The organism is Salinibaculum sp. SYNS191 (assembly GCF_037338445.1).
Classification (GTDB): Archaea; Halobacteriota; Halobacteria; order Halobacteriales; family Haloarculaceae; genus Salinibaculum; species Salinibaculum marinum.
Genome location: NZ_CP147838.1, coordinates 328,530 through 381,949, shown reverse-complemented (window position 1 = coordinate 381,949; position 53,420 = coordinate 328,530). Strand labels below are relative to the sequence as shown.

Annotated in this window: 63 protein-coding genes, 3 tRNA genes and 1 pseudogene; 49 read left to right on the top strand and 18 right to left on the bottom strand. The window is 65.4% G+C overall.

Translation table 11 applies throughout. From position 1 onward, the window contains the following. The first annotated feature begins 53 nt into the window (after positions 1-53). The 3 genes from WDJ57_RS02085 (at position 54) to WDJ57_RS02075 (ending at position 2,808) form a co-directional block, all read left to right on the top strand. The gene (locus tag WDJ57_RS02085) at positions 54-824 is read left to right on the top strand and encodes a fumarylacetoacetate hydrolase family protein (protein WP_338903442.1); all 771 of its coding nucleotides are present in this window, start codon (positions 54-56) and stop codon (positions 822-824) included. Between the two features lie 83 nt (positions 825-907). Further along, positions 908-2,068, top strand: coding sequence for a mechanosensitive ion channel family protein (locus WDJ57_RS02080; protein ID WP_338903440.1), 1,161 nt, complete (start codon positions 908-910; stop codon positions 2,066-2,068). Between the two features lie 95 nt (positions 2,069-2,163). After that, a complete protein-coding gene (locus WDJ57_RS02075; RefSeq protein ID WP_338903438.1) occupies positions 2,164-2,808 on the top strand; it encodes an SdpI family protein in 645 nt (214 codons plus the stop codon). Between the two features lies 1 nt (position 2,809). On the opposite strand, the gene WDJ57_RS02070 is transcribed toward WDJ57_RS02075, so the two are convergent. Further along, the gene (locus tag WDJ57_RS02070) at positions 2,810-3,697 is read right to left on the bottom strand and encodes an alpha/beta fold hydrolase (RefSeq protein WP_338903436.1); all 888 of its coding nucleotides are present in this window, start codon (positions 3,695-3,697) and stop codon (positions 2,810-2,812) included. A gap of 96 nt (positions 3,698-3,793) precedes the next feature. Between WDJ57_RS02070 and WDJ57_RS02065 the strand changes: the two genes are divergently transcribed. Continuing rightward, positions 3,794-5,437 (top strand): GMC family oxidoreductase, encoded by a 1,644-nt coding sequence (locus WDJ57_RS02065; protein ID WP_338903435.1) that lies wholly within the window; start codon positions 3,794-3,796, stop codon positions 5,435-5,437. Positions 5,438-5,443: 6 nt separating this feature from the next. Here the strand turns inward: WDJ57_RS02065 and WDJ57_RS02060 are convergent, their stop codons facing one another. The 4 genes from WDJ57_RS02060 to WDJ57_RS02045 all read right to left on the bottom strand — a co-directional run bounded on the left by WDJ57_RS02060 (position 5,444) and on the right by WDJ57_RS02045 (position 7,806). Continuing rightward, on the bottom strand, positions 5,444-5,920 hold the full coding sequence (locus WDJ57_RS02060; RefSeq protein WP_338903434.1) for a CopD family protein: 477 nt from the start codon (positions 5,918-5,920) through the stop codon (positions 5,444-5,446). Between the two features lie 25 nt (positions 5,921-5,945). Further along, complete coding sequence (locus tag WDJ57_RS02055; protein WP_338903431.1) at positions 5,946-6,599, bottom strand: chemotaxis protein CheC; 654 nt, start codon at positions 6,597-6,599, stop codon at positions 5,946-5,948. Between the two features lie 79 nt (positions 6,600-6,678). After that, complete coding sequence (locus WDJ57_RS02050; protein ID WP_338903429.1) at positions 6,679-7,305, bottom strand: chemotaxis protein CheC; 627 nt, start codon at positions 7,303-7,305, stop codon at positions 6,679-6,681. 225 nt (positions 7,306-7,530) lie between these two features. Further along, positions 7,531-7,806 carry a Sec-independent protein translocase subunit TatA/TatB gene (locus tag WDJ57_RS02045; RefSeq protein ID WP_338903427.1) on the bottom strand — a complete coding sequence of 92 codons (276 nt, stop codon included), beginning with the start codon at positions 7,804-7,806 and terminating at the stop codon, positions 7,531-7,533. A 134-nt stretch (positions 7,807-7,940) separates the two neighbouring features. Here WDJ57_RS02045 and WDJ57_RS02040 point away from each other — a divergent pair, with 134 nt between their 5' ends. Both WDJ57_RS02040 and WDJ57_RS02035 read left to right on the top strand, forming a co-directional pair. Then, the gene (locus tag WDJ57_RS02040) at positions 7,941-8,417 is read left to right on the top strand and encodes a redoxin domain-containing protein (RefSeq protein WP_338903425.1); all 477 of its coding nucleotides are present in this window, start codon (positions 7,941-7,943) and stop codon (positions 8,415-8,417) included. A 42-nt stretch (positions 8,418-8,459) separates the two neighbouring features. After that, on the top strand, positions 8,460-9,284 hold the full coding sequence (locus WDJ57_RS02035) for an HD domain-containing protein (protein ID WP_338903423.1): 825 nt from the start codon (positions 8,460-8,462) through the stop codon (positions 9,282-9,284). Here WDJ57_RS02035 and WDJ57_RS02030 read toward each other — a convergent pair. After that, positions 9,281-9,592 carry a hypothetical protein gene (locus WDJ57_RS02030; protein WP_338903421.1) on the bottom strand — a complete coding sequence of 104 codons (312 nt, stop codon included), beginning with the start codon at positions 9,590-9,592 and terminating at the stop codon, positions 9,281-9,283. The two genes, WDJ57_RS02035 and WDJ57_RS02030, sit on opposite strands and share 4 nt — an antisense overlap. Next, entirely contained in the window at positions 9,589-10,710 is a 1,122-nt protein-coding gene (pdhA, locus tag WDJ57_RS02025; protein WP_338903419.1) for a pyruvate dehydrogenase (acetyl-transferring) E1 component subunit alpha, read from the bottom strand. Before pdhA ends, WDJ57_RS02030 begins: the two co-directional genes overlap by 4 nt. An 82-nt stretch (positions 10,711-10,792) precedes the next feature. Between pdhA and WDJ57_RS02020 the strand changes: the two genes are divergently transcribed. Further along, on the top strand, positions 10,793-11,185 hold the full coding sequence (locus tag WDJ57_RS02020) for a hypothetical protein (RefSeq protein ID WP_338903417.1): 393 nt from the start codon (positions 10,793-10,795) through the stop codon (positions 11,183-11,185). A gap of 236 nt (positions 11,186-11,421) precedes the next feature. Here the strand turns inward: WDJ57_RS02020 and WDJ57_RS02015 are convergent. The 3 genes from WDJ57_RS02015 to WDJ57_RS02005 form a co-directional block, all read right to left on the bottom strand. Then, positions 11,422-11,492, bottom strand: a tRNA-Gly gene (locus tag WDJ57_RS02015). Between the two features lie 145 nt (positions 11,493-11,637). Beyond that, on the bottom strand, positions 11,638-12,375 hold the full coding sequence (locus WDJ57_RS02010) for a class I SAM-dependent methyltransferase (RefSeq protein ID WP_338903414.1): 738 nt from the start codon (positions 12,373-12,375) through the stop codon (positions 11,638-11,640). A gap of 3 nt (positions 12,376-12,378) precedes the next feature. Further along, entirely contained in the window at positions 12,379-13,419 is a 1,041-nt protein-coding gene (locus WDJ57_RS02005) for a tyrosine--tRNA ligase (protein ID WP_338903412.1), read from the bottom strand. 168 nt (positions 13,420-13,587) lie between these two features. Between WDJ57_RS02005 and WDJ57_RS02000 the strand changes: the two genes are divergently transcribed. After that, positions 13,588-15,111, top strand: coding sequence for a PKD domain-containing protein (locus WDJ57_RS02000; RefSeq protein WP_338903410.1), 1,524 nt, complete (start codon positions 13,588-13,590; stop codon positions 15,109-15,111). Positions 15,112-15,163: 52 nt separating this feature from the next. Here WDJ57_RS02000 and WDJ57_RS01995 read toward each other — a convergent pair whose 3' ends face one another. Beyond that, positions 15,164-16,276: a hypothetical protein gene (locus WDJ57_RS01995; protein WP_338903408.1), complete on the bottom strand. Its 1,113-nt coding sequence runs from the start codon at positions 16,274-16,276 to the stop codon at positions 15,164-15,166. Between the two features lie 136 nt (positions 16,277-16,412). On the opposite strand from WDJ57_RS01995, the gene WDJ57_RS01990 reads away from it, so the two are divergent. The 11 genes from WDJ57_RS01990 (at position 16,413) to WDJ57_RS01940 (ending at position 25,880) form a co-directional block, all read left to right on the top strand. After that, the gene (locus tag WDJ57_RS01990; protein ID WP_338903406.1) at positions 16,413-17,537 is read left to right on the top strand and encodes a monovalent cation/H+ antiporter subunit E; all 1,125 of its coding nucleotides are present in this window, start codon (positions 16,413-16,415) and stop codon (positions 17,535-17,537) included. Beyond that, on the top strand, positions 17,534-17,824 hold the full coding sequence (locus WDJ57_RS01985) for a cation:proton antiporter (protein ID WP_338903405.1): 291 nt from the start codon (positions 17,534-17,536) through the stop codon (positions 17,822-17,824). Before WDJ57_RS01990 ends, WDJ57_RS01985 begins: the two co-directional genes overlap by 4 nt. 32 nt (positions 17,825-17,856) lie before the next feature. Further along, complete coding sequence (gene mnhG / locus WDJ57_RS01980; RefSeq protein ID WP_338906236.1) at positions 17,857-18,141, top strand: monovalent cation/H(+) antiporter subunit G; 285 nt, start codon at positions 17,857-17,859, stop codon at positions 18,139-18,141. Next, positions 18,138-18,680 carry a DUF4040 domain-containing protein gene (locus tag WDJ57_RS01975; protein WP_338903403.1) on the top strand — a complete coding sequence of 181 codons (543 nt, stop codon included), beginning with the start codon at positions 18,138-18,140 and terminating at the stop codon, positions 18,678-18,680. The genes mnhG and WDJ57_RS01975 overlap by 4 nt, the downstream gene beginning before the upstream one ends. Next, positions 18,677-19,123: an MnhB domain-containing protein gene (locus WDJ57_RS01970; RefSeq protein ID WP_338903401.1), complete on the top strand. Its 447-nt coding sequence runs from the start codon at positions 18,677-18,679 to the stop codon at positions 19,121-19,123. The genes WDJ57_RS01975 and WDJ57_RS01970 overlap by 4 nt, the downstream gene beginning before the upstream one ends. Continuing rightward, positions 19,123-19,494 (top strand): cation:proton antiporter subunit C, encoded by a 372-nt coding sequence (locus WDJ57_RS01965; protein ID WP_338906233.1) that lies wholly within the window; start codon positions 19,123-19,125, stop codon positions 19,492-19,494. Before WDJ57_RS01970 ends, WDJ57_RS01965 begins: the two co-directional genes overlap by 1 nt. Further along, positions 19,487-20,980 carry a monovalent cation/H+ antiporter subunit D family protein gene (locus tag WDJ57_RS01960; protein WP_338903399.1) on the top strand — a complete coding sequence of 498 codons (1,494 nt, stop codon included), beginning with the start codon at positions 19,487-19,489 and terminating at the stop codon, positions 20,978-20,980. Before WDJ57_RS01965 ends, WDJ57_RS01960 begins: the two co-directional genes overlap by 8 nt. After that, positions 20,981-22,714, top strand: a complete 1,734-nt coding sequence (locus WDJ57_RS01955) for a cation:proton antiporter (RefSeq protein ID WP_338903397.1) — start codon at positions 20,981-20,983, stop codon at positions 22,712-22,714. Positions 22,715-22,769: 55 nt separating this feature from the next. Further along, a complete protein-coding gene (locus WDJ57_RS01950; RefSeq protein ID WP_338903396.1) occupies positions 22,770-24,560 on the top strand; it encodes a Na(+)/H(+) antiporter subunit D in 1,791 nt (596 codons plus the stop codon). A gap of 45 nt (positions 24,561-24,605) precedes the next feature. Continuing rightward, a complete protein-coding gene (locus tag WDJ57_RS01945) occupies positions 24,606-25,064 on the top strand; it encodes a hypothetical protein (RefSeq protein ID WP_338903395.1) in 459 nt (152 codons plus the stop codon). An 87-nt stretch (positions 25,065-25,151) separates the two neighbouring features. Next, a complete protein-coding gene (locus WDJ57_RS01940; protein WP_338903393.1) occupies positions 25,152-25,880 on the top strand; it encodes a hypothetical protein in 729 nt (242 codons plus the stop codon). Here the strand turns inward: WDJ57_RS01940 and WDJ57_RS01935 are convergent, their stop codons facing one another. Then, positions 25,881-26,939, bottom strand: a complete 1,059-nt coding sequence (locus tag WDJ57_RS01935) for an Mrp/NBP35 family ATP-binding protein (protein WP_338903391.1) — start codon at positions 26,937-26,939, stop codon at positions 25,881-25,883. 161 nt (positions 26,940-27,100) lie between these two features. Then, positions 27,101-27,337, bottom strand: coding sequence for a hypothetical protein (locus tag WDJ57_RS01930; protein ID WP_338903389.1), 237 nt, complete (start codon positions 27,335-27,337; stop codon positions 27,101-27,103). A 289-nt stretch (positions 27,338-27,626) separates the two neighbouring features. Between WDJ57_RS01930 and WDJ57_RS01925 the strand changes: the two genes are divergently transcribed. The 24 genes from WDJ57_RS01925 to WDJ57_RS01810 all read left to right on the top strand — a co-directional run bounded on the left by WDJ57_RS01925 (position 27,627) and on the right by WDJ57_RS01810 (position 44,603). After that, positions 27,627-28,805: an NAD(P)/FAD-dependent oxidoreductase gene (locus tag WDJ57_RS01925; RefSeq protein ID WP_338903387.1), complete on the top strand. Its 1,179-nt coding sequence runs from the start codon at positions 27,627-27,629 to the stop codon at positions 28,803-28,805. A 2-nt stretch (positions 28,806-28,807) separates the two neighbouring features. Further along, positions 28,808-29,647 (top strand): DUF1641 domain-containing protein, encoded by an 840-nt coding sequence (locus tag WDJ57_RS01920; protein ID WP_338903385.1) that lies wholly within the window; start codon positions 28,808-28,810, stop codon positions 29,645-29,647. A gap of 180 nt (positions 29,648-29,827) precedes the next feature. Next, positions 29,828-29,912: transfer RNA gene (locus WDJ57_RS01915), tRNA-Ser, on the top strand. Between the two features lie 19 nt (positions 29,913-29,931). Next, positions 29,932-30,456, top strand: coding sequence for a 30S ribosomal protein S13 (locus tag WDJ57_RS01910; RefSeq protein WP_338903382.1), 525 nt, complete (start codon positions 29,932-29,934; stop codon positions 30,454-30,456). Next, positions 30,456-30,980, top strand: a complete 525-nt coding sequence (locus WDJ57_RS01905; protein WP_338903379.1) for a 30S ribosomal protein S4 — start codon at positions 30,456-30,458, stop codon at positions 30,978-30,980. The genes WDJ57_RS01910 and WDJ57_RS01905 overlap by 1 nt, the downstream gene beginning before the upstream one ends. A gap of 1 nt (position 30,981) precedes the next feature. Beyond that, positions 30,982-31,371 carry a 30S ribosomal protein S11 gene (locus tag WDJ57_RS01900; protein ID WP_338903376.1) on the top strand — a complete coding sequence of 130 codons (390 nt, stop codon included), beginning with the start codon at positions 30,982-30,984 and terminating at the stop codon, positions 31,369-31,371. A gap of 2 nt (positions 31,372-31,373) precedes the next feature. Then, the gene (locus WDJ57_RS01895; RefSeq protein ID WP_338903374.1) at positions 31,374-32,120 is read left to right on the top strand and encodes a DNA-directed RNA polymerase subunit D; all 747 of its coding nucleotides are present in this window, start codon (positions 31,374-31,376) and stop codon (positions 32,118-32,120) included. 105 nt (positions 32,121-32,225) lie between these two features. Beyond that, positions 32,226-32,310 (top strand) — tRNA-Leu (locus tag WDJ57_RS01890). 18 nt (positions 32,311-32,328) lie between these two features. After that, on the top strand, positions 32,329-32,679 hold the full coding sequence (locus WDJ57_RS01885; protein ID WP_338903372.1) for a 50S ribosomal protein L18e: 351 nt from the start codon (positions 32,329-32,331) through the stop codon (positions 32,677-32,679). After that, positions 32,676-33,110, top strand: coding sequence for a 50S ribosomal protein L13 (locus tag WDJ57_RS01880; RefSeq protein WP_338903370.1), 435 nt, complete (start codon positions 32,676-32,678; stop codon positions 33,108-33,110). Before WDJ57_RS01885 ends, WDJ57_RS01880 begins: the two co-directional genes overlap by 4 nt. Continuing rightward, on the top strand, positions 33,104-33,502 hold the full coding sequence (locus tag WDJ57_RS01875) for a 30S ribosomal protein S9 (protein ID WP_338903369.1): 399 nt from the start codon (positions 33,104-33,106) through the stop codon (positions 33,500-33,502). The genes WDJ57_RS01880 and WDJ57_RS01875 overlap by 7 nt, the downstream gene beginning before the upstream one ends. 7 nt (positions 33,503-33,509) lie before the next feature. Continuing rightward, positions 33,510-33,710, top strand: coding sequence for a DNA-directed RNA polymerase subunit N (locus tag WDJ57_RS01870; RefSeq protein WP_159901306.1), 201 nt, complete (start codon positions 33,510-33,512; stop codon positions 33,708-33,710). Then, the gene (locus WDJ57_RS01865; protein ID WP_338906231.1) at positions 33,710-33,889 is read left to right on the top strand and encodes a DNA-directed RNA polymerase subunit K; all 180 of its coding nucleotides are present in this window, start codon (positions 33,710-33,712) and stop codon (positions 33,887-33,889) included. The genes WDJ57_RS01870 and WDJ57_RS01865 overlap by 1 nt, the downstream gene beginning before the upstream one ends. Then, a complete protein-coding gene (gene eno, locus WDJ57_RS01860; RefSeq protein WP_338903366.1) occupies positions 33,886-35,088 on the top strand; it encodes a phosphopyruvate hydratase in 1,203 nt (400 codons plus the stop codon). Before WDJ57_RS01865 ends, eno begins: the two co-directional genes overlap by 4 nt. Further along, positions 35,085-35,858, top strand: a complete 774-nt coding sequence (rpsB, locus tag WDJ57_RS01855; RefSeq protein ID WP_338903364.1) for a 30S ribosomal protein S2 — start codon at positions 35,085-35,087, stop codon at positions 35,856-35,858. Before eno ends, rpsB begins: the two co-directional genes overlap by 4 nt. Positions 35,859-35,969: 111 nt before the next feature. Further along, positions 35,970-36,353, top strand: coding sequence for a DUF5518 domain-containing protein (locus WDJ57_RS01850; RefSeq protein WP_338903361.1), 384 nt, complete (start codon positions 35,970-35,972; stop codon positions 36,351-36,353). A gap of 27 nt (positions 36,354-36,380) precedes the next feature. Next, positions 36,381-37,367, top strand: a complete 987-nt coding sequence (gene mvk, locus WDJ57_RS01845; RefSeq protein ID WP_338903359.1) for a mevalonate kinase — start codon at positions 36,381-36,383, stop codon at positions 37,365-37,367. Next, positions 37,364-38,113, top strand: a complete 750-nt coding sequence (locus tag WDJ57_RS01840; RefSeq protein WP_338903356.1) for an isopentenyl phosphate kinase — start codon at positions 37,364-37,366, stop codon at positions 38,111-38,113. Before mvk ends, WDJ57_RS01840 begins: the two co-directional genes overlap by 4 nt. A gap of 50 nt (positions 38,114-38,163) precedes the next feature. Further along, positions 38,164-39,423, top strand: coding sequence for a hypothetical protein (locus tag WDJ57_RS01835; RefSeq protein WP_338903353.1), 1,260 nt, complete (start codon positions 38,164-38,166; stop codon positions 39,421-39,423). Between the two features lie 271 nt (positions 39,424-39,694). Continuing rightward, positions 39,695-41,041 carry a ribonuclease J gene (locus WDJ57_RS01830; RefSeq protein WP_338903350.1) on the top strand — a complete coding sequence of 449 codons (1,347 nt, stop codon included), beginning with the start codon at positions 39,695-39,697 and terminating at the stop codon, positions 41,039-41,041. Positions 41,042-41,043: 2 nt separating this feature from the next. Then, positions 41,044-42,078, top strand: coding sequence for a geranylfarnesyl diphosphate synthase (idsA3, locus tag WDJ57_RS01825; protein WP_338903348.1), 1,035 nt, complete (start codon positions 41,044-41,046; stop codon positions 42,076-42,078). Between the two features lie 138 nt (positions 42,079-42,216). Then, positions 42,217-43,155, top strand: coding sequence for an ArsA family ATPase (locus tag WDJ57_RS01820; RefSeq protein WP_338903346.1), 939 nt, complete (start codon positions 42,217-42,219; stop codon positions 43,153-43,155). Between the two features lie 45 nt (positions 43,156-43,200). Further along, a complete protein-coding gene (locus WDJ57_RS01815; RefSeq protein ID WP_338903344.1) occupies positions 43,201-43,992 on the top strand; it encodes an enoyl-CoA hydratase/isomerase family protein in 792 nt (263 codons plus the stop codon). Positions 43,993-44,093: 101 nt separating this feature from the next. Next, the gene (locus WDJ57_RS01810; protein ID WP_338903341.1) at positions 44,094-44,603 is read left to right on the top strand and encodes an Lrp/AsnC family transcriptional regulator; all 510 of its coding nucleotides are present in this window, start codon (positions 44,094-44,096) and stop codon (positions 44,601-44,603) included. Positions 44,604-44,654: 51 nt separating this feature from the next. On the opposite strand, the gene WDJ57_RS01805 is transcribed toward WDJ57_RS01810, so the two are convergent. After that, positions 44,655-44,933 carry a UPF0058 family protein gene (locus tag WDJ57_RS01805; RefSeq protein WP_338903339.1) on the bottom strand — a complete coding sequence of 93 codons (279 nt, stop codon included), beginning with the start codon at positions 44,931-44,933 and terminating at the stop codon, positions 44,655-44,657. Positions 44,934-45,034: 101 nt separating this feature from the next. After that, positions 45,035-45,250 carry a ribbon-helix-helix domain-containing protein gene (locus WDJ57_RS01800; RefSeq protein WP_338903336.1) on the bottom strand — a complete coding sequence of 72 codons (216 nt, stop codon included), beginning with the start codon at positions 45,248-45,250 and terminating at the stop codon, positions 45,035-45,037. A 244-nt stretch (positions 45,251-45,494) separates the two neighbouring features. Between WDJ57_RS01800 and WDJ57_RS01795 the strand changes: the two genes are divergently transcribed. Both WDJ57_RS01795 and menD read left to right on the top strand, forming a co-directional pair. Further along, a complete protein-coding gene (locus WDJ57_RS01795) occupies positions 45,495-46,841 on the top strand; it encodes an isochorismate synthase (protein ID WP_338903333.1) in 1,347 nt (448 codons plus the stop codon). Beyond that, positions 46,838-48,592, top strand: a complete 1,755-nt coding sequence (menD, locus tag WDJ57_RS01790; RefSeq protein WP_338903332.1) for a 2-succinyl-5-enolpyruvyl-6-hydroxy-3-cyclohexene-1-carboxylic-acid synthase — start codon at positions 46,838-46,840, stop codon at positions 48,590-48,592. Before WDJ57_RS01795 ends, menD begins: the two co-directional genes overlap by 4 nt. A 6-nt stretch (positions 48,593-48,598) precedes the next feature. Here menD and WDJ57_RS01785 read toward each other — a convergent pair whose 3' ends face one another. Next, on the bottom strand, positions 48,599-48,961 hold the full coding sequence (locus WDJ57_RS01785) for a DUF5795 family protein (RefSeq protein ID WP_338903331.1): 363 nt from the start codon (positions 48,959-48,961) through the stop codon (positions 48,599-48,601). A 151-nt stretch (positions 48,962-49,112) separates the two neighbouring features. Here WDJ57_RS01785 and WDJ57_RS01780 point away from each other — a divergent pair, with 151 nt between their 5' ends. The 3 genes and pseudogenes from WDJ57_RS01780 (at position 49,113) to WDJ57_RS01770 (ending at position 50,464) form a co-directional block, all read left to right on the top strand. Then, on the top strand, positions 49,113-49,355 hold the full coding sequence (locus WDJ57_RS01780; protein WP_338903329.1) for a hypothetical protein: 243 nt from the start codon (positions 49,113-49,115) through the stop codon (positions 49,353-49,355). A 257-nt stretch (positions 49,356-49,612) separates the two neighbouring features. Next, positions 49,613-49,762: pseudogene (locus tag WDJ57_RS01775) on the top strand (DNA polymerase IV); the annotation flags it as partial. Positions 49,763-50,113: 351 nt separating this feature from the next. Next, positions 50,114-50,464 (top strand): hypothetical protein, encoded by a 351-nt coding sequence (locus tag WDJ57_RS01770; RefSeq protein ID WP_338903327.1) that lies wholly within the window; start codon positions 50,114-50,116, stop codon positions 50,462-50,464. Between the two features lie 545 nt (positions 50,465-51,009). On the opposite strand, the gene WDJ57_RS01765 is transcribed toward WDJ57_RS01770, so the two are convergent. Further along, a complete protein-coding gene (locus WDJ57_RS01765; protein ID WP_338903325.1) occupies positions 51,010-51,528 on the bottom strand; it encodes a hypothetical protein in 519 nt (172 codons plus the stop codon). Between the two features lie 411 nt (positions 51,529-51,939). Here WDJ57_RS01765 and WDJ57_RS01760 point away from each other — a divergent pair, with 411 nt between their 5' ends. Further along, positions 51,940-52,743, top strand: a complete 804-nt coding sequence (locus tag WDJ57_RS01760; RefSeq protein ID WP_338903324.1) for a hypothetical protein — start codon at positions 51,940-51,942, stop codon at positions 52,741-52,743. A 66-nt stretch (positions 52,744-52,809) separates the two neighbouring features. On the opposite strand, the gene WDJ57_RS01755 is transcribed toward WDJ57_RS01760, so the two are convergent. Beyond that, the gene (locus tag WDJ57_RS01755; RefSeq protein ID WP_338903323.1) at positions 52,810-53,157 is read right to left on the bottom strand and encodes a hypothetical protein; all 348 of its coding nucleotides are present in this window, start codon (positions 53,155-53,157) and stop codon (positions 52,810-52,812) included. Positions 53,158-53,420 lie beyond the last annotated feature (263 nt).

Below are 53,420 nucleotides of genomic sequence, written 5' to 3'. Positions count from 1 at the left end.
CCACTGGACGGGATTTCCCAAACTCTTAGCTACCGGCACTGGAACTGACCTGCATGAAGCAGGTTCGATTTCGTGATCCGGCAGGCAGCGTCCGAACTGGCGAGTGGGTCGACGCCGACGGCGACCCGGCCGATACCGAGACGGCCGGCGACGGCGGCGTCCTCCGGTTCGCCGACCAGACCTACGACCCCGACGAGGTGGACATCCTCCCGCCGTGTGAACCCTCGAAGATAGTCTGTATCGGCCGCAACTACGCCAAACACGCCGAGGAGCGCGACGAAGAGGTTCCCGACCGGCCGCTGCTGTTCCTGAAGCCGCCCAATGCCGTCGCCAGCCACGGGAGCGACGTGACCCTCCCGGAGGACCGGTACATCGAGTACGAGGCCGAACTGGCCGTTGTCGTCGGCGAGCAGTGTCGCAACGTCGAGGAGTCGGAGGCGATGGACGTCGTCGCGGGCTACACCTGCATGGTCGACGTGTCCAACCGGGACGACCAGGACCGCGAGCAGAACTGGGTCCGCGGGAAGGCCTTCGACAACGCCGCGCCGCTCGGCCCGGTGCTCGCGACGCCCGACCACGTCCCCGAGGACGCGGCCGTGCATCTCCGGCTGAACGGCGAGACGCGACAGTCGTCCTCGCGTGAGCACCTCATCTTCCCCGTCGAGGAACTGATTGCGGAGATTACCAGCTACATGACGCTCGAACCGGGCGACGTCATCGCCACCGGGACGCCAGAGGGCGTCGGCGAACTCGCGGACGGCGACGAGGTGACCGTCGAAATCGAGGGCGTCGGCCGCCTCACCCACACCGCCAGCCAGCCCTGAGTCGCGATATTTTCCCGTTACTCCCCTTTGTACCCGGAGTACCGACAGAAACTGTTAATTCAGATACCATCGTGGTAGCTGTAATGAACATCGACATTCTCGCGCCGCTCGTCGACATCTTCGAGGGGATTCCGGCGTGGCAGGCCACGGTGTACCTCGTCGGCATCTCCATCGGCGGGGCGCTCGTCATGGAGTTCGTCGTCCTGCGGGGCCTCTTGCGGTACACGAGCCGAACCGAGACGCAGTTCGACAACATACTCGTCGGCGAACTCCGGCTCCCGGTCGTGCTGACCGCCGCGCTGGCCGGCATCTATCTGCTCACGCAGATTCCGTCGGTCGCCAGCAGCGTCGTCGTCTCGGCGGACCAGCTGGACACCTTCTTCGGGAAGCCGTCGCTTTCGGTCATCGTCCTCGCGTGGGCCTTTGCGGCCAACCGCATCGTCAACCGCTTCGTCGAGCAGGTCAAGGACAAGGGCTCGCGGTTCGACTTCGCGCCCGTCCTCTCGAACGTCTGGACGCTCGTGGTGCTCATCGGGACCATCGGTCTGCTGCTGTCGGTCTGGGAGTACAGCATCGCGCCGCTGCTGGGCGCTGCGGGCATCGCCGGCATCGCCATCGGGTTCGCCGCCCGCGACACCGTCGCCAACTTCTTCGGCGGCATCGCGCTGTACTTCGACGACACCTACAAACTCGGCGACTACATCGAACTCGACACCGGAGAGGCGGGGACAGTGGTGAAGGTCGGCATCCGCTCGACGACGCTGCTGACCCGGGACGAGGTGCTCGTCGTGTTGCCCAACGCCGCCCTCAACGCCGGGAAGGTCATCAACCAGTCCGCACCGCAGCGCCGCCGCCGGGTGAAGGTGCCCATCGGCGTCGCCTACGGGACGGACATCGACGCGTTCGAGGAACTGGTCGAGGACGTCGCGGCCGACGAGAAACTGGTGCTCGACTCGCCCAAACCGCGGATGCGCTTTCGCCGCTTCGGGGGGTCCGCCCTGGAGTACGAACTGCTGTGCTGGGTCGGGTCCCCGACGCGCGCGGCGAAGGCCAGCCACAAGCTCAACCGCGAAATCTACAAGCGTCTCGGAGAGGCGGACATCGAGATTCCGTTCCCGCAGCGGGACGTACACGTCCGCAGCACGGTTCCTGAAGCGGCCGACACCGACCTGAAGCCCCCGGCCGACGTTCCGCCAGAGAACGGCGCTGACCCCGCCGCGCAAACCCGGCCGGACTCTACCTGAGATTCTCCTACTTCAACGTTGGGGGTCGGTAACAGCAGTTGCAGCACGCGTGGCCCTTTTATCGAGACGGCGATGCAACGTTCAGGTGCCCACAGATGTCCCCAACCCGTCGCACGCTCGTCGGACTCGGTATCGTCCTGCTCACCGGCGTCGCGTCGGTGGTCGTCTACCCGGACCTGCCGGAGCAGATGGCAATCCACTTCGACGGCAGCGGCCAGCCGGACGACTACCTCACGAAGCCCCTCGCGGCCGCCCTGATGCCCGTGCTGGGACTGCTCGTCGTCGGACTCTTCGCAGCCATCCCGCGGCTGGACCCGCTGGGCGAGAACTTCGCCGAGTTCGAACGGTACTACGACCTCGTCGCAGTCGTGACCGTCGGCATCCTCGCGTACGTCCACGCGCTCGTCCTCGGCTACAACCTCGGCTACCGGTTCGACGTCGCGCAGGTTCTCGCACCGGTGCTGTCAGTCGTCGCCGTGACCTTCGGCTACGTCGTCGAGAACGCCCGGCAGAACTGGTTCGTGGGCATCCGGACGCCCTGGACGCTCAGCAGCGAGACGGTCTGGACCCGGACGAACGAGCGGTCCGGCGTCCTGTTCAAACTCGCCGGCCTCGTCGCCCTGCTCGCGGTCCCCTTCCCCGAGTACTTCACGGCACTCGCCATCGCCCCGCTGGCGCTCGCGGCCCTCATCCCGACGGCGTACTCTTACGTGCTCTACCGCCGTCTCGAGACAGCCTGAGTCACGCCGTCAGGAATCCCTCCACCTCGTCCAGCAGACGCTCGGGGTCGTCGACGGCCGGCGCGTGGCCGCAGTCCGCCAGTTCGACGTAGCGCGCGTCGGCTATCTCCTCGGTCACCCGCTCGGACATCGCACGGGTGACGACCAGGTCGTCCTCGCCGCGGAGCACCAGCGTCGGCGCGTCGATGTCGTCCACCTCGCCGCTGCCCGGTTCGACGCCGTTGTCCTCGTGAGAGATGTTGAAGTGAACCAGCGCGTAGTCGATGTCGAGCAGATTCCGCTGTTTCAGCGTCGCGTCGATATAGCGGTCGAACCGCTCCTCCTCGGGCGTCCCGTTGACGAAGATGGCCTGCGTCCAGATGTCCTTCATCGTCTCGGCGTCCTGTGCTTCCAGCGCCTGGAGCACCGGGGCGACGGACACGGGGTCCTGGGCCAGTTCCTCGCGGGTCGTCAGCACGGTGTCGGTGGGCTGGAGGTTCTCGTCCTTCTGGTAGACGGGCAGTCCCTGCGTGCTGGGTGGCGACATGAGGACGAGGCGGTTCACCCGCTCGGGCACGTCGGCGGCCACCTGCATCGCGACGCCGGCACCGGCGGACCACCCCCAGAGGTGGAAGTCGTCCAGTCCCATCGCGTCCGCGAACAGGGGCACGTCCTCGGCGAAGTCCGCCAGGGAGTCGGCGGCCGACTCGTAGGAGGAGTCGCCGAATCCGCGGAGGTCCATGGCGTAGAGGGCGAATCTGTCGTCCATCCGCTCGAAGACGACGTCCCAGTGGACGGAGGCGCTCATGTTGCCGTGCAACAGGACCACCGGAATCTCGCCCGCGCGCTCGCGGTACGCTATCGTCTCGCCGTTTGGCAACTCGACGGTCTCAGGGCTGGCGTCGAACATGTGTCGACCCTCTCACCTGTCACTCAAAAGGGTTGCCACGGCGAAAAGCCAACGTCTAAGTTTAGGCTCGCCTAATCCGCGAGCGAGCTGGGGACGATGGCGAGAGACAGGGCGCCGGAACCGCGGGTGGACGTCTGTATCGTCGGTGCGGGACCGGCGGGTGCGCTCGTCGCGGCGACGCTCGCCGAGCGCGGTCACGAGGTCGTCGTTCTCGAAGCGGGACCGAGATTCGCGTTCGAGGAGCGCACGAACCGGATGGAGCGGGCCATCCGGCCACCGTACGACGAAGGGGACGTCTGGGAGATGGGTGGTGAGCGCGACAGGTACACTTCCAGCGGCGAGCGGTACTACCCGCTGAACGTCGCCCGCGTGAAGGGCGTCGGCGGGTCGACGCTGCACTGGCAGGCGATGGTGATGCGCCTGCACGAGTCTGACTTCTCGGGCGCGGCGGGAACCGGCGGCGACCCGGCCTGGCCGGTGGACTACGACGACATCCGGGGGTACTACGCCGACGCGGAGCGGGAACTGGGCGTCGCCGGCGCGGACGACAACCCGTTCGCGCCGCCCCGGGACGAACCGTTCCCGATGCCCGCGTTCCCGCCGAGTTACAGCGACTCGCTGTTCGCCGACGCCTGCGAACGCCTCGGTATCGCGATGCACTCGGTCCCCAACGCGCGCAACTCGGAGGCCTACGACGGCCGGAGCCCCTGCGTCGGGTACGGGACGTGCCAGCCAGTCTGCCCCTCCGGCGCGAAGTACAGCGCGGACGTCCACGTCGACAGAGCAGTCGAGGCCGGCGCGCGCGTCATCGACCGGGTCCCGGTCCAGCGACTCCTGACGGAGGACGGCGGCGAGCGCGTCACCGCAGCGGAGTACGCGACGCCGGACGGGGAGACGTACCGCCAGGAAGCGCGGCAGTTCGTCCTCGCAGCGGGCGGCGTCGAGATTCCCCGCCTGCTGTTGCTCTCCGAAAACGATGACCATCCCGACGGGCTGGCGAACAGCAGCGGCCTCGTCGGACACTATTTCATGGAGCACCTGTTCGCGGGCGCTGGCGGGACCCTCGACCGCCGCACCAGGCAGAACCACATCGGCTTCCTGACCAGCGAGACCCACCAGTTCTACGACGACCCCGGGCAGGCGGTGACGCGTGCGGACGGCACCGAGGTCGTTCCGGCGTCAGACGACAACTTTGCGCCGATGAAACTGGAGTTCTTCAACTACGCGGGGCCGTCGCCGGTCGAGCTGGCCCTGAACGGCGAGGAGTGGGGCGACGACCTGCTGGCGTCGCTGCGGGAGGCCTACGGCCACTCCATCGCGATGGGCGGGCTGGTCGGTCAGCGCCCACAGAAGACGAACCGCGTCACCCTCGACACGTCGACGACGGACGACCACGGGAACCCGGTCCCCGACATCCACTGGTCGCTGGACGCCCGGACCGAGCGGACGCTCCGGCGGGCCAACGAGATACAGCACGCTGTCCTCTCCGAACTGGGCGTCGACGTCGGCTGGACCGTCGGCCCCGAGGACACAGGGCCTGCTTACCACCACATGGGGACGACCAGGATGGGGACGGACCCGGATGCGAGCGTCGTGAACCCGCGCCTGCGGACCCACGACGTTCGAAACCTCACAGTCGCGTCCAGCAGCGTGTTCGTCACCTCGGGGGCGATGAACCCGACGCTGACCATCGCGGCGCTCGCGCTGAAGGCAGCCGACTACCTCGACGCGGACCTCTGACCGCCCTCAGAGCAGGAAGATACCCATGCGACTGGAGATGATGAGCCCCGCATCCACGAGGAGCAGGACGGCGAAGACCGCCCCGACCTGGAAGAACCGCGTCGCCTCGTGGGCGGGCTCTCGCACCTTGTCGCGTCCGGTTCCGTCGGTGAGTTTACTGGTGCCGACCTCGACCAGCCCGGCGAGTCCGAACCACAGGACTATCATCGCGATGACGAGGTGACCCTGCGTGGTACCGGTCAGCGACTCGACGGTGTAGCCAGCCGCGGCGGCGGCCATGTGTCCGCCCGTCAGGAACAACACTGCGGCGCTCGCGCGGGAGATCGTCGTCAGTTTCCCGGCGACGGTCCCGAGCGGACTCGCGTTCAGGTTCCCGTCGCGCGCGAGCGGGAGGACGACGTACCATGCGAACAGCACACTTCCGGTCCACAGCGCGGCAAACAGGAGGTGGACGACGTACACACCGGCGTTGAGCAACGACATACACGTGGGTGACAGCCCCACCCTCTCAAAATGCTCGGTCTTCGTCGTGGAGTCCGCCGATGGATTCCTTCGCGCGTATCTCCTCGACGTCGAGTTTGTCGATGACGTTGACGAAGGAGCCGGGGTCCGGAATCAGGAAGATGTGAAGCTGGAACTCGGTGTCTTCGTCGGCCAGGTCGACGACCGAGTCCAGCACGATAGACAGCGAGTCCTGATGAATGTGCGAGAGCGTCCGGTCCGCTATCTGTTCCGTGTCCGCCCGCTCCAGGTGGGGCGTCTCCATGTCGATGGTCGTCTCCAGCGTGTTCGCGATGCCGTCGATAAAGCCCGAGGTGAGGATGTTGCACACCTCCTGGAGCGCGCTCTCGTGCATCTGGTCGAGGCCGTCGTCGGCGGATTCACCGGTCATGTGCTCGGCTATCTCCGCGGCCGTGTGGTCGTCGAAGGTCATCACGAAGACGCCGTACGGTGGCTCGGTGAGGCGGATGTTCGCGTGGTACATCTCGCCCTCGCCCATCTCCGTCGCGATGTCCCCCGGCTGGACGAAGGAGAGGCTCTTTATCTTCACGTCCGCGTCGATACCCGCCATCGTCGACAGCGACGAGGCGACGTTGCTCGCCCCGTGCTGGATGAGCTTGCCGATTATCGTCAGCTTGCGAATATCGACGAGGATTGGCATACCGGCGGTTCCCCGGGCACCGTGTTAGAGGTTACGCACTGCCCGGTCGAACCGCCGCCGTCTGTCGGCCCGGGTCAGTTCACCGGGTCGACCCGCTCCCGCCGTCTGCTTCGACGTCGAGGCGGTCCAGGAGGTTCACGAAGGACCCCGGCGCGGGCACGAGGTAGACGTGCAGTTCCAGTTCCCGGCCCTGCTCCGGGACGCGAATGGTCGAGTCGAGGACGATGGCGATGCTCTCGTCGTCGACGTGTGAGAGCTGGGAGTCGAGAATCGCCGCGCCGTCAGTCTGCGTCAGGTCCGGCGTCCCCATGTCGATGGTCGTGTCGAGCGTGTTCGCGAACCCGTCGATGAAGCCGGACGTGCAGATGTTGCACATCTCCTGGAGCGCGCTCTCCTGGAGGCTCGTCATGTCGCCCTCCACTGGCGACCCGGCCACGAGTTCGGCCACGAGCGCCGCCGTCTCGTTCGAGAACGTCAGCATGAACGAGCCGTAGGGTGGCTCGGTGAGGTCGATGGTCGCCGCGTAGACCTCGTCCGTGCCGATTTCCCGCCCCAGGTCCGCCGGGTCGACGAACGCGATGCTCTGGATGTCGATGGTCGTCTCGACGCCGGCCAGCGTGCTGAACGACGCGGCGACGTTCGTTGCGCCCTGGTGGATGAGGTCGTTGATGACGCTCAGTTGCCGGACGTCGACGAGGAGTGGCATTGGTATCAGTCGGTTCGCGGGACGTGGCGCGTCTCCGCGTTGGTTCACCCTCGCCTGCCGTCACTCATAAGCGTTTACGAGTCGGGGCCGGTCTCCTAGGCTCTCGCGCACGTTCGGTGCGCCCGTGACTGCCGACGCCGGGCGTTGTCACTCGGGACGCAGCGGGGAGAGAAAGGTGGCGACGTCGACGGCACCCGCCGGGAGCGCGCCCGTCGAACTCGCCGGTCAGTTGCTCGTGGACTCCGTGGAAGTGTCGGTGTCGTCCGAGAGGTCGAGCCCCTCGTCGTCGGAACTCGCTTCGACCTCGCCCTCCTGGAGGTCCTGGAGCTCCTGTTCGACTTCCTGACGGCCCTTCTTGAACTCTCCCATCGCCTCACCCGTCGACCGTGCGAGCTTCGGAATCTTGTTCGCGCCGAACAGCAACACGGCGATCAACAGGATGACGACCATCTCCATCCCCCCCGGGACTGGCCCGAAGAGCGGTACTGGTACTGTTACCATTGCTATCTGTCCTTTGCCTACTCCCGATTATAGGCTTTTTGCTCGAATAAAGCCACCGACGGTATAATTGACACATATTCACACAGGCGGTGAGAGACGGAACTGGCTTACCATCGTCGTTCGAACTCGCGGGCATGGTCACAGAAGGCGACGAGGCCCCGGATTTCACAGCACCGCTCGCGAACGGCGACATCGAGGAGTTCACGCTCTCGGAACGGGTCGGCGACGGCCCGCTCGTGCTCGCGTTCTTCCCGGGCGCGTTCACCAGCGTCTGCAGTCACGAGATGAACACCTTCGACGACCGCCTGGCGGCCTTCGAGGACGTCGGGGCGACCGTCTACGGCGTCAGCGTCGACACGCCCTTCGCACTCAACGAGTTCCGCGACCAGCTCGGGCTCGACTTCGACCTCATCAGCGACTCCACGCGTGACCTCATCGACGCCTACGACATCTCGATGAACTTCGACCACCTCGGCGTCGAGCACATCGCCAAGCGCGCCGTCTTCGTCGTCGACTCCGACGGCGTCGTCTCCTACGCCTGGGTCACCGACGACGCGGGCGTCGAACCGGACTACGACGAACTCGAAGCGGCGGCGGAAGCGGCCGACTGACCGGGGCAGCCCTTTTTTGCCGGCGACACATCTACGCGGTACATGAGCGACGAGAACTCCGCAGCGTCGGATTCCTCCGGCGGCCGGGTGTACGACGCCGCCGCCGACCACGCGTTCCCCGACGAGCGTCTCAACGCCGTCCTGGACGCCGTCGACGCAGACGAGGAGATACACGCCTACCTGGAAGCACAGAACGTCAATCCGGTGGTCCGCAAGCGGTACAACGACCACGGGCGCAAGCACATCAGCATCGTCCGCAATCGCGCGCTGTGTCTGTACGACCTGCTGAAACGCGGCGACGTCGAGTTCGACGGCGCGCGCCAGCAGGGACTCGACGAGGCCGACGAGTCGGTCATCATCGCGCTCGCGGCAGTCCTGCACGACATCGGCCACATCGTCCACCGCGACGAACACCCCTACTACTCTATCCCGCTGGCCGCGGACGTCCTCGACCGCTTTCTCCCCGAGTTCTACGACACTGGCGACCGCATCCGGATGAAGGGGGAGGTCCTGCACGCGATCCTCTGTCACCACACCGAGGAAGAACCGCTCACGCTGGAGGCCGGCGTCGTCCGCGTGGCGGACGCGCTCGACATGGAACGGGGGCGCTCGCGCATCCCCTACGAGCGCGGCGGCCGCGGCATCAACACCGTCTCCAGTCAGGCCATCGAGCGGGTCACGCTCCACGAGGGCGACGACAAGCCCGTCCTCGTCGAGATTCAGATGAACAACGCCGCCGGCGTCTACCAGGTCGACAACCTCCTGAAGGCGAAACTCCACGACTCGGGGCTTGAAGACGACATCCGCATCGTCGCGCTCAACACGCACGAGGAGGACGGCCAGATAGTCGAGCGCATCGAACTCTAGGGGAACAGGCGACGCAGCCAGTAGGCCACCGCCTGCGGGACGGTGACGAACGGGGCCACCAGGTCACGAATCGCGAATCCCTGGTCCGGGTTCTCGGCGGGGTCGAACGACGCCGACAGCGTCGCCGCCGGAACCGAAACGACCTGCCCGGTGTGTCGCCGGCGACCCTCGGCGTCGGTCACGCGCACCAGCGTCACCGGGTCACCGGTCCCGACGACCCGATAGACGCCGGACGGGACCGACGACCGGTCGGTCGCGCGAACGTGGTCGTATGGGTCGACGTCGTTGGCTGTCGGTTCCCCGGTCATTCGTCCTGGCGGAAGGTCTCGTCGGGGTGACGCTCCCGCAAGCGCTCGAAGTACGCCTGTTGCTCGCGCAGTCGCGGCGTCTGTTCGGCGTAGGTGTACTCGAACATCTCCGTCGGGTCGGCCTCGTAGGACTCCGCCCTGTCGACCATCTCTGCGACTTCCTCGGCGATGCGCTCCTCCAGCGCGTCTATCTCCTCGTCGTCCAGCAACCCCCGGTCGCGCAGGAACCGCTCCAGCCGCGGTATCGGGTCCCGCTCGCGCCACCGCTCGACCTCAGCGTCCTCGCGGTAGACCGACGGGTCGTCGACCGTCGTGTGCGGTCCGAGCCGGTACATCTCGGCCTCCACCAGCGTCGGCCGCGCGGTCCGTCCGGCGTCGTGGTCCGGCGTCGCCGCCGGGTCCTTCGCCCGCTCGACGGCCTCGCTCATCACCTCGTAGACGGCGAGGGGGTCCATCCCGTCGACGAGGACGCCGCGCATCCCGTAGGCCCGGGCTTTCTGGGCGATTGTCGCGCTCGCGGTCTGTCGGTTGCGCGGGACCGAAATCGCGTACTGGTTGTTGTTGCAGACGAAGATGGCGGGCACGTCGAACACGCCCGCGAAGTTCAGCGCCTCGTGGAAGTCCCCCTCGGAGGTGGCACCGTCCCCGAAGTGACAGGCGACCGCGACGTCGTCACCCTTCAGCTTCGCCGCCCACGCCATCCCGGCGGCGTGTGGCAGATGGCTCCCGATAGAGATGTTGACGGGGAAGACGTGGCGCTCGGGCAGCCACTCGTTGCCGGCCTCGTGGCCCATCCAGTAGAGCAGGTACTCGTAGGAGAGGCCGCGGGCCACGACGGACCCGTGCTCGCGGTACTGGTAGGATATCCAGTCGTCCGGTGCGAGTGCGTGCGTCGACGCGACCTGCGCCGCCTCCTGTCCGGCGAGGGGCGGATACGTCCCCATCCGTCCCTGTCGGTGCAGCGTCGTGGCGCGCTCGTCCAGATGGCGCGCGACGCGCATCTGCTCGTAGATTCGGACCAGGCGCTCGTCGCCGATGTCGGGCACCTCTGCCCCGTCCCGTACCTTGCCCTCCGGAGTGAGAATCTGGACGCGGTCCGGCGTCCTGTCGGCGGTCACAGTCTGCCGGGACGGACGCGTCGCTGATAGCTCTTTGCCTCACCGACACAACGGTTTTTACCGTTGCTCCCGTTGTATGAGTATGGGTATCACACCCATCGAGGGGGACGGTGAGCACGCCTCGGAGACCGACGCGTCGGACGGACCGAGAGGTATCCGGGTACGCCTGCGTGGGGTTGCCAGCCGCCTGCTCGATGGCGTCCGCTCGCTCGTCACGTTCGGCGAGAAGGGGACCGCACCCGAGTCGAGGGACGGGTCCGAGCCCGTCGGCGAGATAGTAGTCGGTGACCGGCGGGAGAACCTGCCCGCAACCGACTCGCGACGGCGGGCACAGCGGTCCCCAGGTGGACCATCGGCGCCTGCGGAGCACCCGACAGTCAGTACGCGTCGAGAGGGGGACCGATTCAGGATATACGACCCGGACGACCCGGAGGCGTACGTCTCGTCCGACGAGTGGATGCCCGTCGAGCGGTGACTCCATCGGTACGCGTAGGCGTCTCTCCGTAGACGTCTCGCCCGGTTCTCTCGGCCGTTAGAACTTGGAGCACTCAGGCAGCATCGCTACTCGTTTTCGTTCCTCGCAGAAGTGCGCCGGCCGGGATTTGGAACCGGAGCAAGACATTCCTGCTCGCTTCGCTGCGCAGGCTGTGACTTGCAGGGTTCAGAATCCCGCCGGGGCGATTATGTCTCTCACGATGTTCGAGACAATAATGCGCCGGCCGGGATTTGAACCCGGGCCATGAGCTTGGAAGGCTCAGGTCCTGCCACTAGACCACCGGCGCTCACTCGCTTCGCTCGTTCACGCCGAGGCTCGCGAATCTCCGATCCGCTCACCACCGGCGCGCTCACTTCGTTCGCGCCCCGTAGTTCGCAACCCCTTCGGAATTGCTCACCACCGGCGCTCAAATCCACGTTCCCCGCCAGCGATTAAGGGCGTTTCCCTTCGGAGTCGTCGGTGGCGACGGTCACCTCGGCGTAACAGTTCCCGCTGGAGACGTAACTCTCCTCGACCACTAGGTCGCTCGCGGCCAGGTCCTCGTCGAACTCCGCCGGGGCGTAGATGTGGTAAAATCGGGGCACCGTCTCGCCGCCCGGGAGCGTCCAGTCGAGCGTCGTGTCGAACCCCTCCCGTGCGTCCGCCGTCGCGTCGAACCGGTCGTGGGCGGTACTCCACGCGCTCACGAGGGCTCGCCCGCCCTCGTCGAGAACCCGCGCAAGCTCGTCCAGACTCCGGCGGCGGTGCTCTCTGTCCGGCAGGTGGTGCAGCGTCGCGACGTAGACGGCGATGTCGATAGTGCCCGCCATCAGCGGAAGGGCCGCGGCGTCTCCCTGGACCAGGACGCCGCTCGGAGCGTCCGCTTCGACTCGCTCGCGGGCTTCGACCAGGAGATTCCGGCTGACGTCCAGTCCCACCGGGCGGTCGACTCGCCGCGACAGGACGACCAGGTGGCGACCGTTACCACACCCGACGTCGAGCCCGCGGTGTCCGTGGTCGCAGCCGTCGACGAACGCCTCGACCTCCGGCCAGGGGTACGCTCGCGTGTCCGAGAAGTGAGGGGCGATGTCGTCGTACACGTCGCGGACGCGGCCGGGCCGGCGGTGGTCGTCGATGTCGTCGTCACCGTGTTGACCCCCCTCGCCACTACTCTCGTCGCCGCCGGCCATGGCCTACTCGTCCCCGTACTTCTCGGGGTAGGCCTCCGCCAGGAGGTCGTCGTGTTCGGCCAGCCGCTCGCGGACCGGCGCGATGACGCCGTCGATGTAGTCGGCGGCGGCGGTCTTGAGGTCCGCCGGGTGGAGCTCCTGGCTCACAAAATCGGCTTCGAGGTCCTCGTAGGTGTCGTACGTGAGGTCACCGCCGTACTCGTCGGGTCGCTCGACGACGAAGGGCTCGCCGCGCTCGTCGAGAATCGGCCAGACGAGGTACTCGACGTACTCCAGCACGCCGTTGCCCTCGACTTCGCCCATCGGACAGTACGCGTCGTTGATTTTCTCCGCGACGGATTCTGGGTCGTCGGTGAGGTTGACCTTGGACGTCTCGTCGGACGCGCTCATCTTGCCGCCGGACAGGCCGGACAGAAGCGGCGCGAACAGGCAGACCGGTTCGTGCCAGCCGTGGTCAGGCAGTATCTCGCGGCTGAGCATGTAGATGCCGCGCTGGTCGATGCCTCCGTAGGCGATGTCCGCCTCCAGCGCCTTCACGTCGAGGCTCTGCATCAGCGGGTAGATGAGACCGCCGAGGTTCGGGCTCTCGCTCTCCCGAACCACCTCGCTTGCTGCCCGCTGCGACCGGGCGATGGTCGTCTCGGCAGCCATGCGGTACATCTCCAGCGTGTACTCCTCGTCGAGCTGGAAGTCCGTCCCGCGGACGAACTCGACGTCGTCCGGATCCGCGCCGGCAGCCGCTATCATTCCCTCGATGGCCACCTCGTAGTAGGCCGCGCGTGCGTCCAGCAGCTCGAACGGGCTCTTCTCGTCGTCGAGGTGTGCGTGGAGGTCCGCGATGAGGACCGTCACGTCCAGCCCGGCGCGCACGAAGTCGGCGAGCTTTCGCATCGTCGTGAAGTGCCCGATGTGCATCTCCCCGGTCGGTGCGTAGCCGATGTAGGCCGACGGCGACTCGTCGTCCAGCAGTTCAGCGAGCTCCTCCTCAGTGATGACCTCCTCCGTGTACCGCGTGACGAGGTCGACCCGGTCGGCCGTGTTCATACCACCGGTTCCCGCGCGCGTGTGGTTAAATCGTACGCTTGGCCACGCACGGTGCCAATCGCCCGCCCACGCCAGTCTCGACGCGTGGCACACTCACCGAAAACGCCAGATTATTTATGCAAGAGGGAGGCCACCCCGACCTGAGAGCACATGGGACGGGGATTACTGGTGGTCGTCGTGGTTGCCGGGCTCTGTCTCGGTGCCGGTGTCGTGAGTGCGAACCAGCCGCCGCTGGCTGACGCCGGCCTCGACCAGGAGGTACAGCAGGGTGCGACAGTGTATCTAGACGCCGGAGGGTCGACGGACCCCGACGGCACCATCGACGCGTATCGCTGGCAAATCGTCGCCCCCGACGGCACGACTCGCTCGCCGGCGTGTCCCTCCTGTGAACGGACGCACTTCCTGGCGAACCAGAGCGGCGAGTACAACGTGACCGTGACTGTGACAGACGACGGTGGGGCCGCTCGCTCCGACACGCTCGTGGTGGATGTCGCGCAAGCTGACCCGCCGTCGGTGACGCTGACCGGGCCGAGCAGCGTGACGGCGGACGGGAGCCACACCTACCGGGCAGCAGTCTCGTCGGGTGGTGTGGCCCTCTCGACGCTCACGTGGGAACGGAACGGTACTACCCTGGGGAGGACTGACCTCGACACCAGAGAGGCCACTCGTGCGCGAACGCTATCGTTCGACACCCACGGGTCGCCCACACTTTCTGTTGCCGTCTCGGACGTCGCCGGTCGCACCGCCGAGGATAGCGTGTCGGTCGACGTGGCGTCCCTTGCGCCGAGTAACGATGGTTCGACCGGGAATGGCGTCTCCGCCACGGGTGGCAGCCTGCCATCTGACGGACACGGGTACTTCGAGGAGATCGTCCGGAACCACGTCACCGGCACGAACAGGTACACCTACACGTTTCGCTTCCGTGGCGACGACGACGTCGCCTCGAACAAAGTCTCTCCCCGGGACTCGTATACCGATACGATGGGCACCGACCCGAGCGGGTACGGTGTGAAACGAGCGACCTTACGACGTATGTATCGTTCAAGCAATAATGTTAATCTAATCGAAGATTCTGGTGGATTGACCAAGTACAGAATATCCGGTGAGATTGCTGAAAATTTTGAGGACAATGGTGATGTTCATAGTCCTGGTGTCCGTGTTGGAACAACAGATATGATTACTGAGCAGGACATGACAGGATCTCCGCGTAATAGCCATTCCGGTTCAGATTTGGTTGACAGTTCACGATCGGTTGATCTCAAAACCAATAGTGATCCTGTAGACAATTCTCCAGATGTGGATGAAATTTCTAGAATAGGATCGCCACCAAAAACCACGAGTAGTACTAACGTAGACAATTCAGGATCGTCTGCTTCGGGTACTCGGAGTGATTCGGGTTCGGATAGCTCTGAGTCAGAAGACTCAGATTCAGAGCATTCTGCCTCCTCTCAATATTCTCCTTCCGGTTCCAGCGACTCCCCTTCACTCATAAGTGGAAATAATGATGATACAACTAAGTCTTCCGACAGTAACTCTGACTCCAGTAGTTCATGGTATAATGTAGATATTGATCCACAACCTGCAATTGAGACAGAACAGTCTGAGGAAACCACCCCAGATACTGGTGATGGAAGTGTGAATTTATCAGGCGGTACAGGATCACAAGATAGTACCTCATTACTTGTCGGCTGAGCACATCATGTAATTATCAAAATTCGATATGTTACAATATGCTGTTGAATATCTAGTCTTCAACCTCTCGCTCAGGCCCACCATTGAAATTTTCCGAGAGAGGCGCTATAGCTCTGATAAATCCGACATTAGTCAGGTCCCCAACTTCGTAAGAATAACCAACCTCATATGGGATAACATCAGTAGCATATAAGGTCCCGTTTGGATCAATATACCGGATTTGGAGCGAACCTGGCCGGTTTCCATATGGGCTGTATGTAGAAACATGAGCCCATATGTCGTAGAGAACTCCTGATGCAGCTGCCCTCAAATCTTCATCAAACCAACCGTACTCAAAACTCTCGTTCCCCCCGTCACGAGGGAACTGAAGTGTGATGTAGATCGATGTGTTCTCCTCCACAGAGATGTCGTATTCTTCGAGATCGTAGCTCTCGTTGTGAAGACCGGCATCAGTAATATTCATTTTTTCACCCAGCTTGGAGTTTCTGGCAGCTTCGATGATGCCATGAATGTAGCTGATGCGAGCCCTGTCACCGGTTTCCCAGACCAATAGCGTGTCTCGACTCGCACTCCCGTTCTGCAAGCGCTCGGACACGGCCGCATTGCGTTCGAGCCGTTCCCGGAATTCGTCGGGCGTTATCGAACGGTTGGCATACGCCCGCGCGGTCTCTACGGTGAAGGTATTCATCCAGATCAGTTCGGTATCCTCATCGAAGATACCGATTCGCGCGTGCTCCGGGGGGTGCTCCATGTTCGCCATTTCGAGGGCGGCAGCCTGGGGAACGGGCATGGCCTCGCCGCGGAACAGCTGCCGGCGCGTCTCGTTCGTATCCTGTTCGATGGCGTACCCTACGGTCGTCTCGTTGTAGACGCCGCTATCGAGCAACGAGACTGTCTTTTCGTCGACACGCTGATTCAGTCGCTCGTACCGCCGTCGCACTTCGGGGTCTATCTGCGGTTCCGGTTGTGCCGTCGCCGTCTCCGTTGCGGTCACGGTTGGTGTCGGTGTCGCAGTCGGAGTTGCCGTCACAGACGGTGTCGCAGTCGGTGTCGGCTGGAGCGTCGCTGTCTCAGTTGGTGTCGCGGTGCCCCTGTCGTCTCCCACGAGCGCCCCCGAGCAGCCAGCCAGCGCGACGAGGGCAACGAGGAACAGTGTCCCGCGCATCTGACGCGGAGTTGTCACGCTCTGGTACTAAAAAGTCAAGATTCGGGCGTGGTCGAACGTGCGCTCGGCGTCGTCGCCGAGCGGGGACCGTTCGAGATAGTTACCGTTAACACTACACCCCTGATGCAATGTAACAATGAGTCCTCAGGGCGCCTATCGGGTTCTCGTTCCCGTGGGTGAGTCCGTCACGTTGCGGAACACGGTCGGGTACGTCGTCCGGGAGGCAGTAGAACGGGCGGCGGAGACCGACGAGCGAGCGTCGGTACACTTCGTCTTCCCCGCCAGCTGGCAACGGCAGGACCCGACGGCCGACGTCACGGCAGAGGCAGAGGACCTGCTTGAGCGAGTCGAGGCCTGGATTCACGAGGACACCGAGACGGAGGAGGGTGACGAGCTACCGGTGTACGTGACGACGGCTATCATCGGCACGGGCGAGTACCTATTCAGTCCGCGCGACTACGCGGAGACGCTGCTGTCCTACGCGCGGACGAACTCGATAGAACACATCGTGCTGGACCCGGAGTTCAAACCGGGGGCACGGGCACCGTTGCTGACGCCGCTGTCGGCGGAACTGTCGCTCGCCGACGACGTCACGTACGAGGAAGCGCCCGTGGACAGGGCGGTGAGGGGCCGGACACTTCTCGGCCGCGACGTCGACCTGCGGACGTTCGCGAGCGTCTTCGGGCTCTCCTACCTGTTCTACCTCGCCATCGGTGGCTTCGCCGGGACGTTCGATTTCGTCACGGGTGCGGTCAGCGCGGCCATCGTGTCGGTCGTACTCTCGGGTATCACCTTCGACCGGCCGGTGCGGCCGATGCGAACCGGACGAACCCTCGCACGCTGGCTCGTTTACACCCCGTTCCTGCTCTGGGAGATAGCGAAGGCCAACATCGAGGTAGCGATAATCGTTCTCAGACCCTCGCTCCCGATAGAGCCCTCGATGGAGAAGATACAACCGGCCGTGCCGGGGTCGCTACCGGTCACCTCGCTGGCGAACAGCATCACGCTGACGCCGGGAACGATAACCGTCGACGTGCGGGGTAACGACTTCTACATCCACACGCTGACAGAGTCAGCGCGGGAGGCCCTGTACGACGGCGATCTGGAACAGGCCGTCCGGTTCGTGTTCTTCGGGCGCGATAGCGCGTCCATCGCCAGCCCGCGAGAGCGAGGGCAGAACGCGGGCGACCTGGCGGCGGAGGCCGAGGCGGAGGCCACGGCGGCTGCCGACGACGACGCTGAGGGAGGTGAAGAGTCGTGACACTCGCGAGTAGCGGTCCACTGGCGGACGTCTTCCTCGCAGTCGTCGTGGCCTTCGTCGTCCTCGGCGTCGTCACGCTGTATCGCGTCGCACGCGGCCCGACGACCCACGACCGGGTCGTCGCTGTCAACGCCGCGGGGACGACGACGGTTATCGTCATCGCGCTGGTGGCAGTCGTCATCGACGAACCTGGCTTCCTGGACATCGCCATCGTCTACGCGCTGTTGAACTTCCTGATGAGCATCGCCATCTCGAAGTTCACGGTCGAACGGGGTGGTGTCCTGTGAGCAGCCTGTTGACCTGGCTGAGCCTCGCGTTGATGGTGGTGGGCCTCTTCTTCACGGCCGTCGCCGCCATCGGGCTGATTCGCATGCCGGACGTCTACACCCGGGCGCACGCGACGTCGAAGGCCGACACGCTCGGCACGGTGCTGACGCTCGCGGGCGTGGCCGTGGCCTTTCAGGCAGGCGTGCCGCGGGTGAAACTCCTGCTGCTGGCGCTTTTCATGCTCATCACGAGCCCGACGGCCACCCACGCGATTACCCGGGCGGCCTACGACCAGGGGATAGAGCCGTGGACCGCGGACGAGGAGGGTGACGGATGATAACGGCTATCGAGGCCGTCCTCCTGGCCTTCGTCCTGTTCAGCGCCGCTGCGACAGTCCTGCTGCGGGACGTCCTGGCGACGATTGTCGCCTTCGCCGCCTACAGCCTTGGACTGGCGCTGGTGTGGGTCGTCCTGCGGGCCCCGGACGTGGCCCTGACAGAGGCAGCCATCGGGGCCGGCGTCACGACGATCCTCTTCCTGCTGACGATAACGCGGACCGTCAGGCCGACGGAGGACATCACCGCGCTGAAGAAGGTCCACTGGCCGGGCGTCCTCGCCGTCGGGTTACTGGGAGCGTTGTTGCTCTGGACGGTTCCCGACATCCCGGCGATCGGCGACGCCGGGGCGGTCGCCTGGGAGTACAGCGAAGTCTCGCAGTACTACCTGGAGAACGCCTACGAGGAGACCCACGTCAAGAACGTCGTGACGGCGGTGCTGGCGGCATACCGCGGGTTCGACACCTTCGGCGAGGCGGTCGTGGTCTTCGCCGCCGGTGTGGCCGTGCTCGCGATTCTGAAGGAGGAGCGATTCACATGAGCAGCCGACGACCCTACGTCGAGAGCAGCGTCATCATGACGACGGTCCGCATCCTGGCCCCGTTCGTGTTCACGTTCGGGCTTTTCGTGATGTTCCACGGGACATCGTCGTCGGGCGGCGGTTTCCAGGGCGGCGCTATCGTCTCTGCGATGATAATAATGCTGGCGTTCGCGTACGGAATCGAACCCACGCGAAAGTGGTTCGTCAACACCGCCGTCGTCGGGCTCGTCGCCGGCGGCGTGTTGCTCTTTGCCCTCATCGGCGTCGGACCGATGCTGCTCGGCGGAACCTTCCTGGAGTACGAACTCTACAACGTGCCAGACGCGACGAAATATGGTATCGAGGGCGTCGAACTCGGCATCGGCGCCATCGTCTCGGGAGTCATCTCCGGGCTCTTTTTCGCCATCGCCCACGGCTTCGAGTTCAGGAGGGACCAGGAATGATAGTCGACCTGCTGCTGACGCGGTACAACTACATCGCCGCGTTCCTGCTCATCGCCGGCGGCCTCTACATGGTCATCGGCGACCGCAACTTCGTGAAGAAGGTCATCGGGATGAACCTGTTCCAGACGGGTATCTTCCTGTTTTTCATCACCGCCGCCTTCGTCGAGGTGGACGGCATGACCGGCGCACCGCCGGTCATCACGGACGGGGTGGACCTCTACGTCAGCCCGCTCCCGCACGTCCTCATCCTGACGGCTATCGTCGTCGGGGTGAGTCTGACGGCGGTCGCGCTGACGCTCATCATCCGCATCTACCGGGAGTACGGCACGCTTAGAGAGGACGTTCTCAGGGAGATGGATACCGATGACTGACGCTATCGTCCTCGCCATCGTCGTGCCGATCGTCGCGGCAGTGCTCACGCTCCTGCTGGGACTGCGCTTCGATAACGTCGGCTGGCCGATGGCCGTGCTCGCGACCGCCACGCAGGTCGGACTGACCGCGGTCATCGGGGCGGCGGTTCTGGAGAATGGCCGCGTCACCTACGAACTGGCCGGTTTCGCACCGCCGGCGGGCATCGAACTCGTCGCGGACACGCTGTCGGCACCGGTGGCGCTGCTGGTCGCCGTCGTCTCGCTCGCCGTGCTCGCGTACGCGCGAACGTCGGGCCCGCACGGGAACATGTTCTACATCGTCTACCTGCTGCTGGTCGGCGGTCTCGCGGGGGTCACCCTCACGGGCGACCTGTTCAACATGTACGTCTTCCTCGAAATCACCGGGCTGGCGGCGTACGCCCTGGTCGCGACCGGCGACACCGCCAAGAGCGCGATTGCCGGCCTGAAGTACCTCGTCGTCGGGACCATCGGCGCGTCGCTGTTCCTGCTCGGCGTCGGCTACGCGTTCCTCGCGACGGGGACGCTCAACATGGCGGACCTCGCTCAGCGTCTCGGTGACGTCGCCGCCTACGACTCGCGGCTGGTGCTGGCTTCCTTCGCGCTCATCGTCGCCGGCCTGGCGGTGAAGGTGGCGCTGTTCCCGGTCCACTCCTGGCAACCCGACGCCTACCAGTCGTCCCCGGACAGCGTGAGCATCTTCATCTCGGCGCTGGTCTCGACGGTGGCCGCCTACGCGCTGGGACGCATCCTCTTTAGCGTGTTCACCCCGGCGTTCTTCGACGCTGTTCCGATGGCGCGAACCGTCCTCGTCCACGCCGCAGCGGTGAGCATCCTCGCCGGGAGCACGCTGGCAGTCCTCCAGCAGGACGTCAAGCGGATGCTGGCGTACTCGTCGGTCGCCCAGTTCGGGATGGTCGTCGCGGCGTTCGCGATGATGAACGAACTGGCGGCCGTCGGCGGCGTCATCCACCTGGTCGGCCACGCCATCATGAAGGGCGGCCTGTTCGCGGCAGCGGGCGTCATCGCCGCGTTCACCGGCGCCCGCCGCATCGACGACTACGCGGGACTGGCGGGCCGGGCACCCGTCGTCGCAGCGTCGTTTGCCGTCCTGGCGTTCGCGATGGTCGGCGTCCCGCCGGCCGTCGGCTTCGTCGGCAAGTGGTACATCGCCTTCGGGGCAATCGAGAGCGGGACGTGGGTCGTCGCGGCGGTCATCCTCGCGTCGACGCTGCTGACGCTGGCGTACTTCGCCCGCATCGTCGAGCGGATGTACTTCAGACCGGCCGAGCGCACGGCTGCCGGCGACTCCGCCGTCGGGGCGGCGACCGACGGCGGCGAACCGCCCGTCTCGCCCGGAATGGTCGCCGTCGTCGTCGGTGCGGCCGTCGCTGCAGTGGTGCTCGGCTTCTTCGGGTCGGGCATCGAGGCGTTCCTCGACCCGTTCCTGACGGAGGTGTTCGCATAAATGACTGACGTCGCTTCACTCCGACCCCTCGCGGCTGTACTGGTCTCTGTCGTCGCAATCCCGCTCATCCTCGGCTCCCACGGCCGCCCGAACCTCCGGGAGGCGTGGACGATGCTGGCGGCACTGACGAAAGTCGCCATCGTCGGCAGCATGGTGCCCGGCGTGCTCTCGGGGACGGTGTACGTCACCGACCTCGGGACCATCGTCGCCGACGTGGGCTTCGTCCTTCGCGTGGACGCGCTGGGACTGCTCTTTGGCCTGCTCGCGAGCGCGCTGTGGGTCGTTACCAGCCTCTACAGCATCGGCTACATGCGCGGCCTGAGCGAGCACAACCAGACGCGCTACTTCGCCTCCTTCGCGGCGAGTCTCGCGACCGCAATCGGCGTCGCCTTCGCCTCTAACCTGGTCACCCTGTTCATCTTCTACGAACTGCTGACCGTCGCGACCTACCCGCTAGTCGCCCACGACGAGACCGACGAGGCCAGGGCGGCCGGCCGGAAGTACCTCGCGTACACCTTCATCGGCGGCGTCGCTGTCCTGACGGGGACGCTGCTCGTCTACTTCCTCACCGGGACGACGGCGTTCTCGGCGGGCGGCATCGCCGACCTGGCGACGGCCGACCCGGCGCTCGCTCGCCTGGCCTTCGGCCTGCTCGCTGGCGGCTTCGGCGTCAAAGCCGCGCTGATGCCGGTCCACTCCTGGCTGCCCGACGCGATGGTCGCGCCGACGCCCGTCTCTGGCCTGCTCCACGCCGTGGCCGTCGTCAAGAGCGGGGTCTTCGGTATCGCACGCGTCACCCTGGACGTGTTCGGCCCGGAGACGGTCCAGGACCTCGGTGTCGGCCTGCCGCTCGCGGCCGTCGCCGCCTTCACGCTCCTGACCGCGAGCGTCATCGCGCTCCGGCAGGACAACCTCAAGCGCCGGCTGGCGTACTCCACCATCAGTCAGCTCTCCTACATCGTCCTCGGACTGGGGGTGCTGTCGGGCGACGCCATCGTCGGCGGCCTGCTGCACATCCCCGCGCACGCGTTCATGAAACTCACTCTCTTTTTCTGTGCCGGTGCCATCCACGTCGAGACGCACACCGACGACATCTCGGACATGGCCGGCATCGGCAAGCGCATGCCGCTGACAATGACCGCTTTCGCTATCGCGGCGGCCGGCATGGCCGGCATCCCGCTCGTCGCGGGGTTCGTCAGCAAGTGGTACCTCCTCATCGGGAGTGTCGACGCCGGACAGGCCGTCTTCGCCATCGCCTTGCTCGTCTCGGGGATGCTCAACATCGCCTACTTCTGGCCCATCGTCTACCAGGCGTTCTTCGAGAGCGAGGACGAGGACGACCACGACTCCAAGCCGCTGCTCGAAGGCTCCTTCGGCGGCCGGTTCGCAGTGGCCGACCGGGCGACAGCCAGCGAACCGGCGGCAGTCCGGGCCGACGGCGGGGACGAGGCGGAGGCAGGTGACGACCACGCCGAATCGGCGGACAGCGGTCACGACGAGACCGATGCTGACGACCACCACGACGCGGCCGCCGACCACGACCACCACCACGGCGGCCCGCCGGAAGGCGGGTGGGAACGAGTCGGCTGGCGCGGCGGCGAGTCGACCTGGTTCATGCTGGGTCCCATCCTGACGGCTGCAGCGGGCGCTGTCGCACTCGGCGTCGTCCCTGCAGCGGCGGTGTTCCTGCAAATCGTGCAACTGGTCGCGGAGAACGTGGGGGTGGTCGCGTGAGCGAGCGCATCGAGCGAACGCGACGACGCCAGCGGGTCCCGCTGGAGGTGGTCGCATGAGTACCCCCGTTGACGGCGGACTGCTGACGATGGTCCCGCCGGCTATCGTCGTTCTGGCCGTCGCGCTCCTGCTGCCGCTGGTCTCGCGACGCGTCGGGCACGCACTCGGACTGCTCGTGACCGGCGGCACCCTCGTCTGGGTGCTGTCCGTCGCGGAGGGGGCGTACCTCCAGACCCAGTTCCTCGGGTTCGAGGCCGTCCTTTTCAACGTCGACCAGTTGTCCCGGCTGATGGGCATCATCTTCGCGTTCATCGGGGGCATCGCCGTGCTCTACTCGTACGCGACCGACGCGAGCAACCGCCAGACGGCCTACGCGCTGGGCTACGTCGGGACCAGCCTCGGGGCCGCCTTCGCCGGCGACTGGCTCACGTTCGTCTTCTTCGTCGAACTGATGGCCGTCGCGTCGACGCTGCTGGTCTGGGACTACGGCGGCCGCGCGGTCCGGGCGGGCTTCCGGTACGCGCTCTGGCACGGCCTCGGCGGCAGCCTCGTGCTGGCGGGCATCATCTGGCACTACGTCGAGGTCGGCTCGTTCCTGTTCACCGCCACCGACGGCATCGCGCCCGGCATTCCCGCGGCGTTCTACGCGCTCGGGTTCGGCGTCAACGTCGGCTACATCGGCTTCCACGTCTGGCTACCGGACACCTACCCGCGTCCGCACATCGCTGCCAGCGTCTTCCTCTGTGTCTACACCACGAAGACCGGCGTCTACGCGCTCGGTCGTGCCTTCCCCGAGGGCTCCCTCTGGCTGGCGTACATGGGCGGGCTGATGACCGTCTTCGGTGCCGCCTTCGCGCTCGTGCAAAACGACATGCGCCGCCTCCTCTCCTACCACATCCAGTCCCAGGTCGGGTACATGGTCGCCGGCGTCGGCATCGGGACTGCACTGGCGTCCGCTGGCGCGTTCGCCCACGTCTTCAACCACATCCTCTACAAGGCACTGCTGTTCATGTGTGCCGGCGCCATCATCTACCGGACCGACACGTCGGACCTCAAGAAACTCGGCGGCCTCTGGCGGGAGATGCCGATTACGGCGGTCATCTTCGCCGTGGCAGCGCTCTCTATCTCCGGGTTCCCCGGTTTCAACGGCTTCGTCAGCAAGGGCATGGTCATCGCGGCCTCGCACAAGGAACACATGGACGCGCTGTGGTACATCCTCCTGCTCGGAGGTGTCGGGACGTTCATGTCGTTCATCAAGTTCGGCTACTACGCCTTCTTCCACGGAGAGGCCCAGCAGACCGTCTCGGGACGGGAACTCAACCTCGGGCAACTGGTGGCGATGGCGACCGTCGCCATCCTCTGTGTGTACTACGGGTTCGCCCACGGCGCACTGTTCTCGCTGCTACCCGGCGGTGACTCGCTCGACTACACCGTCTTTACGGAGGGGCACCTCGTCGAAGGGTTCGGCCTCGCCCTCATCGGACTCGTCGCCTTCGTCGCCGTCAAGCGCCCGCTGGAGCGCGTCGGCGGTGCCGTCCCGGACATCGACTACGTCTACAACCGCGCGAGCTTCTTCGGCACCCGCGCGCTTGTCGTCGCCGTGACCGAGCTGTACGCCGCCGTCGACCGCTTCGTGGTCCGCACCGCCAACACGACGGTCTGGATGTTCCGCCACCCCGTCCCGGCGCTGTCGATGACTGCGCCGTGGCTGCTCCCCGAGCGGACGCGGGCCAACGGCGACGAGGAACTGCATCCCGAACTGCAGGCCAACATCGGACAGGCCACCTTCCTCGTCGTCGCCGTGTTGCTGGGCACGCTGTTCCTGCTCTTCCTGGCTGTCGCCTGAATTCCGACCACTACTCTCAATGTCGTCCAGTCCTGAGAGGCGTCCATGTACACGGGCAAGCGCCAGCGACCATGTTGTCTCTGTCAGCACCCGGAGACGAGCCACCGCCTGGACCTCCCACCGCGGGCCATCGAGGCGATGGCGCGCAGCGGCCGCATCTCCTGGCGGGACGTCATCGGCGAGGTGTCGCTGTACTTCTGTGACGGGGACTGGGTGACGGTCCGAGACCTCGTGCTGGAGACGGGGATGAACCCCATCGGTCGCTGCAACGCCGCCTGTGCGGACTTCGACCTCCGGGAGGATTTCGACGCGCTGACGAACGCCAGCACGGAGCGCCAGGACCAGCGCGCCAAGGAACGCGAGATGCTGGCCGCTGCCCGCGAGACGCTTGCGGCGTTCGAAGCCGGCGAGAGCCCGGAGGACCGCGACCTGATCGAGGCCCGGGTCATCCAGTGGACGCTGGAGGACCTCGGCGCGATGCCCGAACCGGAAGCGGCGGATTGAGTCGGCGACTGCCACACCGGAGGTCTGTGCTTGCTAACGTTCGGCCCAAACGACAAGATTTAGCGTTCGCGAGAGTCACCGCCCGCTATGTCCCATCGCTCTCCCCGCCGACTGTGGACGGGCGTTCTGGTCCTCGCCCTCCTGCTCGCCGGTTGCAGTGGCCTGCCGGCCACGGACGGTGGAGCGCAGACCCCGACCGTCTCGGTCGAGAACTTCTCGTACCCCTCTGGCTGGTCCCAGGACGGCATCGAGGACGTCAGTGACGCAGTCGCGACGCACCGGGACGCCGTCGCCGGCGTCTCCCGGACGGCGCGTGCAGTCACGTTGGACGGTGAATACAACCGGACGATTGTGCGCCGAGTCGATGCGGACGCCGGAACCGCGTCACTGCGGTTCGTCGATACGACCTTCGACAACGACGTCAGTGTGTACTACAGCGACGCCGGCGTCTTCGAGTACGACCTGACCACTGGGGAACTGGTCACGAGAGCGAACGAGGCCTGGGAGATGAACGACGTCGGAACGGTCGAGCGGGAGACCCTGAGCCGGCCGCTCGACGGCGTCACTCTCAGCGCCAGCGACACCGTCCTCGTGGAGGGGACGACCGCCGTCGAGTACACCGTCACCGGCCTCGCGGACCCGGACCGGATTCCGGCGAACGAGGCGAGCGGAACCGTCGTCGTCACCCGCGAGGGCTACGTTGCGTCCCTGAACGTCACGAAGTCGAACGACGACTACTGGCGACGGATGACTTACAGCGTGACCGACGTCGGTTCCGCGGACGTCGAACGGCCGGACTGGGTTCCCGAGGAGTGACTACCGTCCGCTGACGCGTCGGCGGTGGACGATACCCTGCATGTTCGCCGTCTTGTTCGCGAACTCGCGCAGCGCCTCGCTCGTCTCGCCGTCGGCAAGGACCATCGGACGGCCCTCGTCGCCGCCCTCGCGGATGGACGGGTCCAGCGGAATGTCACCGAGGAAGGGCATGTCGACCTCGGACGCGAGGCGCTGGCCGCCGCCCTCGCCGAAGATGGCGTGCTCCGAGCCACAGTCGGGGCAGTGGTAACTCGACATGTTCTCGACGATGCCGAGGACGGCGGTGTCGTGGCGGCCGAACATCTTGAGTCCCTTCCGGGCGTCGTCCAGCGCGACTTCCTGGGGCGTCGTGACGATGACCGCGCCGGAGACGGGGACGCTCTGCAGGAGCGTGAGTTGCGTGTCGCCGGTGCCCGGCGGGAGGTCGACTATCATGTAGTCCAGGTGCCCCCAGACGACGTTCTCCCAGAACTCCGTGAGGAGGTTGTGGACCATCGGACCGCGCCAGATGACCGGGTCGTCCTCGCCCGCGAGGAAGTCCATGCTCATCAGTTTCATCCCGAACTTCTCGGGGGGGACGATCTCCTCGTCCTCGTTCGCGCGCGGGGGCTCGTCTGCGTCGACCATCCGCGGCACGTTCGGCCCGTAGACGTCGGCATCGAAGAGACCGACGCGGGCACCCATGTCGGCGAGTCCGGCCGCGAGGTTCACCGCGACGGTGGACTTGCCGACCCCGCCTTTGCCCGAGGCGACCGCGATGACGTTCTCGACGTTGGGGAGTACCTCGTCCTCCGGGTCAAGTCCCCGGTCGATGCTGGCCGAGAGGTCGATTTCGTAGTCGAGGTCGGCGAGGGCCTCGCGCACGTTGCCCGCCATCGCGGTCTCCGTCGGCGAGTAGGGCGCGCCGAGCGCGAGGTCGATGTGGACCGTCTCCGCCGCCTCGTCGATTTCGATGCTGTTCACGAGACCGAGCGAGACGATGTCGTCGCCGAGGTCCGGGTCCTCGACTGCGGCCAGCGCCCCGCGGACGTCCTCCTCCGTGGGAGGGACTGCTGTCATGGCAGTTGGTACGCGGCGGCGAAGCGATAAGGATTGTGTCCTCGACCGTCAAGCGACGTTCCAATATTGCTCCCGGACAGACCGTCGACTCACGGCCCTGTGGACTCCCTCACTGGGCGGCGACTACGTCGCCGGCTACGGCGACCCTGTCCAGTGAGGACTCACTCCAGGTCCTGCAGACAGAACCACCAGTCGTAACAGTCCCCGTCGTCGTCGGCCAGTCGCTGCCTCGCAGTGGCGACGTCGGACGGCGGTTTCGACAGCACTCTGTCACCGAACTCCTCGTTGTTCGGCCAGTCGCCGGGGACGGCGACGTCGTTTTCGTCGGAGGTCTGCACCGTCACCCTGGGGAACGAGTCACCGAGACCTGGCTGTTCGAGTTGCTCTTGTGAGGCCATCGTGGCACTTTGATACTTCGAAGTTCGTGCAATATCAATTCCGCCCATTCCCACGCACCGAGAGCCGAGCCAGCCCTGCTGTGGGCCGAATCCAAGCTCAGCGGCAATCTCCTGTTCGCCCGGCTCGTGACTGACACATCGCGAAATTTGATTTTCTAGGGAGTTTAGCGTCTCCTGCCGAACCGGATTCCGGCCGTACCGGCGGTCGGTGACGGACGGGCAAAGAGCGACTACTCCGACACGGTGGGGAACCAAGGATTTTTGTGTATTGTATAATAACCACAATATAATGGGTGCGACACAGATACTCGTTCTCGGCGCAGGCACAGGCGGGACGATGGCAGCGAACATGCTGGACCGGAAACTCGACCGCGACGTCGAGATTACGGTCGTCGACCAGAGTCCCGAGCACCACTACCAGCCTTCGTACTACCTCATCCCCTTCGGGCACATGGAGCCGGAGAACCAGCATCGGCCGGTCGAGTCGTTGCTGCGGCGGGACGTCGAGTTCGTCCAGGCCAGTGTCGAGGGCGTCGACCCGGAGGCCCGGACCGTCGCGACGGACGGCGAGACGCTGGCGTACGACTACCTCGTCACGGCACTGGGGAACCGCCTCGCACCGGAGTCGGTGCCGGGGATGCGAGCGGCATGGGAGGAGACGGAGGCCGTCTATCCCTTCTATCACTACGACGCTGCCGTGGAACTCCGGGAGGCCGTCCGGGACTTCGACGGCGGTCAGTTTCTCGTGACCGTCCCCGAGACGCCCATCAAGTGCGGCGGCGCGCCGCTGAAGATGGCGATGCTCGCCGACGACTACTTCCGGGACATCGGCATCCGCGAAGACGTCGACATCGCCGTCGCCAAGCCGGCCGAAGCGCCGTTCGGGACGCCGCCATCGCCGAAAGCCCACTACAACGACAAGCTCGAGGAACTCTGGGACGAGCGTGACATCGAGTTCCTCCCGGAGTTCGCGGTCGAGGAAATCGACTACGAGAACGACCGTGTCGTCGCGGAAGACGGCCGCGAGGTCGAGTACGACCTCTACGCGCCCGTTCCGCCGCAGTACGGCCGGGAGGCGCTCGTGGACCACTCGCCGCTGACCGACGGCGAGTACGTCACCGTCGACAAACACACCCTCCAGCACGTCGACTACGACGACGTCTTCGCCATCGGCGACAACTCGAACCTGCCGACCTCGCGGACCGCTTCGGCCGTCCGCAAACAGGTTCACGTGCTGGTGAACAACCTCGACGCGGCGATGGCGGGGCGGCGGCTCACGGACACCTACGACGGCTACACGGCGTGTCCGCTCCTCACGGAGGAGGGAAAGGCGATGATTGCCGAGTTCGACTACGAGGACCCGATTGCAGCGCCCGTCGAGACGCGCTCGAACTGGGTCCTCGACGTCAACGTCATCCCCCCGATGTACTGGAACATGTGGATGCGCGGGTACGACCCGGTGCCCTGACCATGTCCGAGACAGACGACCGAGTCACGGAGACGACGGCGCTCGACCTGGACCCCGAGACGCGCGCGCTCGTGGCGTCGATCGAGGCCAACGCGGACGAACTCCGCGAACTCGTCGAACTGGTCGTCGTCACCAAGCAACTCGGCGACGACCTCTCGCCGGAGGCCAGGGAGGCGGCGACGGACCTCCGGGAACCACTCGCGGACGTACGTCTCGCGCTGGAGCGCGAGGAGACGCTGGAACTCCTCGAAGCGGTGGGACACAACGCCGACGAACTGGCCGAACTCGTCGAGGTTGCCGCCGCGAGCAAGCGGCTCGCCGACGACCTCGCCCCACAGCTCCAGGCGGCGGCCAGCGACGCGCGCCACCCCATGGCCGAACTCCGGCTGGCACTCGAACGCGAGGAGACGCTCGTGTTGCTCCGCAAACTCGGCGAGAACACTGACACGTTCATCGAACTGCTCGACCTCCTGGACGCGAGCCACGGGCTCCTCCAGGACCTGGTCCCCGAGTTGCGGTCGGCCGCCGCCGACGCCCGGAGTCCCATCGCCGACCTCCGCCTCGTGCTGGCGGGCTTCGTCGACGCCCAGGAGGAGACAGACGTCGACCCCTACGAGATGGGACAGGGGCTCGGCCGTGCGATGGCGCTGGGGGCGACGGTCGGGAACCCCGACGTGGTCGAAACGGTCGACGCCGGCCTCGGGGCCTTCCGGAGCGACGAGGACCCCGAACCGTTGGGACTGCTCGGACTGCTTCGGGCGTTCAGAGACGACGACGTCCGGGCGGGACTGGGCCAGCTCGTGGACGTCGTCCGGCGGATTGGTGCGAACGCCCGCGAGTGAGCCCGCCAGGCGCCAGTGCGATAGTGTGCCACGCTCGGCGCCATCCGTTGCGTTTTTATATGCCGGGCGGGGATTCATGAGTACAACTCGTGTAGGGGCGAGGCGCCCCGAGTCCGCCCGAGCGGGCGCGAGTACCAGAGCGCGCGGCCCGACCGGCCGGGCGCACAACAAGGCAAGCGTGTCGTGGTAGCCAAGCCTGGCCCAAGGCGCAGGGTTGCTAACTCTGTGGCGTACAGCCTCCGGGGTTCGAATCCCCGCCACGACGTGCACACACATCCATACATATGAGTGCAGAAGAACCCGAACAAGCGGACGAGGACGAGGAGGACATTCGTTACTTCGTCCGCATCGGTCAGACAGACCTCGACGGCACCAAGTCCGTCGAGCGCTCGCTGACAGAGATGAAAGGCATCGGCCACCGCGCGGCGCGGCTCATCGCTGACAAGGCAGACGTCGACCGCCGGGCGACCTTCGGCGCGCTCGACGACGACGACATCGAGGCTGTCGTCGACCTCGTGGAAGGCTTCGCCGAGGAGGTCCCCGAGTGGCTCGCGAACCACCGGAACGACTTCTTCGCCGGCGAGACCACCCACGAGATCGGCAACGACCTCGAACTGACCCGCCGTCAGGACATCAACCGCATGAAGATGATAGACTCCTACAAGGGCACGCGCCACAAGCGCGGACAGAAGGTCCGCGGCCAGCGCACCAAGTCCACCGGCCGGACGGAGGGCACCATCGGTGTCAACGTCGAGGCCATCAAGGAAGAGCAGGCGGAGGAAGCGGCCGCCGAGGGGGATGAGGAATAATGGCGCTCGGTAGCAACACAAAGTACTACGAGACGCCGAACCACCCCTACCAGGGCGAACGTATCGCGGAGGAGTCCGGTCTCCTCGGCAAGTACGGCCTCAAGAACAAGGAGGAACTCTGGCGCGCCCAGTCCGAACTGCGCAACTACCGCCGCGAGGCGCGAAAGCTGCTCGGCCGCACGCAGGGTGACGCAGAGGCCGCCGGGCAGGAAGCCGACGAGTTCCTGGCGAAGCTCCAGCGCACCGGCGTGCTGGGTGCCGAGGACTCCCTGGACGACGTCCTGTCGCTCGACATCACCGACGTGCTCGAACGCCGCCTGCAGACGGTCGCCTACCGCAAGGGCCTGGCCAACACCACCAAGCAGGCGCGACAGTTCATCACGCACGGCCACATCACCGTCGACGGCAGCCGCGTCCAGATTCCCTCGTACACGGTCGACGTGGACGAGGAGGACACAGTGGCCTTCGACAGCGCGTCGCCGCTGACCGACGAACTGCATCCCGAACGAGCGGAGGACCAATAACATGGCAGACGAACCCGAGTCCAAGTGGGGCGTCGCCCACGTGCACGCATCGTTCAACAACACCATCATCACCATCACCGACCAGACCGGCGCCGAGACCATCGCGAAGTCCAGCGGCGGGACGGTCGTCAAGCAGAACCGCGACGAGGCGTCGCCGTACGCCGCGATGCAGATGGCCGAGGTCGTCGCCGAGAAGGCCAAGGCCCGCGGCATCGAGGGCGTCCACGTCAACGTTCGCGGCCCCGGCGGAAACCAGCAGACCAACCCCGGGCCGGGCGCGCAGGCGACGATTCGCGCGCTGGCCCGCGCCGGCCTCGAAATCGGTCGCATCGAGGACGTCACACCGATTCCGCACGACGGGACCCGCGGCCCCAAGAACGCAGGATTCTAACGATGGCAGCAGATTACGAGGTCGAGTTCGTCGAACGGGCCGAGCGCGAGGCGCGCTTTGTGGTGCGCCCCATCACGCCCGCGTTCGCCAACGGCATCCGCAGGGCGATGATCGCGGACATCCCCACGTTCAGCATCGACACGGTGCGGTTCATCGAGAACTCCAGCGTGATGTTCGACGAGCAAATCGGGCTCCGCCTGGGGCTGATTCCGCTGACGACGCCACCGGGCGAGTTCGAGGAGGGCGAGGAAGTGACCCTGTCGCTGGACGTACAGGGCCCGGACACGGCGTACTCCGGGGACATCGTCTCCAGCGACAGCATGGTCCAGCCGGCGGACGACAACATCCCCATCATCGACCTCAAGGAGGGGCAGCGCCTGGAGTTCGAGGCCGACGCAGTCCTCGACAAGGGGCGCAACCACGCCAAACACCAGGGCGGCGTGGCCGTCGGCTACCGCCACCTCCAGCAGGTGGAGGTCGTCGGCGACAAGAGCGAGTTCGAGGAGGACGAACCGCACATCCTCCGCGGCGTCATCGAGGAGGACGGCGAACTGGTCGCGACGGAGACGTTCGACCACGACCTCTCGAACCGCTACCCCGGCAAGAACGTCGAAGTGACCGACGTGCCCGAAGCCTTCGTCTTCCACGTCGAGACCGACGGCTCGTTCAGCGTGGACGAACTCGTCGAGCAGGCCGTCGGCTCCATCCAGTCCCGCGCGACGGAACTGAAAGAAGCGGTCCAGTTGTAACGATGAACACACGCTCCCTCACCACGACGCCCGCCCCGCTGGAGAGCGGCGGGGCCGGCGGAACCGAAAACCGTTTGAGGGGGCACCCGATACCAGCATATGCGAGCAGGGATAGCCAAGTCTGGCCAACGGCGCAGCGTTCAGGGCGCTGTCCCGTAGGGGTCCGCAGGTTCAAATCCTGCTCCCTGCACTTTTCAGGAGGTAGGTCATGAGCAAAACGAACCCGAGACTCAGTAGTCTCATCGCTGATCTCAAGTCGGCTGCCCGCGCGTCGGGCGGTGACGTCTGGAACGACGTCGCCGAACGCCTGGAGAAACCCCGGCGGACCCACGCCGAGGTGAACCTCGGCCGCATCGAGCGCTACGCACGGGAGGACGAGACGGTCGTCGTGCCCGGGAAGGTGCTCGGCAGCGGCGTCCTGCAGAAGGACGTCACCGTCGCAGCAGTCGATTTCTCCGGCACAGCCGAGACGAAGATAGAACAGGTCGGCGATACCATGAAACTCGAACAGGCACTCGAACAGAACCCAGAGGGATCGAACGTGCGGGTGATTCGATGAGCGTCGCCGAGTTCGACGCCGACGTCGTCGTCGACGCCCAGGACTGCATCCTCGGCCGCGTCGCCTCGCAGGTCGCACAGCGCGCACTCGACGGCGAGCGCGTCGCCGTGGTCAACGCCGAAAACGCGGTCGTCACCGGCCGCGAGGAAGCAGTCAAACAGAAGTTCCAGGAGCGCCGGGAACACGGCTCGGACCGCGGGCCGATGTACCCCAAGCGCCCGGACCGCATCTTCAAACGGGCGATTCGCGGCATGCTGCCGTACAAGAAACAGCGCGGTCGCGAAGCCTACGAGAACGTCCGCGTCTACGTGGGCAACCCCTACGACGACGCGGAGGTCCTCGACGACACGTCGCTGGACAGGCTCTCGAACATCAAGTTCGTTCCCCTCGGGGACGTCAGCGAATCACTCGGAGCATCCGTCACATGGTAACGAACACATCAGGCAAGAAGAAGACAGCCATCGCACGGGCGACCATCCGGGACGGGACGGGCAAGGTGCGCGTCAACTCCCGGCCGGTCGAACTGGTCGAGCCGGAGCTGGCCCAGCTGAAGATGCTGGAGCCGTTCCGCATCGCCGCCGAAGAGCTGCGCGACGACGTGGACGTCGAAGTGTCCATCGAGGGCGGGGGCGTGATGGGGCAGGCAGACGCCGCCCGCACAGCCATCGCCCGCGGACTCGTCCAGCACACCAACGACGCCGAACTCCGGGACGCCTACATGGAGTTCGACCGGTCGCTGCTCGTCAACGACGTGCGCCAGAGCGAATCCAAGAAGTGGGGCGGCCCCGGCGCCCGGGCCCGCTACCAGAAGTCCTACCGGTGATACAGACATGATGGTCCCAGTCCGCTGTTTCACGTGCGGCAATGTCGTGGGCGAACACTGGGAGGAGTTCAAGGCACGCACGCGCGAAGCCGAGGAACCGGAGGACCCGGAGAAGGTCCTCGACGAACTCGGCGTCGAGCGCCACTGCTGCCGTCGGATGCTCGTCTCGCACAAGGACCTGGTCGACATCGTGGCACCCTATCAATGATGGCACGGAAGGGCAACCGCTACGAGAAGGCACGCATCATCGGGGCGCGAGCCCTGCAGGTGGCCTACGGCGCGCCGGTGCTCGTCGACACCGACCAGACCCAGCCGATTCTCATCGCGGCCGAGGAGTACGACGAGGGCGTCCTGCCCTTCACTGTCCGGCGAGGTGACGGGGAGTGACGCTCGTCACGGACGTCGCTCTCCGCCGCGTGCTCGACTCCCGCGGCAACGCGACGGTCGAGGCCGACGTCCACACGGAGAGTGGCGGATTCGGCCGCGCCAAGGCACCCTCCGGTGCCAGCACTGGCGAGTACGAGGCCATCGAACTCCCGGCCAGCGAGGCCATCGCGAGCGCCCGCGAGGAGGCCGTCCCGCGACTCGTCGGCGAGGTCTACGCCGGCGACCAGCGCGAGGTCGACGCGGCACTGCACGCCGCCGACGGCACCGACGACTTCTCACAGATCGGCGCCAACAGCGCCGTCGCTATCTCGATGGCCGCGGCCAAGGCCGGCGCGGACGTGGCCGGACTCCCGCTCTTCCAGCACCTGGGCGGCACCTTCCGCGGGAACACTTTCCCGACACCGCTGGGCAACGCCATCGGCGGCGGCGAACACGCGGCCGACGCGACGGACATCCAGGAGTTCCTGGCAGCGCCCGTCGGCGCACCCTCCGTTGAGGAGGCCGTCTTCGCCAACGCGGCGGTCCACGGCGAGGTCGCAGACATCCTCGACGACCGCGGCGTCCCCTGCGGCAAAGGTGACGAGGGCGCGTGGGCACCCTCTATCGACGACGCGGCCGCCTTCGAGATCATGGCCGAGGCTGTCGAGACGGTCGGCGACGACGTCGGCTTCGAGATCCGCTTCGGCCTGGACATGGCCGGGGCGGAACTGTACGACGACGAGGAGGACGGCTACGTCTACGGCGAGCGCGTCCGTGACACCGAGGAGCAAATCGAGTACGTTGCGGACCTCGTCGACGAGTACGACCTCGTCTACGTCGAGGACCCGCTCGACGAGAACGACTACGAGGCGTTCGCGGACCTGACCGACCGGGTCGGCGACCGGACGCTCGTCTGCGGGGACGACCTGTTCGTGACGAACGTCGAGCGCCTGGAGACCGGCATCGAAGAGGGTGCGGCAAACAGCATCCTGGTCAAACCCAACCAGATCGGAACGCTCTCGGACGCCGTCGACGCCGTCGAACTGGCGGTCGAGAACGGCTACGACCAGGTCATCTCGCACCGCAGCGGGGAGACCGAGGACACGACGATTGCACACCTCGCCGTGGCGACCGACGCCCCCTACATCAAGACGGGCGCGGTCGGCGGCGAGCGCACGGCAAAGCTGAACGAACTCATACGGATAGAACACAACGCATGAGCGGAAACGAGAACGAAGGCCTCGACGCGAACGAGTCCGACGTCGACCCCGTCGAAGACGAGGTCGAGGCGGACGCCGACGCCGAGGCCGAGACGGACGACGCACCGGACGCCGAGGCCGCGGAAGCCGAGGCCGAACCAGAAGAGGACGCGGGCCCGGACCTCGACGAGGACGTGATGCCCGACGAGGAGGCCGACCTCCTCATCCCCGTCGAGGACTACCTCGCGGCGGGTGCCCACATCGGGACCCAGCAGAAGACCAAGGACATGGAGCGGTTCATCCACCGCGTCCGGACCGACGGTCTCTACGTGCTGGACGTCTCGATGACCGACCAGCGCATCCGCACGGCCGCGGACTTCCTGGCGAACTACGAGCCCGAGCAGATCCTCGTGGCCTCCTCGCGCCAGTACGGTCGCTTCCCGGCCGAGAAGTTCGCCGACGCCGTGGGCGCACGCGCCCGCACCGGCCGCTTCATCCCGGGGACGCTGACCAACCCCAAGTACGACGGCTACATCGAACCGGACGTCGTGGTGGTCACCGACCCCATCGGCGACTCCCAGGCCGTCAAGGAGGCCATCACCGTCGGCATCCCGGTCATCGCGATGTGCGACTCCAACAACACCACGAGCAACGTCGACCTCGTGGTCCCGACCAACAACAAGGGTCGCAAGGCCCTGTCGGTGGTCTACTGGCTGCTCGCCAACGAGACGCTGGACCGCCGCGGCGCGGAGCCGACCTACGCTCTCGAAGACTTCGAGAGCGAACTCTGAGTTTCGGGTACGTGTTTTCGACGCTTCCTCGCCCCTCCAGCGGCAGTGCTACCTCGAAACAGGGGGCCTCGCCCACTGGCTTGAAATAGTTCGGCGTGGCACATACAGACGATGGCTGAAGGTGACACGCTCATCAACGCCCTGATTGGTGCCCTCCTGAACATCCTCATCTCCTCCTTCGTCCCGTTCGCGCCCGTCCTCGGCGGTGCGCTGGCGGCCTACCTGGAGGGCGGGTCCCGCGACGACGGGCTCCGCGTCGGCATCTACGCCGGCCTCATCTCGCTCGTCCCGCTCGTGTTGCTGTTCCTGTTCGTCGGGCCGTTCTTCCTGTTCATGCTGACTGGCGGGGCGGGAATGGGAGCGCCGCGGGCCTTCGGCGGCCTCGGCTTCGTCTTCATCGCGTTCGCGTTCGTCCTCGTCCTCGTCTACACGGTGGGACTGAGCGCGCTGGGCGGGTGGCTCGGGAATTACCTGAAGTACGATACCGATATCTAAAACACCCTCGCCCCCGGACGGGCAGGCATGGTCACATCGAGCGCCCCCGGGAAGGTGTATCTCTTCGGGGAACACGCCGTCGTCTACGGGGAGCCGGCGGTCCCGTGTGCCATCGAGCGCCGGGCACACGTCACAGTGGAGCAACGCGAGTCGGGAATGTCGGTCCACGCAGACGACCTCACGCTCGACGGGTTCACCGTCGAGTACGACGCCGAGACGGGTGGCCGTCCGGACGTGGAAGTCGCCGACTCGCTGGTCGAGGCCGGCGTCGGCTACGTCAACGAGGCCATCGAGCAGGCTAGGGACGCCGCCGACGCCGGGGACGTCGGCTTCGACATCACCGTCGAGAGTTCCATCCCGCTGGGGGCGGGTCTGGGCTCGTCGGCGGCCGTCGTCGTCGCGACCATCGACGCCGCGACGCGGGAACTCGGCGTCGAACTGGCTCCAGTGGACATCGCCCAGCGGGCCTACGAAGTCGAGTACGCGGTGCAGGACGGCGAGGCGTCCCGGGCGGACACCTTTTGCTCCGCGATGGGCGGGGCCGTCCGCGTCGAGGGCGACGACTGCCGGACGATAGCTGCCCCGGACCTCCCATTCGTCATCGGCTACGACGGTGGGGCCGGCGACACGGGAGCGCTCGTTGCGGGCGTCCGGAAACTCCGGGAGGACTACGGCTTCGCCGCCGACACGGTGGAGGCAATCGGCGACATCGTCCGGCAGGGCGAGACGGCACTCGCCGAGGGCGACCTGGCGGAACTCGGCCGCCTGATGAACTTCAACCACGGGCTGCTGGAGGCGCTGGGCGTCTCCTCGCGCTCGCTCGACGCGATGGTCTGGGCGGCCCGCGACGCCGACGCCCTCGGCGCGAAGCTCACGGGTGCGGGCGGCGGCGGCTGCATCGTCGCGCTCGACCGCACGCCGGAGACGAAGACGGCGCTGGAGTTCACCCCGGGCTGCGAGGAGGCGTTCCGTGCCGAACTCGACACTGAGGGAGTTCGCCAGGAGTCGCGATGACGACGGTGCTCAAACTCGGCGGCAGCGTCGTCACCGAGAAGGACTCCCCGGAGACGGTCGACCATGTGACGCTGGACGAGGTGGCGGCGGCGGTCGGTGCGGGCCTCGAAACCGACGACGGCACCGACCTCGTCGTCGTCCACGGTGGCGGCAGCTTCGGCCACCACCACGCTGCCGCCCACGAGGTCACCACAACCGATGGGACTCACGACGCGACCGCAGTGCGTGAGATTCACGGCGCGATGGGAGCACTGAACGAGGCGGTGCTCGACGCGCTGAGCGGCCACGGCGTCGAGGCGGTTCCCGTCCACCCGCTGTCGGTGGCTCACCGGAACGAGGACGGAGAACTCGACCTGCCCGCTGCGGGCGTCGACCGCATGCTCCGGGAGGGATTCGTCCCGGTTCTGCACGGCGACGTCGTTGCCCACGAGGGAAAAGGAGCGACGATTCTGAGCGGGGACGACATCGTGGTCTCGCTGGCGCAGTCACTGGCGGCGGACCGGGTCGGACTGTGCTCGACGGTTCCGGGCGTCCTCGACGAAGATGGGTCGGTCATTCCGACTGTCACGGCCTTCGAGGACGTCGCGGACGCCCTGGGGGGCAGCGACGCCACCGACGTGACCGGCGGGATGGCGGGGAAGGTGCGGGCGCTCCTGGACCTGGACGTGCCGGCGTCGATATTCTCGCCGGCCGACCTCTCGGTATTTCTGGCCGGTGGGACGCCCGGGACAGTCGTCCGCGGATAGCCGGCGACGCCGCCACAATCTATTAGTGTGTCGTTGTCCTCGGCGCTCATATGACAGCAATCCGGTCAGTCGCCAGTCTCAGGTACGGCATGCGCTTGTTCGGCTACCTGTTCGCCGTGCTCGTGGTCGGCGGCGGCCTCCTGGCCCTGGGCTACGAGGTCGGGTACGATGCTGCTACGACGTTCGTCGGTGACTGGTCCCTGAGTGCCGTCGAAGACACGTCCGACCTGGCTGCCGGTGGCATCCTCGCGCTGCTCGGCTCGTTCGTCCTCCTGAGCGGTGTCTTCGGCGTCCTCCACAAACTCGTCGCAGACAGCGTGGCCGTCGGCCTCGCGGAATCGACGCCGGCGACCGTCACTGGTCAGACACAGCCCGCGCCCGGCGCGGACGCGGCGGCCGGAAGCGCCGACGAGGAGTCGGAAGAACCCGCCGTCGAAAGTGAGGACACCGTGGAGATGGAGGCGTCGCACGAGGAACCGACCGAGTCCGAGCCAGCGCCGCCTGCGGAACCGTCCGAACCCGCAGGCCCGTCGACGCCGGCCCAGGAGCGAAGCGAGTCCCCCACGCGGGCAGCGACGAGGGGGACCGAACCGGGCGACAGAGCGCCGGACAACGCCACGCCGGCGGAGGGAGTCGACACCCCGCCAGAGCCCCAGTCCGGCGCGTCCGAGACCGCTGCCGACGAGCGGGAGTCGACGGACCGGGCGCAGGCGCAGGCTGCGTCCGAAACCGGGGGTGCCGACATCACGGAGCGGGGTCCGGAAGCAGACGAGGCACCCGCCGAAACGGACCCGTCGCTGTCGGAGATATTCGACGAGAACGCGGAGGGCGAACGCGTGCAGCAGGAAGCGGAAGAACAGACACGGCGGGGACAGCCCCCAGAGCCGCCAGAGCCGCCGGCGACGCAGGGGCGACGCGACCAGTCGAAGCCGTCGGCGTCCGGGACCGAGCCGGTGCCGGAGCCAGACGCGAACCGCGAGGAGACGCCGACCGACCCGGCGGACGAGTGGGAGAGCAAGGAACCCCAGTCGAAACGGGAGCCGACGCCCGAGGAGATCGCGTTCGGCACGAGCGGCGGGATGGACGACGGAACGACAGACGATGGGACGATAGATGACGGGACGATAGACGACGAGACGGAGGTCGACGACGCGACGGAAGAAGACACAGATGGGGAGTGGCGCGACGACCCGGATTCGACGGAGGACGCCGAGTGGGAGGAAGAGGACGCGAGCGGAGACGGGGAGTCGGGCCGGACCGTCGGGAACGCGTCCGGCACCGACCCGCTGGCGGACCCGGACGGGGAGTGAGCGGCGAACCCCCACAGTTTTTATCACCCGGACTGTTAGTCCTCAGTAACCGAGCGTACGGCCGTCCCAGGTACGCGGTGTGACGGCCGACGGACGCGTCCGTCCGGGACCCTCACGCGAGGGTGACCCGGTGTTCGCGACGCGTTCGGGAGACGCGAGTCGCTGCGCAGGCCGGTACCGACTGGACCTGCCGCGGGACTGGTCGCCAGTGTAGATTGCTGTCTTCCCCGTCGGCCGCCCGGTATCTGGCTGGGCCCCTCGGCGTGATACAATGGAAATCGAAATTGCAACGATAGGCGGTTACGAGGAAGTCGGTCGGCAGATGACTGCGGTTCGGGCCGGTGACGACGTGGTCATCTTCGACATGGGACTGAACCTCTCGAAGGTACTGATTCACGACAACGTCGAGACCGAGCGGATGCACTCGCTCGACCTCATCGACATGGGCGCGATTCCGGACGACCGCGTCATGTCCGACCTGGAGGGCGACGTCAAGGCCATCGTGCCGACCCACGGTCACCTCGACCACATCGGCGCCATCTCCAAGCTGGCCCACCGCTACGACGCCCCCGTCGTCGCGACCCCCTTCACCATCGAACTGGTCAAACAGCAGATTCAGGGCGAGGAGAAGTTCGGCGTCCAGAACGACCTCATCAAGATGGACCCCGGCGAGACGATGTCCATCGGCGAGCGCAACGAACTGGAGTTCGTCAACGTCACCCACTCCATCATCGACGCCATCAACCCGGTGCTTCACACGCCCGAGGGCGCAATCGTCTACGGGCTGGACAAGCGCATGGACCACACGCCGGTCATCGGCGACCCCATCGACATGGACCGGTTCCGCGAAATCGGCCGCGAGGGCGAGGGCGTCCTCTGTTACATCGAGGACTGTACGAACGCGGAGAAGAAGGGTCGCACGCCCAGCGAATCCGTCGCCCGTCGCCACCTCAAGGACGTCATGTACAGCCTGGAGGACTACGACGGCGGCATCGTCGCCACGACCTTTTCCAGCCACATCGCCCGCGTCAAGAGCCTCGTCGAGTTCGCCGACGACATCGGCCGTCAGCCGGTGCTGCTCGGCCGCTCGATGGAGAAGTACTCCGGCACCGCGGAACGGCTGGACTTCGTGGAGTTCCCCGACGACCTGGGGATGTACGGCCACCGGAAGTCCGTCGACCGGACGTTCAAGCGCATCATGAACGAGGGCAAGGAGAACTTCCTGCCCATCGTGACGGGCCACCAGGGCGAGCCGCGCGCGATGCTCACCCGGATGGGCCGCGGCGAGACCCCCTACGAACTGGACAACGGCGACAAGGTCATCTTCTCGGCGCGGGTCATCCCGGAGCCGACCAACGAGGGCCAGCGCTACCAGTCCGAGCGCCTGCTCGGCATGCAGGGCGCGCGCATCTACGACGACATCCACGTCTCGGGCCACCTGAACCGCGAGGGCCACTACGAGATGCTGGACGCGCTCCAGCCCAAGCACGTCATCCCGGCCCACCAGGACATGAAAGGCTTCGCTCCCTACGTCGACCTCGCGGAGAGCATGGGATACAAGATGGGCCGTGACCTCCACGTGACCCGGAACGGCAACCTCATCTCGCTGGTCGAGTGACGATGACTCGCCAGCAGACCGTCGAAACGGCACTCGTGGACCGGCGCGGGCAAGTCAACGACGCCATCGACGAGTACCTCCCGCTGGACGACCCCGAGGAACTCTACGAGGCGTCGCGGTACCTGCTGAAGGCCGGCGGCAAGCGACTGCGACCGACCGTCGTGTTGCTGACTGCCGAGTCGCTGGCCGACGTCCCGCCGCTGTCGACGGACTACACGGCTTTCCCGACGGCCGACGACCGGCAAATCGACATCATGCGGGCCGCCGTCAGCATCGAAATCATCCAGTCGTTCACGCTCATCCACGACGACATCATGGACGACGACGAGGTCCGGCGCGGCGTGCCGGCGGTCCACGAGGAGTACGGCCTCTCCACGGCCATCCTCGCGGGCGATACGCTGTACTCGAAGGCGTTCGAGACGATGCTGGAGACCGGTGCCCAGCCCGCACGGTCTGTCGATGCCATGTCGGAACTCGCGACCACCTGCACCGAGATATGCGAGGGTCAGTCGCTCGACATCAGCTTCGAACGCCGCGGTGCCATCGAACCGGACGAGTACCTGGAGATGGTCGAGCTGAAGACGGCCGTGCTGTACGCTGCCGCCGCGTCGATTCCCGCAATCTTGCTGGGGTACGACGAGGCAGTCGACCCGCTGCACGGCTACGGCCTCGACATCGGTCGGGCCTTCCAGATACAGGACGACCTGCTGGACCTGACGACGCCGACCGAGAAGCTCGGCAAGCAGCGCGGGAGCGACCTGGTCGAGCACAAACAGACGCTCATCACCGTCCACGCCCGCAACCAGGGCGTCGACGTCGACAACCTCGTCTCGTCTGACAGCGTCGAGGCGGTGACAGAGGCCGAAATCGAAGCCGCTGTGGACCGGCTTCGCGAGGCCGGGAGCATCCAGTTCGCCCGCGAGCGAGCGCAGGACCTCGTCGCGAGCGGGAAGGAGAACCTCGAGGTCCTCCCCGACAACGAGCCCAAACGGATGCTCGAAGGCGTTGCGGACTACCTCATCGAGCGCGACTACTGAGACCGGCCGCGTTCGGTGGGGCGTTCTACGAGCGAATTTTTATAGCGATGTCCCGAGTGCGAGACGACGCGAGGCCCAAGCGGCAGTTCCAGCTGGCGCGCCGGTGGGTTTTTGCGCGCGCTGGCCTACGCTCTACCCATGCCAGATGTGGTCCTCTACGGCGGCAAAGGGGGCGTCGGCAAGACGACCTGCGCGGCGGCGACGGGGTTGGCGGCCGCTCGCGCGGGCGAGGACGCGCTCGTCGTGTCGACGGACCCCGCCCACTCGCTCGGAGACGTGCTGGAGGCGGACCTGAGCGGCGACCCGGTCGAGATAGAGTCGGGGCTGTCCGCCGTGGAGACTGACCCGGCGAAGGGGACGGCACAGTACGAGGCGCTGTTCGAGGCGCTGGCAGACGACCTGGACGGGGCCGGCATCGACCTGGACGAAGCCGGACTCCGGGAGCTTTTCACCGCCGGCCTGTTGCCGGGCAGCGACGAACTGGCCGCGCTGGCCAACATCGAGACGTACGCCGAGGACGACCGCTGGGACCGGGTCATTTTCGACACGGCCCCGACCGGCCACACGCTCCGCCTGCTCGACTTGCCCGATGCCGTCGGGACCGGCGTCAAGACCGCACTGTCGGTCCGGGAACAGGTCTCCCGGAAGACCGACGCGGCGAAGACGATGCTGTTCGGTCCGTACGCGACGATGGGCCGGGACGACGCGGACGACACTGCCTTCACCGAGGTCTTGTCCGAGATGGAGCGCGTGGCGGCGGTCCTGCGCGACCCCGACCGGACGACCTTCCGGGTGGTCTGTCTCCCCGAACGGCTGGTGCTGTCCGAGACCGAGCGACTGGTCGCGCGACTCCGCGAGGCGGAGGTCCCCGTCGGGACGCTGGTGGTCAACCGGGTGCTGACGGAGGTCGACGAGGGGTGTGCGCGTTGTTCTGCACAGCAGGAACGGCAGCAGGAGGTTCTGTCGGAGATAGGCGAGGCGTTCCCCGACCTCGACAGGGTGGAACTCCCCGACCTGACCGGTCAGGCCGACGGCTGGGAGGCGCTGGAGACGATCGCCGACCGGCTCCCGCCGTAGCCGGCCGCGCAGGACTTATTCGGCTGTCGTGCGTCGACCGACAGCATGAGCGAACTGGTGACCCTGGAGATAGTCGACGAGACGGCGACGCTGACGCTGAACGACCCGGACGTGCGCAACGCCCTCACGGTCGAGATGGCCGAGGGCGTCCAGTCCGCTGTCGCGGAGGCGGAGGCCGAGAACGCGCGCTGTCTCGTCGTGGAGGGTGCCGGCGGCGTCTTCTGTGCCGGGGGCGACGTCGCGGCGATGATGGAGGGGGTCGCGGCGGACGTCGACATCGAGACCCGCATCGAGGACTACGCCCTGCCAGTCAACCGGGCGGTCCAGGCCGTCGCCGAGTGTCCGATGCCGTCCGTCGCGAAGGTGGACGGCCCCGCCTTCGGTGCCGGCGGGGCGCTCGCCATCGCCTGCGACGTCGTGTTGGCGAGCGAGCGGGCACGAATCAGCTTCGGGTTCCGGCAGGTCGGCCTCTCCGTCGACTCGGGCACCTCACACCTGTTGCCGCGTCTCGTCGGCGAGAACGTGGCGAAGGAACTGGTCTACACCGGCGAACTGGTCGAGAGCGACCGGGCCCTCGACCTCGGACTCGTCAATCACGTCTACCCGGAAGAGGAGTTCGACGAGCGGGCGGACGACCTCGTCGCCGACATCGCGAGCGGGCCGACCGTCGCACTGGAAGCGTCGAAACGGCTCCTCGAAGCCGGTCCGACGCGTGACATAGACGCTGCTATCGAGGCCGAAGCGGATGCGCTGGCGGAGACGATAGCCTCCGAGGACCACTCCGAAGGCGCGTACGCGTTCGCAGAGGGCCGGGAGCCCGAGTTCGAGGGCCGGTAGCGTTCCGTCGTCGTGCTCCGGTCACGGCGGAGCGACGAACGGGGTCTTTCTCGGCCTATCGTAAGTAACATTTTCTTACATGATAGACCAGGCAGGTAGAGATGGACGACGAGCCAGACTGGGAGTTCAGCCAGCGCGACGTCTGTATTCTCAAGGAGCTCTCGCGGGAGCCACAGCTCTCCTCGCGGGAACTCGCGCGGCGTCTGGAATCGAAGTACGACATCGACGTCTCCCACGTCACCGTCAGCGAGTCCGTGCGCAAGATGCGCGAGGAAGGCGTCTTTCGCGACGCGATTCTTATCAACGAGGCGTACTTCAACTTCGCGTTACTCGAGTTCAAGTTCGACGCCTCACACTTCGCGGACCGCTGGCGGGAGGCGATGGAGTTCATCCGGGACGACGAGCACACGCTCTTTTACTCCCTCTCGACGGGGACGTACCAGTGGAAGGCCATCATGCTGTTTCCCAGCCGCGCCGCCGAATCGCGGTGGGTCCACGAGTTCTACAAGCACCACGGGGACGTGGTCGAGAACGTCCGCAACCACGCCCTGCACAACGTGTTGAAGTTCCGAACGGACCCGGAACTTCTCGACGTACTGAGTGAAGAGTGAGAGTCGAGCCGGCACGGCACTACCGCCAGCGCTCTGGAGCTGTGGACCCGCCTACAGTTTGCGTTCCGCGTCCTCTGCGAGTTCCTTCATCCGCTTGCCGACCCGTCCGGCGTCGGAGAACTCGTCCTCGCTCATCGCGTTCGCCAGCGCGTTCCCGAGCACGAACACCGCGTGCTTGTGTTCGCTTTTGGACATGTGTACGTCGGCGGGGGTGACGTCGAGTTCGTCGTAGGCCTCGAACAGCGTCTCGTCCACGTGTTCGAGGTTTTTGAAGTAGTTCATGATAGTGACCATCTGTTCGTGGAGCTCCAGAAGCTCGTCTTTGTGCATTGTGGTATTCTATTGGACGGGTATCGTTTTAAGGATTGTTTGGGAGCCGCTACCAGAACACGGGGATGGGTACACCCGGTCGCGCCGCGCAGGACGGTATGTCAGAAGACGTACTCGTCGTCGTGTCCCATCATCCCATCCTCTTCGAAGCCCGGCTCCTCGTCCTCGTCACTCGGGCCACTCGTTTTGTACGCCTTCAGTCCGGTGGAGAGTAGGTCCTCGATTGCTTCCTCGCGGTTGAGGAACTCGCCCTGTTCGACCATCTGGGCGATCTGCATCTCGAGGTGTTCCGGAATCGTGATCTCTACCTTTGGCATCGCAACGTTGGAGCGTTCGACTGAGGGGCATTTAAACCTGACGGGGGGACTTCGGGATGACAAAAATCTATACGCAACGAGCAAAAAACTACTTTGCTACTGTTGGAGATTATGTTCGTTATCGCCGTATATTTCGTCTGTGCCCTGGCGGCGGCTGGAGCGGCCGTCGACGGCAGGCGCTCGGCCCGTTCCCGTGCGGACCGTATAGTTAGGCTCAAACGTCGGGAACACCAACGTGTGCCAGATGGAATCAGTGCGTGGTGACGGGCAACCCGTGCCGGTCTCGGAACTGACGGGCGCCGTCCGGTCGCGAGCAATCGACCGGACGTCGGTCGGCTCGTTCCTGCACGCCGTCACGCGTCCCCGGCTGGCCTGGGGCGACGCCACGACCACGATGGTCGCTGGCGGGACGGCGGCGATGATAACGGCCGACGGACGCGACCGGTTCGGGACCGTCCGGGCGGGCGTGGAAGACCTCTTCGACGGGCTCTCCGTGCCCGACGGCGTTCACCACGACGCGCGGCCGCGGCTGTTCGGCGGGTTCGCCTTCCACGAGGGTCACGCCGAGCCGAACGCGAGCGAACTCTGGCACGGCTACCCCGGCGCACGCTTCGTGCTGCCGTCGGTCCAGTTGACGATGACCACGAGCGGTGCGTGGCTGACCGCCGCTGCCACGGGCGCGGACGCCACCGGTCGCGCCGAGGAGACCCTGGACGAGTGGGAGTCCCGACTCGCCTCCCTCCCGGCGTTCGAGGCGACGGGCCGCCCCGGTATCGCGCGGAAGCGGCCTACCCCGTCCAAGGAGGGCTGGCGCGACCAGGTGACTGCGGCCACCGAGAAGGTCCGCCGTGGCGACCTGCAGAAGGTCGTGCTGGCACAGGCCCTGAACGTTGACCTCGACAGGCCCGTCGACGCCCCGAGTGCCCTCTCGCGACTGGGCGAGACCTACCCCGGGTGCTTCAGGTTCCTGTTCGAACCGGCCGTCGGGGGTACGTTCTTCGGAGCCACCCCGGAGCGGCTGGTGACGCTGCAGGGACGGACGGTCAGGACGGAGGCGCTGGCTGGCTCGACCGGCCGCGGCGACACGGCGTCCGAGGACGAGTGGCTGGCGGCCGAACTCCGCGAGAGCGAGAAGGACGTCCACGAACACCAGCTCGTCGTGGAGGCGATACGCGAACAGCTCGCACCGCTCGCGTCCGAGATTCGGACCGGGAGCCGGACGGTCCGCCGGCTGGACACCGTCCAGCACCTCCAGACGCCGATTCGCGCGGAACTGGCGAGCGACGCACACGTGCTCTCGCTGGTCGAGGCGCTGCATCCGACCCCCGCGGTCGGTGGGCTCCCGCCGGACGGCGCGTTGCGGACCATCCGCGAGACGGAGGCGTTCGACCGCGGCTGGTACGCCTCGCCCATCGGCTGGCTCGACGCCGACGGCGACGGCACCTTCGCCGTCGCCATCAGGTCTGCGCTGGCCGCCGACAGCACGGCGACGCTGTTCGCCGGCGCGGGTATCGTCGCCGACAGCGACCCCGACGAGGAGTACGACGAACTACAACTGAAGTACGGCCCGATGCTCGACGAACTCGAATGACGGCACCGAACAGGAACACGCTCTGGGGACGCGTCATCGCCGACGAACTGGCGGCGGCCGGCCTGGAGGCCGTCTGTATCTCGCCGGGGAGCCGCTCGACGCCGCTCACCGTCGCCTTCGCGGCCCACCCCGACATAACGGTCTTCTCGCACCTGGACGAGCGGTCGAGCGCCTTCTTCGCGCTCGGACGGGGCCGCCGCACGGGAGCGCCGACGGCCGTCGTCTGCACGTCCGGGACCGCCGCAGCGAACTTCCACCCGGCGGTGCTGGAAGCCAGCGAGGCACGGGTTCCGCTACTCCTCCTCACCGCCGACCGCCCGCCGGAACTCCGGGACAGCGGCGCGAACCAGACCACCGACCAGGAGAAGCTCTACGGGGACGCCGTCCGCTGGTACCGGACGCTACCCGAACCGGAAGCCGAGGACCGGAAAGTCCGGTCGCTCCGGACGACGATGGCCCGGGCATACCGAGAGACGACGGGAGCGAAACCCGGGCCGGTCCACCTCAACGTCCCCTTCCGCAAGCCGCTGGAACCGACCGAGGTGCCCGGCGACGTGCCCGACTCGTTCGGGCGGGACGCGCCTCTGGCCGCCGAAGGACGCGACGGGCCGTACCTGCGGACGACGGCCGGCCGGGTTGAGCCGTCGGGCGATACCGTCCAGACCGTCGCTGCGGCCATCGAGAACGCCGAGAGGGGGCTCGTCGTCTGTGGCCCCGCGGATTCGCCGGGCCCGGACCGGGCGGCAGTCGCCAGCGTCGCTGAAGCGACCGGGTTCCCGGTGCTCGCGGACCCGCTCTCGGGTGCCCGGTTCGGTCCAGAGACCCGCTCGCCCACCGTCTGCGGCGGGTACGACTCCTACCTGGACGGCGTCGAGGACTGGCCCGAGCCGGACGTCGTCGTCCGGACCGGGGCCTCGCCCACGTCGAAGGTGCTCCGGAAGTACCTGGCCGGCGTCGAGGCGCGACAGTTCGTGGTCGACCCCGCAGGGGGCTGGCGCGAGGCGGAGTTCACCGCGACGGACCTCGTCGTCGCCGACCCGACCGCGCTATTCGAGGCGGTGGCGGACGAGGTGACGGCCCCCGGAGAGCCGGCATGGGCCGAACGCTTCGGCGAGGCCGAACGGGCGTACTGGGATTTGGTCGGAGAGGCCTGCGAGGAGCGGTTCTTCGAAGGGGCGGTGCTGCACGACGTGGCCAGTCAGTGCCCCGACCCGGCGACGCTCTTTGTCTCCAACAGCATGCCGGTGCGTGACCTGGACCGGTTCGGCAAGCCGCGGGCCGCGGCGATTACGACGCTCGGGAACCGCGGCGTCAGCGGTATCGACGGCGTCACCTCGACGGCGCTGGGGGCCGGCAGCGCGACGGACGACCCGCTCGTGCTCGTGACCGGCGACATCGCCTACTACCACGACATGAACGGCCTGCTCGCGCTGGCGCGCTGCGACGTCGACGCCACGATCGTCCTCGTCAACAACGACGGCGGCGGCATCTTCCACAAACTCCCCATCGAGAACTTCGACCCGCCGTTCACCGAGCAGTTCGAGACGCCCCACGGTCTGGACTTCGAGCCCACCGGGGACCTCTATGACCTCGACTTCCGGCGGGTGGACGGCCGCGGGGAGTTCCAGCGGGCCTTCGACGCGACAGTCGGCGACGGCGGGACAACGGTGCTCGAAGTCCGGACGGACGCCACCGAGAGCCACCGCTTCCGGGAACGGTTGCACGACCGGGTCTGCGACCAGGTTCCCTGAGTCGCGTCAGGACTCGTCGTTGACGTTCTCGCCGACCTGTGCGTCGACCAGCGTCTCGTCCTCGGGGTCGATGAGCAGCCAGACTTCGTCGTCGGCCATCTCGGCGCTCGCACGGGCGCGGAACTCGTCGACGACGTCGCCCAGCGGGTCGCGGACGTCCTCGCTGGACAGGGGTCGCTCGGTGCGGACGACGTACTCCCTGGACTCGGGTGTGGGCACCCGGTCCTCGAAGCCGTGCTTCTCGGAGGCGAGAAAGCCGCAGTCGGGGCAAGCCCACCCGGAGACGACCTGCTTCAGTTCGGTCACGTAGATGACCTGGAGGTGCTCGCCGCAGTCCGGACAGGGCCTGTCGCTGACTTCTATCGTCATCTGGTCGTACGCCGACCGAGAGTCCCTACCGTCTCCAATCTATCGCTCTGCCCCGGAGCTACCAGCCAGGCGAGAGGTGTCTGACACACCACTAAGTGTGAGCCCGGGCAATCGCGTGCCAACCCGACACACTCCGGAGGAGAGGCGACACATGGGCGCACACGAACCGGCACACGCCGGACAGGTCCTGGCGAACCGGCGACCGACCGACGCGGACGAGAGCGGCCACCACTGCGGGTTCTGCGGGACCGCCATCGTCGCGGGCGACGAGGAACACGTCGAGCACTGCATCCCGACGGACGACGGGCGGAGCGAACACCGCGAACGGTACTGCAGCCCCAGTTGCTTCATCCGGGAGATGCAACACCTAGGCGGTATCGGCACCGGCGAGTGAGTGTCACATTCGGAACGATTGGAGCAACTGTTAAGTGTGTTAGATACTAACACACACGTGAAGCCCTGGTGCGCGGGGTTTCCGGCGGGAATGACCGTCGCAGGTTCCGACTATTGGCACCGCAGTCAAGCCAGCGCGCCCGGTGCAGTCCGGCCGGATGCACCGCGGCATTCCGGTTTTGCAGATGCCATTTTTTGCCGTTCCACTTCCGCCCCGGAGGGGAGACGCTTAACCCACTTCGCCGGCTACCGCCGTGTATGCGCGACGGGACGCTCCCGGGAGTGAGCGAGGACGGTCCCCGCGTCATCTGTCACGTCGACATGGACTGTTTCTACGCGGCCTGCGAGCGCCTGCGCGAGCCAGCACTCCGTGGCCAGCCCCTCGTCGTCGGGTGGTTTTCTCACCCTTAATTTCCAACACATCACAACACTGACCGACGTGTCCACGTGTTTCACATTCCATCGTGTCTCACGGGTTTCCCGTAGTGGACTTCACCTGTGTCGTCGTGGCCTACAAATCTAGAATTGGGTGTCGCGGCAAATATTTCTGCTATACCCGTTGTGAGGGGAAGACACCGTGAGATACGGTGGAGTGGTTGGGCGGTCGGGTTCGGGCCGCTCGCTTGGCGTCAGATGCGGGGCATCATGACGCCTGCGCTCGGGCCCCGAACGCCGACGCGCCCTCCGTTCAAACGCGCACTGAGGTTGAATGATGTTGGTCGATACTTCTATTAGTCAAACTACACAACTCATAGCCATATGGATGCCATCAGAATAGCACACCGCGTCTATGAGTGGTACTCCAAGGGAGGTCGGTGGGAGACGATCGGAAAGGCAGCGGTGTCTGTTCTCAGTCTGTTGTACGGTCTCGGTATCATCTTCAAGATACCACTGATCGGCGTCCTCATCGTCATGCCGCTCTATGTTATCGGATTGGCTCTCATTGTCCTCCCTAAATTCGGCCCGACTGTAACCAAAGTATTGGACCTCGTAGGGGTAATTCAACTTTCACCACAACAGGAAACAGTACGTCAAGGGATTGGTCTCATTACAGGAATCGAAGACAAGATTGAGTTTGTGAGAGAGTTCTTGTTTGGCCGTTTTACGTAGAGTCTGATTATCTCCGTGGAACAGATTGCTTGTCGGCTCCACCACGATAGATCTGACAGTCTTTGACAAAGGAACTGAAGTTTGAAAAATATTGTCTCGTTTAATATTGTATGTACGTTGTTTACACAAACTTCCGTATGCTTTGTTAATTATTTCTGTTAACCACACAAAACTTATCAGGCAACGAATTGACAACTAAAATGGAGGTGAGAACCACATGGTAGAAGCAGCGGCCTACGCGGTCATCGAAGCCACAGTGTACGTGATGGTGATTGCGACGTTCGTCGGGGCGTTGTCGGGACTCCTCGACCAGTAGCCTCCCCTTCTTGGTACTACCTACTCCACTCCTGCGCCTTCCTCCTACTCGGTGAAGATCTCCAACTTCGCACCCCCCAGAATCCGATCAGGAAATATTCGAGTATCACTATGCTCGTTATGACCAGCATTTCAATGGTCATACATGAAAAAGAGGTGTCGGTACACTTGAATGGATGGGGTGGGGGGTACCCTCAGCATTTATTTGGCCCCCTCACGGGACCCTTACTCTACGTAGTGTTCACGGGTTCCTCGAACCCCTCTCTGTAGCACTCCCAACACGGAATCTCGTAATCGCCGTTCCAGACCGTACACTCACAGTCGTCGGGTCGTCCACTATCTGAATCCCGTTCGTCCCTGTTCTCCTCGGTCTGAGGCTGGGGGTTGTCGTCGGGAATTACCCCTCCGTCGGCGGCTGCCGCGGTGGTCTCGACGTGTTCCCCGAGCTGTGGGTCCACTGCCTCGGTGTCGACCCACGCGGGGACCTGCCACTGTCCCGTGGCGAAGCGAACACGGCGTTCGTGCTTGCATCTCTCGTCGTCGCTGAGGTTGTGTTGCTTGTCGGGGCACGAGCAACGGCCTTCCAGAGCGTCCACTCGGTACTCGCTACCGCTCTCCGTGGTGACGGAGTACACGTCCCCACCGCGCGGCAGAACAGTCATCTTCTCGGTGAGTGCCCGCACGTCCCGCTGGTCGAGGTCGGTACTGCTGTCGTGGGGCTTATCTGCCCCATCGTCGTAGGCTTGCATGGTCTGACACCAGACCACTGCTGCGGTGTTCCAGCACCGCGGCGTTTCTCCGTGAAACGCGCTCGTGGCCTACCTGCATGTACATCATCCATCCACTTATAGATAGATGATTGTATTCGTATACTTACCTACTGCTATCGCCGTACCCTATGCTAAAAACAGGAACAAACAATTAGTAACCCGATACTACGTCTGATTAGTGACACTCAGCAGAGATTCGCGCTGATGTCGATGCTCTCGACTTCGAGGGTATCGGGGTAAGCGCGGATCGTCGCCTGAATCCACCCGTCACGTCATCCAAACGTAGACCTCAACAGTGTAGTGAGATTAAGCCGCCAAAGAGTTCAAGAACTGTAAACCCGAATCCAGAAAATTCTCAAATCCGAAGCAGCCCTGGCATCTATTTACGATATGCCCAAAGATAGACCACTCGACCGATTCACCACAGAGCGGCAAGAAGAACTATTCGGCTATCTTTGGTCCGATGACGAATTTACTGCCGAAACAACTGTACCTGAAGTCTACCAGATTGCACTCGTTCTCTACGGAACAAGACCAGGATGTAATATCGGTTTGAGCCGATATGCGACAGCTCGTGACGCGGCTGAGATATCTGCATCGACTCCCCCTTCATACTGGGACGATGCTTTGTATCCATTCCTCGATAACTTCGATATTCCCTACGTTCACAACACCACAGCAGTGGAAGCGGAAAACGGAATAATTCAACTCAATACGAACTACTACATCTCCTACGACTCCGAACGGAGAGACCGATTGAGAGACCATTTCGAAACTTCCTCGCGGTGGGGTGTAACTGAGCGAGAAACGCATGTCGCTATTGGGCGGTTTCTGGGATATCCCGAACGTGTTATCCAAGAGTGGTGTGACATGAGGGTGGGCGGAGAAAGACTGTTTGAGACGCTCACGGATGAGGAGATTCTCAACGCTCTCGACCTACCTGGAACACTGACTGAGTATTATAATGTTGATCCATCTGGATTTATCAAATACCTGTTGCCGTACGTCATACCAGTCTCAGCAGCACCCTGCCAAGACCGAGTCTTCAGGGATGCACGAGACTTCCTTCGTGACGGCTTTCGACTGTCGGTAGAGTACGACGTGCCACTGTTATCACTCCTCTTTGCCACCTATAGGATTTGGAACGGGGAGTCTGTGGAGACTATCTCTGCTGATTTGGGCTTATCAGGATGACCGACTTAGCGAGAGAGGGTACTTCAATACACCAACTGTGGGAAGAAAGAGCAGTGTCGAGAGCGTCTACAAGATGCGGTAAGCCTGTTGCGGACTACGCTCAGACTCTAACTTATCAACGACTTTCTCGACAAGTGCTGATGCAGCCAACTGCTTCAGTTCCTCGGCCATCGTATCCGACTGAAATTCACCAGCCCACTCGGGATCGTACACGTCGGTCCTGTCGATGATGGTCGTTGCGTAGGTCGGTGAGTCGACAAACCGCTCGTGCGCCCGTGCGAACTGCCGTAGTTCGCCCAACCGAACTTCCCCGTCTGACTCGATTTGCTCCGTGGCTTTCGCCTCGATATCGGTCATGAGCTGTGCAACGCCCGTGGCAGAACTTTCATTTTCTGCCGTGTCGAACTTCATCATGGGTTGCTCCAACCCACTGCGTCAGTGCTCCTACACTGGCGCTTTCTGCGAGCGCGAACACGCAGTGAGTTACATCAACGTAGCACACCTTGCTACTTAATTCCCTCTAAAAATCTGATATGTGTTCTGTTCGCATTGGGTGTTTATAACCATTTCCACGGAGAGAGGGGCCACAACCACCCATAGTCAAAATTACGTTAAGAAGCGTATGTGTCAGGACACGGGGAGGTGGTCCCCCTCTCGGGACTGAACCGCCCCGCGCC

Bases quoted from the DNA above. Each gene is read 5' to 3' on its own strand.
- WDJ57_RS02085 (WP_338903442.1), top strand. From the start codon at position 54: ATGAAGCAGGTTCGATTTCGTGATCCGGCAGGCAGCGTCCGAACTGGC.
- WDJ57_RS02080 (WP_338903440.1), top strand. From the start codon at position 908: ATGAACATCGACATTCTCGCGCCGCTCGTCGACATCTTCGAGGGGATT.
- WDJ57_RS02075 (WP_338903438.1), top strand. From the start codon at position 2,164: ATGTCCCCAACCCGTCGCACGCTCGTCGGACTCGGTATCGTCCTGCTC.
- WDJ57_RS02070 (WP_338903436.1), bottom strand. From the start codon at position 3,697: ATGTTCGACGCCAGCCCTGAGACCGTCGAGTTGCCAAACGGCGAGACG.
- WDJ57_RS02065 (WP_338903435.1), top strand. From the start codon at position 3,794: ATGGCGAGAGACAGGGCGCCGGAACCGCGGGTGGACGTCTGTATCGTC.
- WDJ57_RS02060 (WP_338903434.1), bottom strand. From the start codon at position 5,920: ATGTCGTTGCTCAACGCCGGTGTGTACGTCGTCCACCTCCTGTTTGCC.
- WDJ57_RS02055 (WP_338903431.1), bottom strand. From the start codon at position 6,599: ATGCCAATCCTCGTCGATATTCGCAAGCTGACGATAATCGGCAAGCTC.
- WDJ57_RS02050 (WP_338903429.1), bottom strand. From the start codon at position 7,305: ATGCCACTCCTCGTCGACGTCCGGCAACTGAGCGTCATCAACGACCTC.
- WDJ57_RS02045 (WP_338903427.1), bottom strand. From the start codon at position 7,806: ATGGTAACAGTACCAGTACCGCTCTTCGGGCCAGTCCCGGGGGGGATG.
- WDJ57_RS02040 (WP_338903425.1), top strand. From the start codon at position 7,941: ATGGTCACAGAAGGCGACGAGGCCCCGGATTTCACAGCACCGCTCGCG.
- WDJ57_RS02035 (WP_338903423.1), top strand. From the start codon at position 8,460: ATGAGCGACGAGAACTCCGCAGCGTCGGATTCCTCCGGCGGCCGGGTG.
- WDJ57_RS02030 (WP_338903421.1), bottom strand. From the start codon at position 9,592: ATGACCGGGGAACCGACAGCCAACGACGTCGACCCATACGACCACGTT.
- WDJ57_RS02020 (WP_338903417.1), top strand. From the start codon at position 10,793: ATGGGTATCACACCCATCGAGGGGGACGGTGAGCACGCCTCGGAGACC.
- WDJ57_RS02010 (WP_338903414.1), bottom strand. From the start codon at position 12,375: ATGGCCGGCGGCGACGAGAGTAGTGGCGAGGGGGGTCAACACGGTGAC.
- WDJ57_RS02005 (WP_338903412.1), bottom strand. From the start codon at position 13,419: ATGAACACGGCCGACCGGGTCGACCTCGTCACGCGGTACACGGAGGAG.
- WDJ57_RS01995 (WP_338903408.1), bottom strand. From the start codon at position 16,276: ATGCGCGGGACACTGTTCCTCGTTGCCCTCGTCGCGCTGGCTGGCTGC.
- WDJ57_RS01990 (WP_338903406.1), top strand. From the start codon at position 16,413: ATGAGTCCTCAGGGCGCCTATCGGGTTCTCGTTCCCGTGGGTGAGTCC.
- mnhG (WP_338906236.1), top strand. From the start codon at position 17,857: ATGGTGGTGGGCCTCTTCTTCACGGCCGTCGCCGCCATCGGGCTGATT.
- WDJ57_RS01975 (WP_338903403.1), top strand. From the start codon at position 18,138: ATGATAACGGCTATCGAGGCCGTCCTCCTGGCCTTCGTCCTGTTCAGC.
- WDJ57_RS01970 (WP_338903401.1), top strand. From the start codon at position 18,677: ATGAGCAGCCGACGACCCTACGTCGAGAGCAGCGTCATCATGACGACG.
- WDJ57_RS01960 (WP_338903399.1), top strand. From the start codon at position 19,487: ATGACTGACGCTATCGTCCTCGCCATCGTCGTGCCGATCGTCGCGGCA.
- WDJ57_RS01955 (WP_338903397.1), top strand. From the start codon at position 20,981: ATGACTGACGTCGCTTCACTCCGACCCCTCGCGGCTGTACTGGTCTCT.
- WDJ57_RS01950 (WP_338903396.1), top strand. From the start codon at position 22,770: ATGAGTACCCCCGTTGACGGCGGACTGCTGACGATGGTCCCGCCGGCT.
- WDJ57_RS01945 (WP_338903395.1), top strand. From the start codon at position 24,606: ATGTACACGGGCAAGCGCCAGCGACCATGTTGTCTCTGTCAGCACCCG.
- WDJ57_RS01940 (WP_338903393.1), top strand. From the start codon at position 25,152: ATGTCCCATCGCTCTCCCCGCCGACTGTGGACGGGCGTTCTGGTCCTC.
- WDJ57_RS01935 (WP_338903391.1), bottom strand. From the start codon at position 26,939: ATGACAGCAGTCCCTCCCACGGAGGAGGACGTCCGCGGGGCGCTGGCC.
- WDJ57_RS01930 (WP_338903389.1), bottom strand. From the start codon at position 27,337: ATGGCCTCACAAGAGCAACTCGAACAGCCAGGTCTCGGTGACTCGTTC.
- WDJ57_RS01925 (WP_338903387.1), top strand. From the start codon at position 27,627: ATGGGTGCGACACAGATACTCGTTCTCGGCGCAGGCACAGGCGGGACG.
- WDJ57_RS01920 (WP_338903385.1), top strand. From the start codon at position 28,808: ATGTCCGAGACAGACGACCGAGTCACGGAGACGACGGCGCTCGACCTG.
- WDJ57_RS01910 (WP_338903382.1), top strand. From the start codon at position 29,932: ATGAGTGCAGAAGAACCCGAACAAGCGGACGAGGACGAGGAGGACATT.
- WDJ57_RS01905 (WP_338903379.1), top strand. From the start codon at position 30,456: ATGGCGCTCGGTAGCAACACAAAGTACTACGAGACGCCGAACCACCCC.
- WDJ57_RS01900 (WP_338903376.1), top strand. From the start codon at position 30,982: ATGGCAGACGAACCCGAGTCCAAGTGGGGCGTCGCCCACGTGCACGCA.
- WDJ57_RS01895 (WP_338903374.1), top strand. From the start codon at position 31,374: ATGGCAGCAGATTACGAGGTCGAGTTCGTCGAACGGGCCGAGCGCGAG.
- WDJ57_RS01885 (WP_338903372.1), top strand. From the start codon at position 32,329: ATGAGCAAAACGAACCCGAGACTCAGTAGTCTCATCGCTGATCTCAAG.
- WDJ57_RS01880 (WP_338903370.1), top strand. From the start codon at position 32,676: ATGAGCGTCGCCGAGTTCGACGCCGACGTCGTCGTCGACGCCCAGGAC.
- WDJ57_RS01875 (WP_338903369.1), top strand. From the start codon at position 33,104: ATGGTAACGAACACATCAGGCAAGAAGAAGACAGCCATCGCACGGGCG.
- WDJ57_RS01870 (WP_159901306.1), top strand. From the start codon at position 33,510: ATGATGGTCCCAGTCCGCTGTTTCACGTGCGGCAATGTCGTGGGCGAA.
- WDJ57_RS01865 (WP_338906231.1), top strand. From the start codon at position 33,710: ATGGCACGGAAGGGCAACCGCTACGAGAAGGCACGCATCATCGGGGCG.
- rpsB (WP_338903364.1), top strand. From the start codon at position 35,085: ATGAGCGGAAACGAGAACGAAGGCCTCGACGCGAACGAGTCCGACGTC.
- WDJ57_RS01850 (WP_338903361.1), top strand. From the start codon at position 35,970: ATGGCTGAAGGTGACACGCTCATCAACGCCCTGATTGGTGCCCTCCTG.
- mvk (WP_338903359.1), top strand. From the start codon at position 36,381: ATGGTCACATCGAGCGCCCCCGGGAAGGTGTATCTCTTCGGGGAACAC.
- WDJ57_RS01840 (WP_338903356.1), top strand. From the start codon at position 37,364: ATGACGACGGTGCTCAAACTCGGCGGCAGCGTCGTCACCGAGAAGGAC.
- WDJ57_RS01835 (WP_338903353.1), top strand. From the start codon at position 38,164: ATGACAGCAATCCGGTCAGTCGCCAGTCTCAGGTACGGCATGCGCTTG.
- WDJ57_RS01830 (WP_338903350.1), top strand. From the start codon at position 39,695: ATGGAAATCGAAATTGCAACGATAGGCGGTTACGAGGAAGTCGGTCGG.
- idsA3 (WP_338903348.1), top strand. From the start codon at position 41,044: ATGACTCGCCAGCAGACCGTCGAAACGGCACTCGTGGACCGGCGCGGG.
- WDJ57_RS01820 (WP_338903346.1), top strand. From the start codon at position 42,217: ATGCCAGATGTGGTCCTCTACGGCGGCAAAGGGGGCGTCGGCAAGACG.
- WDJ57_RS01815 (WP_338903344.1), top strand. From the start codon at position 43,201: ATGAGCGAACTGGTGACCCTGGAGATAGTCGACGAGACGGCGACGCTG.
- WDJ57_RS01810 (WP_338903341.1), top strand. From the start codon at position 44,094: ATGGACGACGAGCCAGACTGGGAGTTCAGCCAGCGCGACGTCTGTATT.
- WDJ57_RS01805 (WP_338903339.1), bottom strand. From the start codon at position 44,933: ATGCACAAAGACGAGCTTCTGGAGCTCCACGAACAGATGGTCACTATC.
- WDJ57_RS01800 (WP_338903336.1), bottom strand. From the start codon at position 45,250: ATGCCAAAGGTAGAGATCACGATTCCGGAACACCTCGAGATGCAGATC.
- WDJ57_RS01795 (WP_338903333.1), top strand. From the start codon at position 45,495: ATGGAATCAGTGCGTGGTGACGGGCAACCCGTGCCGGTCTCGGAACTG.
- menD (WP_338903332.1), top strand. From the start codon at position 46,838: ATGACGGCACCGAACAGGAACACGCTCTGGGGACGCGTCATCGCCGAC.
- WDJ57_RS01785 (WP_338903331.1), bottom strand. From the start codon at position 48,961: ATGACGATAGAAGTCAGCGACAGGCCCTGTCCGGACTGCGGCGAGCAC.
- WDJ57_RS01780 (WP_338903329.1), top strand. From the start codon at position 49,113: ATGGGCGCACACGAACCGGCACACGCCGGACAGGTCCTGGCGAACCGG.
- WDJ57_RS01770 (WP_338903327.1), top strand. From the start codon at position 50,114: ATGGATGCCATCAGAATAGCACACCGCGTCTATGAGTGGTACTCCAAG.
- WDJ57_RS01765 (WP_338903325.1), bottom strand. From the start codon at position 51,528: ATGCAAGCCTACGACGATGGGGCAGATAAGCCCCACGACAGCAGTACC.
- WDJ57_RS01760 (WP_338903324.1), top strand. From the start codon at position 51,940: ATGCCCAAAGATAGACCACTCGACCGATTCACCACAGAGCGGCAAGAA.
- WDJ57_RS01755 (WP_338903323.1), bottom strand. From the start codon at position 53,157: ATGATGAAGTTCGACACGGCAGAAAATGAAAGTTCTGCCACGGGCGTT.